The sequence below is a fragment of the Meishania litoralis genome, from assembly GCF_042611095.1.
GTDB lineage: Bacteria > Bacteroidota > Bacteroidia > Flavobacteriales > Flavobacteriaceae > Meishania > Meishania litoralis.
Window position 1 is genome coordinate 922,743 of record NZ_JBHFPV010000001.1, and the last position, 57,671, is coordinate 980,413.

55 protein-coding genes (2 of these 55 cut by a window edge) are annotated in these 57,671 nt (G+C 43.6%); 22 read left to right on the plus strand and 33 right to left on the minus strand.

Annotated elements, in window-relative coordinates; genetic code table 11:
* From ACEZ3G_RS04115 to ACEZ3G_RS04130, 4 genes are all read right to left on the minus strand, one after another.
* On the minus strand, nucleotides 1-2,245 hold the 5' portion of the coding sequence (locus ACEZ3G_RS04115; RefSeq protein ID WP_432425143.1) for a DNA polymerase III subunit alpha. The gene continues 833 nt to the left of window position 1, outside the view; 2,245 of the gene's 3,078 nt are visible here — the first part of the coding sequence; it begins with the start codon at nucleotides 2,243-2,245; its stop codon lies off the left edge, out of view.
* Between the two features lie 253 nt (nucleotides 2,246-2,498).
* Complete coding sequence (gene dinB, locus ACEZ3G_RS04120) at nucleotides 2,499-3,713, minus strand: DNA polymerase IV (protein ID WP_432424176.1); 1,215 nt, start codon at nucleotides 3,711-3,713, stop codon at nucleotides 2,499-2,501.
* A 118-nt stretch (nucleotides 3,714-3,831) separates the two neighbouring features.
* Entirely contained in the window at nucleotides 3,832-4,002 is a 171-nt protein-coding gene (locus ACEZ3G_RS04125) for a DUF6747 family protein (protein ID WP_432424177.1), read from the minus strand.
* Between the two features lie 269 nt (nucleotides 4,003-4,271).
* The gene (locus ACEZ3G_RS04130) at nucleotides 4,272-5,597 is read right to left on the minus strand and encodes an ADP-ribosylglycohydrolase family protein (RefSeq protein WP_432424178.1); all 1,326 of its coding nucleotides are present in this window, start codon (nucleotides 5,595-5,597) and stop codon (nucleotides 4,272-4,274) included.
* A 233-nt stretch (nucleotides 5,598-5,830) separates the two neighbouring features.
* On the opposite strand from ACEZ3G_RS04130, the gene ACEZ3G_RS04135 reads away from it, so the two are divergent.
* Nucleotides 5,831-6,646 (plus strand): 3-keto-disaccharide hydrolase, encoded by an 816-nt coding sequence (locus ACEZ3G_RS04135; RefSeq protein WP_432424179.1) that lies wholly within the window; start codon nucleotides 5,831-5,833, stop codon nucleotides 6,644-6,646.
* A 19-nt stretch (nucleotides 6,647-6,665) separates the two neighbouring features.
* Nucleotides 6,666-7,628, plus strand: a complete 963-nt coding sequence (locus ACEZ3G_RS04140) for a 2-hydroxyacid dehydrogenase (protein ID WP_432424180.1) — start codon at nucleotides 6,666-6,668, stop codon at nucleotides 7,626-7,628.
* A gap of 220 nt (nucleotides 7,629-7,848) precedes the next feature.
* Here ACEZ3G_RS04140 and ACEZ3G_RS04145 read toward each other — a convergent pair whose 3' ends face one another.
* Both ACEZ3G_RS04145 and ACEZ3G_RS04150 read right to left on the minus strand, forming a co-directional pair.
* Nucleotides 7,849-8,796, minus strand: a complete 948-nt coding sequence (locus tag ACEZ3G_RS04145) for a pyridoxal-phosphate dependent enzyme (RefSeq protein WP_432424181.1) — start codon at nucleotides 8,794-8,796, stop codon at nucleotides 7,849-7,851.
* A gap of 13 nt (nucleotides 8,797-8,809) precedes the next feature.
* Nucleotides 8,810-9,919 (minus strand): Gfo/Idh/MocA family protein, encoded by a 1,110-nt coding sequence (locus ACEZ3G_RS04150; RefSeq protein ID WP_432424182.1) that lies wholly within the window; start codon nucleotides 9,917-9,919, stop codon nucleotides 8,810-8,812.
* Nucleotides 9,920-10,161: 242 nt separating this feature from the next.
* Between ACEZ3G_RS04150 and ygiD the strand changes: the two genes are divergently transcribed.
* Nucleotides 10,162-10,986: a 4,5-DOPA-extradiol-dioxygenase gene (gene ygiD, locus ACEZ3G_RS04155; RefSeq protein WP_432424183.1), complete on the plus strand. Its 825-nt coding sequence runs from the start codon at nucleotides 10,162-10,164 to the stop codon at nucleotides 10,984-10,986.
* A gap of 174 nt (nucleotides 10,987-11,160) precedes the next feature.
* Entirely contained in the window at nucleotides 11,161-11,895 is a 735-nt protein-coding gene (locus ACEZ3G_RS04160; protein ID WP_432424184.1) for a sulfite exporter TauE/SafE family protein, read from the plus strand.
* A 51-nt stretch (nucleotides 11,896-11,946) separates the two neighbouring features.
* On the opposite strand, the gene ACEZ3G_RS04165 is transcribed toward ACEZ3G_RS04160, so the two are convergent.
* Genes ACEZ3G_RS04165 through ACEZ3G_RS04175 form a run of 3 tightly spaced genes read right to left on the minus strand, consistent with a single transcriptional unit; the run spans nucleotide 11,947 to nucleotide 14,971 of the window.
* Nucleotides 11,947-12,621, minus strand: a complete 675-nt coding sequence (locus ACEZ3G_RS04165) for an ABC transporter ATP-binding protein (protein ID WP_432424185.1) — start codon at nucleotides 12,619-12,621, stop codon at nucleotides 11,947-11,949.
* 8 nt (nucleotides 12,622-12,629) lie between these two features.
* Nucleotides 12,630-13,892 carry an ABC transporter permease gene (locus tag ACEZ3G_RS04170; protein WP_432424186.1) on the minus strand — a complete coding sequence of 421 codons (1,263 nt, stop codon included), beginning with the start codon at nucleotides 13,890-13,892 and terminating at the stop codon, nucleotides 12,630-12,632.
* Nucleotides 13,889-14,971 (minus strand): efflux RND transporter periplasmic adaptor subunit, encoded by a 1,083-nt coding sequence (locus ACEZ3G_RS04175; RefSeq protein WP_432424187.1) that lies wholly within the window; start codon nucleotides 14,969-14,971, stop codon nucleotides 13,889-13,891. The genes ACEZ3G_RS04170 and ACEZ3G_RS04175 overlap by 4 nt, the downstream gene beginning before the upstream one ends.
* Before the next feature lie 180 nt (nucleotides 14,972-15,151).
* Between ACEZ3G_RS04175 and hpf the strand changes: the two genes are divergently transcribed.
* The 6 genes from hpf to ACEZ3G_RS04205 all read left to right on the plus strand — a co-directional run bounded on the left by hpf (nucleotide 15,152) and on the right by ACEZ3G_RS04205 (nucleotide 21,516).
* Nucleotides 15,152-15,451 carry a ribosome hibernation-promoting factor, HPF/YfiA family gene (hpf, locus tag ACEZ3G_RS04180; RefSeq protein ID WP_432424188.1) on the plus strand — a complete coding sequence of 100 codons (300 nt, stop codon included), beginning with the start codon at nucleotides 15,152-15,154 and terminating at the stop codon, nucleotides 15,449-15,451.
* A gap of 22 nt (nucleotides 15,452-15,473) precedes the next feature.
* Entirely contained in the window at nucleotides 15,474-16,313 is an 840-nt protein-coding gene (locus ACEZ3G_RS04185; protein ID WP_432424189.1) for a universal stress protein, read from the plus strand.
* A gap of 166 nt (nucleotides 16,314-16,479) precedes the next feature.
* Entirely contained in the window at nucleotides 16,480-19,206 is a 2,727-nt protein-coding gene (gene ppdK, locus ACEZ3G_RS04190; protein ID WP_432424190.1) for a pyruvate, phosphate dikinase, read from the plus strand.
* A 238-nt stretch (nucleotides 19,207-19,444) separates the two neighbouring features.
* The gene (sqr, locus tag ACEZ3G_RS04195) at nucleotides 19,445-20,692 is read left to right on the plus strand and encodes a type III sulfide quinone reductase, selenoprotein subtype (protein WP_432424191.1); all 1,248 of its coding nucleotides are present in this window, start codon (nucleotides 19,445-19,447) and stop codon (nucleotides 20,690-20,692) included.
* An 18-nt stretch (nucleotides 20,693-20,710) separates the two neighbouring features.
* Nucleotides 20,711-21,019, plus strand: coding sequence for a TusE/DsrC/DsvC family sulfur relay protein (locus ACEZ3G_RS04200; protein WP_432424192.1), 309 nt, complete (start codon nucleotides 20,711-20,713; stop codon nucleotides 21,017-21,019).
* 20 nt (nucleotides 21,020-21,039) lie between these two features.
* Nucleotides 21,040-21,516: a DsrE/DsrF/DrsH-like family protein gene (locus ACEZ3G_RS04205; protein WP_432424193.1), complete on the plus strand. Its 477-nt coding sequence runs from the start codon at nucleotides 21,040-21,042 to the stop codon at nucleotides 21,514-21,516.
* 106 nt (nucleotides 21,517-21,622) lie between these two features.
* Here ACEZ3G_RS04205 and ACEZ3G_RS04210 read toward each other — a convergent pair whose 3' ends face one another.
* Nucleotides 21,623-22,072 carry a hypothetical protein gene (locus tag ACEZ3G_RS04210; protein ID WP_432424194.1) on the minus strand — a complete coding sequence of 150 codons (450 nt, stop codon included), beginning with the start codon at nucleotides 22,070-22,072 and terminating at the stop codon, nucleotides 21,623-21,625.
* A 203-nt stretch (nucleotides 22,073-22,275) separates the two neighbouring features.
* Between ACEZ3G_RS04210 and ACEZ3G_RS04215 the strand changes: the two genes are divergently transcribed.
* The 4 genes from ACEZ3G_RS04215 (at nucleotide 22,276) to ACEZ3G_RS04230 (ending at nucleotide 26,120) form a co-directional block, all read left to right on the plus strand.
* Nucleotides 22,276-23,499, plus strand: coding sequence for a PAS domain-containing sensor histidine kinase (locus tag ACEZ3G_RS04215; protein WP_432424195.1), 1,224 nt, complete (start codon nucleotides 22,276-22,278; stop codon nucleotides 23,497-23,499).
* A 32-nt stretch (nucleotides 23,500-23,531) separates the two neighbouring features.
* Nucleotides 23,532-24,584 carry a response regulator gene (locus ACEZ3G_RS04220; RefSeq protein WP_432424196.1) on the plus strand — a complete coding sequence of 351 codons (1,053 nt, stop codon included), beginning with the start codon at nucleotides 23,532-23,534 and terminating at the stop codon, nucleotides 24,582-24,584.
* A 97-nt stretch (nucleotides 24,585-24,681) separates the two neighbouring features.
* Nucleotides 24,682-25,521, plus strand: a complete 840-nt coding sequence (locus ACEZ3G_RS04225) for a universal stress protein (protein WP_432424197.1) — start codon at nucleotides 24,682-24,684, stop codon at nucleotides 25,519-25,521.
* 266 nt (nucleotides 25,522-25,787) lie between these two features.
* A complete protein-coding gene (locus tag ACEZ3G_RS04230; protein WP_432424198.1) occupies nucleotides 25,788-26,120 on the plus strand; it encodes a single-stranded DNA-binding protein in 333 nt (110 codons plus the stop codon).
* A 573-nt stretch (nucleotides 26,121-26,693) separates the two neighbouring features.
* Here the strand turns inward: ACEZ3G_RS04230 and metG are convergent.
* From metG to ACEZ3G_RS04245, 3 genes are all read right to left on the minus strand, one after another.
* The gene (gene metG, locus ACEZ3G_RS04235) at nucleotides 26,694-28,784 is read right to left on the minus strand and encodes a methionine--tRNA ligase (RefSeq protein ID WP_432424199.1); all 2,091 of its coding nucleotides are present in this window, start codon (nucleotides 28,782-28,784) and stop codon (nucleotides 26,694-26,696) included.
* Nucleotides 28,785-29,005: 221 nt separating this feature from the next.
* The gene (locus ACEZ3G_RS04240; protein WP_432424200.1) at nucleotides 29,006-30,706 is read right to left on the minus strand and encodes a DUF1501 domain-containing protein; all 1,701 of its coding nucleotides are present in this window, start codon (nucleotides 30,704-30,706) and stop codon (nucleotides 29,006-29,008) included.
* An 11-nt stretch (nucleotides 30,707-30,717) separates the two neighbouring features.
* Complete coding sequence (locus ACEZ3G_RS04245; RefSeq protein WP_432424201.1) at nucleotides 30,718-32,223, minus strand: DUF1800 domain-containing protein; 1,506 nt, start codon at nucleotides 32,221-32,223, stop codon at nucleotides 30,718-30,720.
* Between the two features lie 191 nt (nucleotides 32,224-32,414).
* On the opposite strand from ACEZ3G_RS04245, the gene ACEZ3G_RS04250 reads away from it, so the two are divergent.
* Together ACEZ3G_RS04250 and ACEZ3G_RS04255 are read left to right on the plus strand one after the other, a co-directional pair.
* The gene (locus tag ACEZ3G_RS04250; RefSeq protein ID WP_432424202.1) at nucleotides 32,415-32,774 is read left to right on the plus strand and encodes a YraN family protein; all 360 of its coding nucleotides are present in this window, start codon (nucleotides 32,415-32,417) and stop codon (nucleotides 32,772-32,774) included.
* Nucleotides 32,775-32,837: 63 nt separating this feature from the next.
* A complete protein-coding gene (locus tag ACEZ3G_RS04255; RefSeq protein WP_432424203.1) occupies nucleotides 32,838-33,497 on the plus strand; it encodes an aspartate kinase in 660 nt (219 codons plus the stop codon).
* A 6-nt stretch (nucleotides 33,498-33,503) separates the two neighbouring features.
* Here ACEZ3G_RS04255 and ACEZ3G_RS04260 read toward each other — a convergent pair whose 3' ends face one another.
* From ACEZ3G_RS04260 to pdeM, 6 genes are all read right to left on the minus strand, one after another.
* The gene (locus ACEZ3G_RS04260) at nucleotides 33,504-34,823 is read right to left on the minus strand and encodes a thioredoxin-like domain-containing protein (protein ID WP_432424204.1); all 1,320 of its coding nucleotides are present in this window, start codon (nucleotides 34,821-34,823) and stop codon (nucleotides 33,504-33,506) included.
* A 38-nt stretch (nucleotides 34,824-34,861) separates the two neighbouring features.
* Nucleotides 34,862-36,148, minus strand: a complete 1,287-nt coding sequence (locus tag ACEZ3G_RS04265) for a serine hydrolase domain-containing protein (RefSeq protein ID WP_432424205.1) — start codon at nucleotides 36,146-36,148, stop codon at nucleotides 34,862-34,864.
* Between the two features lie 202 nt (nucleotides 36,149-36,350).
* The gene (locus tag ACEZ3G_RS04270; protein WP_432424206.1) at nucleotides 36,351-36,704 is read right to left on the minus strand and encodes a TerB family tellurite resistance protein; all 354 of its coding nucleotides are present in this window, start codon (nucleotides 36,702-36,704) and stop codon (nucleotides 36,351-36,353) included.
* Between the two features lie 89 nt (nucleotides 36,705-36,793).
* Nucleotides 36,794-40,183, minus strand: coding sequence for a transcription-repair coupling factor (gene mfd / locus ACEZ3G_RS04275; RefSeq protein ID WP_432424207.1), 3,390 nt, complete (start codon nucleotides 40,181-40,183; stop codon nucleotides 36,794-36,796).
* A 75-nt stretch (nucleotides 40,184-40,258) separates the two neighbouring features.
* On the minus strand, nucleotides 40,259-41,053 hold the full coding sequence (locus tag ACEZ3G_RS04280) for a tryptophan-rich sensory protein (protein WP_432424208.1): 795 nt from the start codon (nucleotides 41,051-41,053) through the stop codon (nucleotides 40,259-40,261).
* A gap of 196 nt (nucleotides 41,054-41,249) precedes the next feature.
* A complete protein-coding gene (gene pdeM / locus ACEZ3G_RS04285; protein ID WP_432424209.1) occupies nucleotides 41,250-41,924 on the minus strand; it encodes a ligase-associated DNA damage response endonuclease PdeM in 675 nt (224 codons plus the stop codon).
* A gap of 82 nt (nucleotides 41,925-42,006) precedes the next feature.
* Between pdeM and rbsK the strand changes: the two genes are divergently transcribed.
* Together rbsK and ACEZ3G_RS04295 are read left to right on the plus strand one after the other, a co-directional pair.
* Nucleotides 42,007-42,915, plus strand: coding sequence for a ribokinase (rbsK, locus tag ACEZ3G_RS04290; RefSeq protein WP_432424210.1), 909 nt, complete (start codon nucleotides 42,007-42,009; stop codon nucleotides 42,913-42,915).
* Between the two features lies 1 nt (nucleotide 42,916).
* Nucleotides 42,917-43,912 (plus strand): GRP family sugar transporter, encoded by a 996-nt coding sequence (locus ACEZ3G_RS04295; RefSeq protein WP_432424211.1) that lies wholly within the window; start codon nucleotides 42,917-42,919, stop codon nucleotides 43,910-43,912.
* 2 nt (nucleotides 43,913-43,914) lie between these two features.
* On the opposite strand, the gene ACEZ3G_RS04300 is transcribed toward ACEZ3G_RS04295, so the two are convergent.
* Nucleotides 43,915-46,380, minus strand: a complete 2,466-nt coding sequence (locus ACEZ3G_RS04300; RefSeq protein WP_432424212.1) for a ligase-associated DNA damage response DEXH box helicase — start codon at nucleotides 46,378-46,380, stop codon at nucleotides 43,915-43,917.
* Between the two features lie 106 nt (nucleotides 46,381-46,486).
* Between ACEZ3G_RS04300 and ACEZ3G_RS04305 the strand changes: the two genes are divergently transcribed.
* Complete coding sequence (locus tag ACEZ3G_RS04305) at nucleotides 46,487-46,906, plus strand: TerB family tellurite resistance protein (protein WP_432424213.1); 420 nt, start codon at nucleotides 46,487-46,489, stop codon at nucleotides 46,904-46,906.
* A 51-nt stretch (nucleotides 46,907-46,957) separates the two neighbouring features.
* Here ACEZ3G_RS04305 and fbp read toward each other — a convergent pair whose 3' ends face one another.
* Nucleotides 46,958-47,965 carry a class 1 fructose-bisphosphatase gene (gene fbp, locus ACEZ3G_RS04310; RefSeq protein ID WP_432425144.1) on the minus strand — a complete coding sequence of 336 codons (1,008 nt, stop codon included), beginning with the start codon at nucleotides 47,963-47,965 and terminating at the stop codon, nucleotides 46,958-46,960.
* Between the two features lie 113 nt (nucleotides 47,966-48,078).
* Between fbp and ACEZ3G_RS04315 the strand changes: the two genes are divergently transcribed.
* The 3 genes from ACEZ3G_RS04315 (at nucleotide 48,079) to ACEZ3G_RS04325 (ending at nucleotide 51,702) form a co-directional block, all read left to right on the plus strand.
* Nucleotides 48,079-48,558 (plus strand): GNAT family N-acetyltransferase, encoded by a 480-nt coding sequence (locus tag ACEZ3G_RS04315; protein ID WP_432424214.1) that lies wholly within the window; start codon nucleotides 48,079-48,081, stop codon nucleotides 48,556-48,558.
* A complete protein-coding gene (locus ACEZ3G_RS04320) occupies nucleotides 48,555-49,805 on the plus strand; it encodes an aspartate kinase (protein WP_432424215.1) in 1,251 nt (416 codons plus the stop codon). Before ACEZ3G_RS04315 ends, ACEZ3G_RS04320 begins: the two co-directional genes overlap by 4 nt.
* Before the next feature lie 79 nt (nucleotides 49,806-49,884).
* Nucleotides 49,885-51,702 carry a GNAT family N-acyltransferase gene (locus ACEZ3G_RS04325; protein WP_432424216.1) on the plus strand — a complete coding sequence of 606 codons (1,818 nt, stop codon included), beginning with the start codon at nucleotides 49,885-49,887 and terminating at the stop codon, nucleotides 51,700-51,702.
* Here ACEZ3G_RS04325 and ACEZ3G_RS04330 read toward each other — a convergent pair.
* From ACEZ3G_RS04330 to mgtE, 12 genes are all read right to left on the minus strand, one after another.
* Nucleotides 51,699-52,118 (minus strand): arsenate reductase ArsC, encoded by a 420-nt coding sequence (locus tag ACEZ3G_RS04330; protein ID WP_432424217.1) that lies wholly within the window; start codon nucleotides 52,116-52,118, stop codon nucleotides 51,699-51,701. The genes ACEZ3G_RS04325 and ACEZ3G_RS04330 overlap by 4 nt on opposite strands.
* Nucleotides 52,119-52,203: 85 nt before the next feature.
* Entirely contained in the window at nucleotides 52,204-52,692 is a 489-nt protein-coding gene (locus tag ACEZ3G_RS04335) for a GNAT family N-acetyltransferase (protein WP_432424218.1), read from the minus strand.
* Between the two features lie 10 nt (nucleotides 52,693-52,702).
* Nucleotides 52,703-53,191, minus strand: a complete 489-nt coding sequence (locus ACEZ3G_RS04340) for a DUF6428 family protein (protein WP_432424219.1) — start codon at nucleotides 53,189-53,191, stop codon at nucleotides 52,703-52,705.
* 10 nt (nucleotides 53,192-53,201) lie between these two features.
* Entirely contained in the window at nucleotides 53,202-53,525 is a 324-nt protein-coding gene (locus ACEZ3G_RS04345) for an ArsR/SmtB family transcription factor (RefSeq protein ID WP_432424220.1), read from the minus strand.
* A gap of 76 nt (nucleotides 53,526-53,601) precedes the next feature.
* Nucleotides 53,602-54,114: an NINE protein gene (locus ACEZ3G_RS04350; protein WP_432425145.1), complete on the minus strand. Its 513-nt coding sequence runs from the start codon at nucleotides 54,112-54,114 to the stop codon at nucleotides 53,602-53,604.
* 128 nt (nucleotides 54,115-54,242) lie between these two features.
* A complete protein-coding gene (locus ACEZ3G_RS04355) occupies nucleotides 54,243-54,629 on the minus strand; it encodes a VOC family protein (protein WP_432424221.1) in 387 nt (128 codons plus the stop codon).
* 162 nt (nucleotides 54,630-54,791) lie between these two features.
* Complete coding sequence (locus tag ACEZ3G_RS04360) at nucleotides 54,792-55,250, minus strand: DUF1801 domain-containing protein (protein WP_432424222.1); 459 nt, start codon at nucleotides 55,248-55,250, stop codon at nucleotides 54,792-54,794.
* A 7-nt stretch (nucleotides 55,251-55,257) separates the two neighbouring features.
* Entirely contained in the window at nucleotides 55,258-55,761 is a 504-nt protein-coding gene (locus ACEZ3G_RS04365) for a DUF4199 domain-containing protein (protein WP_432424223.1), read from the minus strand.
* An 84-nt stretch (nucleotides 55,762-55,845) separates the two neighbouring features.
* Nucleotides 55,846-56,256: a response regulator transcription factor gene (locus tag ACEZ3G_RS04370; protein WP_432424224.1), complete on the minus strand. Its 411-nt coding sequence runs from the start codon at nucleotides 56,254-56,256 to the stop codon at nucleotides 55,846-55,848.
* Nucleotides 56,257-56,264: 8 nt separating this feature from the next.
* The gene (locus ACEZ3G_RS04375; protein ID WP_432424225.1) at nucleotides 56,265-57,203 is read right to left on the minus strand and encodes a 2-hydroxyacid dehydrogenase; all 939 of its coding nucleotides are present in this window, start codon (nucleotides 57,201-57,203) and stop codon (nucleotides 56,265-56,267) included.
* Between the two features lie 6 nt (nucleotides 57,204-57,209).
* Nucleotides 57,210-57,575, minus strand: coding sequence for a cupin domain-containing protein (locus ACEZ3G_RS04380; protein ID WP_432424226.1), 366 nt, complete (start codon nucleotides 57,573-57,575; stop codon nucleotides 57,210-57,212).
* A 24-nt stretch (nucleotides 57,576-57,599) separates the two neighbouring features.
* On the minus strand, nucleotides 57,600-57,671 hold the 3' end of the coding sequence (gene mgtE / locus ACEZ3G_RS04385) for a magnesium transporter (protein WP_432424227.1). 1,281 nt of this gene lie beyond the right edge of the window; 72 of the gene's 1,353 nt are visible here — the last part of the coding sequence; its start codon lies off the right edge, out of view — the gene reads right to left on this strand; the stop codon is at nucleotides 57,600-57,602.

Here is a 57,671-nt window from a genome sequence, read left to right on the forward strand (position 1 = left end):
CAAAACTTCTGTTGATACATGGCGGATGTATCGCAGCACCCAACATCCGCGCCTCGTGAACATAGAATTCAGGGCGGTAAAATCCGCCGCCATTGTTGAGTACGGCCACCATATATTCCAGTGGAAAATAGGCCCGCAAAAAAAGTGTCTGATAACTCTCTACGGCATAGCTCGCCGAATGCCCCTTGGCAAAGGCATAGCCCGCAAAACTAGCGATCTGTTCCCAAATTTCCTTGATCAGTTCTTCATCATATTTTCTTTTTCTACAATTCTCAAAAAACTTATCCCTCACTTTCTGAAACGCTGACCGTGACCTAAATTTTCCACTCATACCACGGCGCAATACGTCGGCCTCGCCCAGATCAAGGCCGGCAAAAATGTTGGCCACTTTGATGACGTCTTCTTGATAGACCATTATACCATAGGTTTCGGGCATTATCTTCATCATTACCGGGTGTGCCTTTTCTTCGGCCCTACCTTTGTCACGGTGACGAAGGATGTACTCGCGCATCATACCGCTTTTGGCAACCCCGGGCCGTATGATCGAGCTTGCGGCGACCAGCCCCAGATAATTATCGACTTCCAATTTTTTGAGCAACATTCGCATAGCGGGCGACTCTACATAAAAACAGCCCATGCATTGTGCGGTTTTTACAAGGTCGTTGATCACGGGATCTTCTATAAACTTCTTGACATTATGAATGTCAAGCGTATTATCGATATCAGGGCGATTGTACTTGATGATCTCTAAGGAGTCCTTGATTTTTGCAAGTCCGCGCTGGCCCAGAATATCAAATTTGTAGAGGCCCACATCTTCGGCAATAACCATATCGTAATGGGTCGTAGGGAATCCCTTGGGCGGCAGGTTCGTCGCCGAAAACCAATGCAACGGTTTTTCACTGATCAAGATACCCCCGGCATGAATGCTCAGATAATTGGGCATGCCCTTGATCAGCCGTCCATATTTTATGACCAAACGAGAAACCTCATCGAGTTTTGAAACATCATATCTGCCTTCCGACAGAAAATCGATTTCGCTTTTCGGGAGTCCGAATACCTTTCCCAATTCACGGATCACGCCCCGCTCCTTAAAAGTGACATAGGTGCCCAAAAGGGCCACGTGCTTGAAACGGCTAAAAATATATTCGGTCATTACCGGCCGATCCCGATGCGAAAAATCGATGTCAAAATCTGGCGGATTGGCCCGGTACAGATTGATAAACCGTTCAAAATAGAGATCGAGATCTATTGGATCCACATCGGTGATGCGAAGCAGATAAGCTACGATACTATTCGCCCCGCTACCCCGGCCCACATAGAAAAACCCTTTTCTTCGCGCCTCGGAAACAATATCCCAATTGATCAAGAAATAAGAGACGAAGCCCTTCTCTTTGATCAATCGCAACTCTTTTTGAAGTCGATCATAAATATCTTTTCCCGGATTTTCATAGCGATAGGGCAACCCTTCCCGGCAGAGCCGTTCAATCATTTCTTCGTCTTCTTTCCGACTATCGGTATAGGTTTCAAGGTTTTGTGGCAACCGTTTTTTTGAAAAGTCAAAATGGATGCTGCACGAGTTTAGTAGCCGTTCGGTATTTTCAAGAATAAAGGGATACTCTGAAAAAGCGGCCGCCAAATTTTCGATAGGGAACATTTTTTCATCTTCCTTGGCTTCTTCGGCTTTGTCCAACTTGCTCAGTAAAATATTATTGTCAATGGCCCTTAACAACCGATGTGCATTGAAATCGGCTTTATTTCTAAAGGTAACGGGCTGTTGTACGACCAGTTTATGTTTCAATTTCAGTAATCTTGAAAAGGGCAAGCGTCGCAAATCGGCAATGGAAACCCCTATGTACTCATGCTCTTTAAACCCATGTTGATTGTTTTGCACCACTTTTTCGAAAGGATACACTACATAGGCATTTTCGAACTGAGCTGCAATCGGCGAAAATGCCGTTTCTTTATGTAGATGCTCTGAAAGAAAATTGTTCAACTCAAGGTAGCCTTCATTGTTCTTGGCGATGCCTACATAGCATTGGTCGACCCCATTTCTGAAGTCGATACCAAGTATAGGTCTTATACCATATTCAGGAGCCAATCGTACAAAGTTGAGGTTGGCGGAGGTATTGTTGATGTCGGTCAACGCCAATCGCGTTACATGATTCTCTTGGGCAAGGCGCAAGAGTTCTTTTTCGGAAAAAGTTCCGAAACGGAGACTATAATATGTATGGCAGTTTAGATAGATGTTAGACGCTAGATTTTAGAGATTAGACTTTTAAAGTTCAACTGCAAGTGTCAAATTCAAGTTCAAAGTAGTTCGGTGTTTGCCTAAACCTTTAGAAAACTGTTACACAGGGTCTCACAGAACAAAAAAGATTTTCATAAAGATCTTTGTCTATTCCCTGAACCTTTTATTTAGCTACCAACTACAACTGAAAACTGCCTGCTTTCAACTTCATATTTAGTAATTCTAACTCCCCCCTTTGGGGGCTAGGGGCTTATTGTTTTCTATGTGCCAAAACGATCGGCGGTTGCCCGTTGAACGGATTGTGCATTCGCCCAATGGTATTCTTCCCCATGGCCGAAGCACGTACAACACTTTTATCGCCGTAGCGATTTCGAATATGGTCCATGGCCCGGTAAAGGTTCAAGGCCTCTTCGGTGTCTTCGAACAAGTTGATCTGATAATTACCGCTGACCAAATGACTGAAACGAATACCTATCAGGCGTACCAACATTCTTCGGTAGTAAAGCGCTTTAAACAGTTCCAAGATCTTCGGGATCAAAATATGATCGGCACTGGTATAGGGTATTCGAAGTTGTTTGGTGTAGGTGTTGAAATCGGAATAGCGGATCTTTACCGCGATACAGGCGGTCAACTTTTCGCCCCGCCTTAACTGGTAGGCCAAGTTCTCGGTCATAGCGATCAGAATACCCTTCAACTTCATGACATCGATGGTATCTCTATCAAAAGTGCGTTCGGTAGAAATGGACTTTCTTTCGCAGAACGGAATCACAGGTGTATGATCGATGCCGTTGGCACGTTTCCAGATGACGGTACCATTTTTGCCCAGCACACGCTGCATTACATCCATAGGCATCTCTTGAACTGTCTTTATTTGGCGTAATCCCAGATTGCGCAAGATTTGATAGGTCTTATCGCCCACCATGGGTATCTTTTTAATGGATAACGGGGCCAGAAAAGGTTTTTCAAATCCGTAATCGATCTTTAATTGATTGTTGGGCTTGGCTTCGTTCGTCGCCACTTTAGAAACCACCTTGTTTACCGAAAGTCCGAACGAAATGGGCAGACCCGTTTCTTTTATAATCTTATGCCGCAATTCAGATGCATATTTATAGCATCCGAAGAAACGGTCCATACCCGTTAGGTCGGCATAAAACTCATCGATGCTCGATTTCTCGAACAAGGGCACTTTCTCTTTAATGATCTCGGTAACTACATCGGAAAACTGACTATAGGTACCCGCATTACCCTTAATTACTTCAGCTTCGGGACACAGTTCCCTAGCCATTTTCATGGGCATTCCCGAGTGTATACCGAAACCTCTTGTCTCATAACTACAAGCTGCGACAACGCCCCTATCACTGATACCACCGACAAGTATCGGCCTGCCTTCTAAACGGCTATCGAGCTTACGCTCTACCGATACAAAAAAAGTATCGAGATCGAGATGAAGAATGGTTTTGTTCATTGCATACCAAAAAGCATGCTAATATATGGAATATTTCCTATTTTTTGGATTATTTCCTATTTTTCAATAAAAAAGCCCTGACCATGATCAGGGCCTTCCCATATCACGATAAACCTGCCTAATCAAAGGCAAAACCGGTGAAAATTCTAAATAGCAATGCATATAGACCGACCACTATGAGCAAGAAACTGAACCATGCGAAAATCTTCAAGTAATTCTTTAGTATGAAGTGGCCCAGATTTCTAAAACCTTCCAAATAAATCTCCTTGATAAGTACAGCTGTTTTCATAATTACATCATTTTGTCGTTATACATGGTAATTAGAAACCAAAGGCCATGCTAGGGTCACTATCTGGTGGAAATAATGGTTTAAATGGGCAAAAACTAGGTGAAATACGCAATTCGGGCAGTTTTTATCTAGGCGGAAAGCAATAAAGAATTTCGGTTCCCGCCTTCGCGGGAATGACATTTCATAAGAACCCCGACGCAGAGCATCGGGGAATTCTCCTCGATTAAAAGGTATGCTCTTGATTTATTTTGGGAAATGTCTTAAGCCCTTTATTTACCAGGCGCAATGGTCCAACCGCTTTTAGGAATGTACCAAACATCCTTATTCAAGTCGATGCCCCCACCAATTTCTTCCTGTACCACCCTATCAATTATGTAAATACCTTTTTCGGCCATATTGTTGAAATCATCGATTCCATTGTTCGGAAAACCGACCCGTGTTCTGTGTATATTGAATTTTTCGGCAAACTTCATATCAAAGGCCTTTTCAACGCCTTCCTTGCCGAGCATGAACCCCAATAGTCCGCCCCAAGTAGCGGTGGGGTTATCGGAATCCCACCCGCAAAGTGCCCCGATCTTAATGGTTTCCTTTAAATTACCTTCCCCATAGAACAGACTTATGATACTGGCGCCAAAATTGATGCCCGCAGCAAAACAGCCGTTACAGACCTTATCTTTCGTAGCCCACTCATACCCGTCTTCTTGACGCACCTGGTATTTTTCATGAAGGGCGTCACGGGTTTCTTCCCAAGTCGATCCCGATTCATATCGGGTCTTTACGAAATCATACATCTTTGCGGAATAAGAATCATCAGGAAGTCTTTTTCCCGCCTCAGAGGCCATCCATGTCAAATTCTCTTTCATCGATTTATTTGGATTCGCCAAAGGAGCCAATGAATACATGATGACATTGAATTCTGAAATCCATTCCGCATTTTGCCGTGCCACATTTTGAATGGGCAAACGTGCCATTTTCAAGGCCACGTCAGGGCGGGTCGGGGCAAAAAAACCAAAAATCTCGGTAGTAAGCTGGGCATCGATCATCTCATAATCGGCATTGTTACTCGGGTCTCCGGTAGCCGGCGGGACCATTCCCTTTTGCATCAAGTCCAAAGCCGTTTGGTTCGAGACCCACAAAAAATTCTCTTCTTCGGTTTTGATATGTTTCAACCAGCCCTCACGGATCTGTTCGCCCGTCAAGATGCTCGTTTCATTTTCGTACAATAAGGTTTGGTAGATGTATTCGATATCGGTATCGTCGTCGGCACCCCAGATACTATCTTCAGCTGCGTAGAGAAAATCAATGGTTTCAGAATATGTATTGGAGCCCCAAAGATTAGGCCGGTCGGGCTTGCCCCAGTCATCACGCGTATAAAAACCGCCCCCTTTTCCGTCTTTGGTCGGAATTCCTATTTTGTCCATTTCGGTAACCAATCCCGTCCAATTTGCAATGCACTGCGCCAGCCAAAAGCCATATAAACGGTTCTTGTAATCTTCCCTAGAAATTATGACATCGGTAGGGTCTGCAGTATACTCCCCATAGGTCAACCTAGAATCGACCATCGTATTCGCAATAGTCTTTTCAGTATCCGACAATCTCTCTTTACAAGAAAGCAAACAAAGGCAAAATACCATTGCGACCAATGGCCATGATCTTAATTCGAAAAACATAGCTTGTCTTATTTTATTTGAACTTAAACATCTTAAAAATAAGAAAAGCATCGATCTTCAAGAAGGCCTTTCGTAACCAAATACTCTTTTTACCGGCACATCTTGATTATATTGCTATTTTTAAAAGGAAAATCCAATTCTTGAAAAGAGTAACGTAAATGCCAAGGCTTAAAAACCAAATCTTTAACATCTTGTTTTTTATCGTCTTGATGACAATGACGGCCTGCAAGGAGAAACGGGAATTACCCGTTATTAACGAGGAAAAAGCAAAAAATGAATGGACATCGATTTTCAACGGTAAGGACCTAAAGGGCTGGACGATGAAAATAAACGGTTACCCTTTGGGCGAGAATTTCGGAAGTACTTTCAGGGTCGAAGACAGCATTCTGAGCATACGTTACGATGAATACGGCCCTGAATTCGGGCAACGGTTCGGCGCACTCTTTTATGAAAAGGAACTTTCAAACTACAGATTGAAAGTGGAATACCGTTTCGTCGGCGAAACGGCACCGGGAGCCCCTGAATGGGGGTATCGCGATAGTGGGGTTCAGATCCATACCCAACCCCCGAATACGGTAAAATTGGACCAACAATTTCCTATTTGTCTCGAATACAACCTACATGGGGGCAATGGTACCGATGACAGGCCTTTGGGTGCCATTTGCGGCATAGGCATGAAAGTCGAGGTAGACGGAGTGAAAAGCGATCTCTTTTGCGCACCGGCCAAGGTGGGCCGAACCTTTCACGGCGACCAATGGGTCACCATCGAAATCGATGTCAAAGATGGAAAAATGACCCACTTCGTCAATGGGGAAGAAATCATGGATTACGCCAACCCTTCTTATGATCCCGAGAACGAGTTTGCGAAAATGTTCATCAAGAATGGCAACACCTCAGTGAACAGCGGATATATTTCCTTACAATCGAACAGCCATCCCATCGATTTTAGAAAAATAGAACTGCTTGAATATTAACATCCCTCAAAACTTCAAAATGAAAGTATTGGTTTCATTGAATTTTCCTTCCATTGGGATAGCGATGCTCAAAAAAGAAGGATTAGAGGTCACTACATGGACCAACGATCTTCCCATGAACAGGGAACAACTTATCACGGCCAGCCAAAAGCATGATATTCTGCTCTCCTCAAGCATCTATAAACTGGATGCCGATTTTCTCGATCAGAACAAACACCTGAAATTGATTTCGCAATTTGCGGCCGGGTACAACAATATCGATCTAAAAAAAGCGTCTGAATTGGGCATTCCCATCGCCAATACGCCAAATGCCATGTCACATGCAACCGCCGATATCGCTTTTGGGCTGATGTTGGCAGTGGCACGCAAAATGTTCCATATGCACAAAACGATCATTTCAGGAGATTGGGGGCATTTTCGTCCACAGGCCAATTTGGGCATGGAACTCACAGGAAAGACCGTTGGTATTTTCGGAATGGGAAGAATAGGAACCGAATTCGCCAAACGCTGTTTCGGAGCCTATGATATGAAGGTCATTTATCACAATAGAACCAGAAATCCAGAAGCGGAAAAAGGCTTAAAGGCAACGTATGTTACTTTTGATGAACTGTTGCGGCAAAGTGATGTGCTATCGGTAAATGCCGGACTTTCGGAAGAAACCAAAGAACTGTTCAATGCCGAGGCATTCTCGAAAATGAAACCGTCGGCCATTTTCATCAATACCGCAAGAGGAGGCATTCACAATGAACCGGATCTTATAGCCGCACTTCGCAACAAAACCATTTGGGGCACCGGATTGGATGTTACCAATCCTGAACCCATGAAACCCGATAATCCGTTGCTGAATATGGAAAATGTCGCCGTGTTGCCCCATATCGGTTCGGCCACCATAGAAGCGCGAAACGAAATGTCAAGGCTCGCCGCCCTGAATATCGTTCAATTCACCAAGGGAGAACCTATCGAAAACCTGGTTCGGACATAGGCATGAATGGCCATTTAACGTGAGTTCGATATAATCAATAAAATACATTATATTGATTTTCAATTGTTTGCAAACCTATGTCAGGTCGAGCGCAGTCGAGACCTCATCAAAAAACTCGGATTTTACCTACCTCTCGACTTCGCTCGAGGTGACATGTGCCAATTTACGGAAGACTGTAAAATACCAAATTTTAAATCGAACTCATGTCATTTCAGGTCTGTTAAAAAGGAAGATTTTTCAAATCTACATTGCCCCCCGAAATTATAATTCCGGTTTTTTTATTTTTGAACCTTTGTTTCTCGCGCAATACGGCCGCCAAGGCTACCGCGCTTGAGGGTTCGACAATAATCTTCATCCGCTCCCAGATCAATCGCATGGCATTTACTATTTCATCTTCCGTCACCCTGATTATGGCATCGACGTGGTCTAAAATAATCGGAAAGTTCTTGTCGCCCAATTGTGTCTTAAGTCCATCGGCAATCGTATCGGTCGTTTCATTGCCCTCTATTTTTCCGCTTTGTAAAGAACGGTAGGCGTCATCGACCTCAAAAGGTTCGCTTCCGATAGCCTTACAATCATTTCCGAAGTTTTGTACCGCCAGGGCCGTTCCCGCAATGAGTCCCCCACCACCTACAGGCGCGACGACAAAATCAAGGTCAGGATGGTCTTGCAACAACTCCAAACAGGCCGTGCCCTGCCCTATTATGACATTTTCATCATTGGATGGATGGATAAAGGTAGCGCCCGTTTCTACTTGGATCTTTTGTGCCGCTTTGGCCCGGGCCTCCAATGTCGGTTCGCACTCAACGATTTTTCCGCCATAACCCATAACGGCATCCTTCTTTACTTGCGGAGCCGAGGAAGGCATTACGATATAGGCCTCGACACCGATACTTTTTGCCGCAAGGGAAAGGGCCTGTGCGAAATTTCCCGAGGAGTGGGTAACCACGCCCCTTTTCTTCTGTTGATCATCGAGCAATAATATGGCATTGGTCGCGCCCCTCATTTTATAAGCGCCCATTCTTTGAAAATTCTCACATTTAAAGAAAAGTTCGCTTGTTGAAAGCTTATCTATTTGGAAAGAAGTAAGCACGGGCGTTCGATGCACATACGGTTTGATTCGCTCGTAACATTGCAACAACTGTCGTTTCGCGTTTTCTATTGCCACTATTTTTGTTTTTTCAATTCAAAGATACTTTACTTCCCGATTTCACGGCTTCATAGATGGCATCGATAATTTTCATGTCTTTTACCCCTTCTTCACCGTTTACGGGCACTATGGGCTGTTTCCCCTCGAAAATAAGTTCTGCCATTCCATCCATTTGCAATGTCTGATGGGTCGTATGGGGCTGATCTAGTTCACCCTTGTGGGTACGTCCTTTGATAGGTCCATAACCGGTAGACGGTCTCATTTCCATCCATCCCTTGGAACCTGTCATAAAGAATCGGTCCAGATTGTTCATCGCATAGGTAGACAGGCAATTGGCCACCGCTCCACTGGGAAAACCCATCTGAAACTGAATGGTCTCATCGACACCTTCCTTAAATTTCTCGGTATCGGTTTTCGTTTCTTGGGCCGTGACCCAGACGGGTTCCTCACCCAACATATAACGGGCACCGTTTATGGAGTAGATACCGATATCCATCATGGCCCCGCCTCCGGCCAACTTCTTGTTCAATCTCCATTGGGTTGGATCTCCGATTACAAAACCAGACTGGCCCTGAAAAAATTTGGGTTTACCGAATTCACCATCCTTTCGCATGCGAATGACCGCGACGGTGTTCGGCTCATAATGCATTCGATAGCCGATCAACAATTTTACATTCGCGGCCTTGCAGGCATCGACCATTTTTTGTCCTTCTTCGGCATTGATTCCCATGGGCTTTTCACAGATTACATGCTTGCCCGCTTTTGCGACGCGAATGGTTTGTTCGCAATGCAGGCCATTGGGAGTAATAACATATACTGCGTCGATATCAGGATTATTCTTTATTTCATCGAAATTTTCGTAGTTATAGCAATTCTTGTTCGGAATACCGTATTCTTTCTGCCATGTCTCGACTTTCGAGGGCGTACCACTGATGACACCGACCAATTTGGCGCGTTTGCAATCTTTCATCGCTTTTGCTACCCGGGTGCCATAACTGCCCAGTCCCATGATGGCGACCCGAAGCGTCTTGCCCTGATAGGGTCTGTCAGAAGCCGCAAACAACCCTGTAGCGTTAAAGGCAAGTGGCAAACCGATTGCCGAAACGGTAAGCTTTTCAATAAAATTTCTACGTGATGCCATTATTCTTCGATTTTGTTTAAAAATAGAAATAAAATGCTTTTTAAACCCAATTCTGACGAATCGCTTTGCGTACCTTATAACAAACTTATTTTAATGCCTATCTTTTTTTGCCATTAGCCAATTCACCAAAGCTATGACCACCATGCAATGAGATATTCGCATTACATGAGTACTATATTGAACAACACTATAAACTATGTGCATTTTGACGACCAGCTACCGTCGTAAACATTACTGGCAATATGAACCTAAAAAATCTAAATAAAATAATGGACTTACCCGATTCGGGAAAAATGCCCGTTCTATTTCTTGGCCACGGTAGTCCGATGAACGCCATTGAGGAAAATGAATTCGTCAATGGATTTAGGAGAGTCAGCAGAGAAATTTCCATGCCGAGGGCGATTCTCTGTATTTCGGCCCATTGGGAAACGAAAGGAACATTCGTTACCGCCATGGAAAACCCAAGGACTATTCACGATTTTGGCGGTTTTCCCCAAGAATTGTTCGATGTTCAATATCCTGCACCGGGAAGTCCTGAATTGGCAAAACAAACCAAGGATATCGTCACAAAAACCGACATTGGCTTGGATGAGAAATGGGGGCTCGACCACGGTGCATGGAGTGTTATCAAGCACATGTACCCGAGTGCCAATATACCCATAATTCAACTGAGCTTGGATTATTCAAAACCCGCCCGTGATCATTATGACCTTGCCAAACAACTGTCACCGTTGAGACAAAAGGGTGTATTGATAGTGGGCAGTGGAAACATGGTTCATAATCTAAGATTGGTCGCTTGGGACAAATTGGCAGGTAAACCCTATGCCTACGATTGGGCCACCGAGGCAAACGAAAAAATGAAGTCAAAGATTTTGAGCGGAAATTTTGAAAAGCTGATCGATTACAAAAATCAAGGTAAGGCATTCGATTTGGCCATTCCCACACCGGAGCATTATTTGCCACTGCTCTATACACTGGCCCTGAAAGACAAAAATGACGAAACAACATTATTCAATGACCTGCCCGTTGGCGGTTCCTTGTCCATGACTTCCGTCAAATTTGAATGAAAAACAATCAAGCTTCGAAACATGTTCCTTTAACTTACTCGAACCTGCAATACTATTTCAAAATATAACCCGTAGCATACTCTAGTAAGAATTTGCCATGGATAGTAAAACAAATACAAATCATAATGACGTCCATCATTCCTTTTATTCAAGGTAAATTCTAACTTTACCGTTATGCTCGATCGCTACCTTCCCGTTTTTATCATATTGGCCATATTGGCCGAGATTTTGGGTACGGTCGGCGGTTTTGGTTCATCGGTCTATTTTGTACCCATTGCCAATTTCTTTTTAGATTTTCAATCGGTTTTAGGAATCACTGCCCTATTCCATTTATCGAGCAATATTTCTAAAATCGCCATGTTCAAAAAAGGGTTCGATAAGAAAATCGTCATGACTTTGGGTATTCCGGCGGTGCTATTTGTTTCGGTCGGAGCTTGGTTGAGCAAATTTATCGATGCTACCATGTTGACCTATTTGTTGGGAATATTTTTGATCGCGCTCAGCTTGATTTTCTTGATCTTCAGAAAACTCGTCGTGACACCTAACGTCAAAAATTCAATAATCGGAGGGTCTCTATCGGGACTTAGTGCAGGTGTTTTGGGAACTGGAGGGGCGATAAGGGGCATTACCCTCGCCGCATTCAAAATGGACAAGAACAAATTCATAGCAACTTCAGCCATTATCGATCTGGGCGTTGATCTTAGCCGATCGATCGTATACTACTTCAATGGTTATATGCGAAAAGAACATTTATATCTAGTGCCGATTCTTTTGGTCGTGAGTATATTGGGCACCTGGGTGGGCAAAAAAATATTGGATAGAATCACCCAAGAACAGTTTCGGGGTTTTGTGCTGTTCTTGATCTTGGGCATCGGGATCGCGAGTATTGTTTCAGAGGTATGGAAATAACCCGTTGCTTAAGGTAGCCTAAAAAATAGAATCCATATTAAATTTCGGACATCATGATAGTATATGACCATCTTCCATTTCAATGATACGGTCGGTCCGTTTGGCAAAATCCTCATCGTGGGTCACGACCAATAGCGAAAGTCCTACTTCTTGTTTTAAACGTTTGAAAATATCGAATACATTTTCAGAATTGTGACTATCGAGATTACCCGTGGGCTCATCTCCCATTAAAATAGTGGGATTGTTGATAAGGGCGCGGGCAATGGCCACACGTTGTTTTTCGCCTCCCGAGATCCTTGAAGCGCGTTGTTCGGCCAAATGCGCTATGTGTAACATTTTCAATTTCTCATGGGCGTCATGCCTAATTTCAGAATGTGATTTTTCGCCCAACTTTTTTGCCGGTAACATCACGTTTTCAATAACGCTGAATTCAGAGAGCAAATAATGGAACTGAAACACAAAACCGATATTTTTATTTCGAATAACCGATAATTCTTGATGGTGTTTTCCGGTAACCAATGTATTGTTCAAGTAGAGCTCACCGGTATAATCGGTATCCATAGTTGAGAGAATGTACAGTAAGGTCGATTTTCCCGAACCCGACTTTCCCATTATCGAGGCGAACTCACCTTCTTTGACTCCAAAAGTGATATCCTTGAGCACATGAAAATCTTTGGGCTTGTAAAAATGTTTGTTGATATTTTTTGTTTCGAGAACCAGTTTCATAGTACAATTCAAGTACCCCTTATAATACGTACGGGATCTATTTTCTTTGCCTTGTTCGCCGGCAGATAACCCGCTATGAACGTCGATATCAAAGCGAAAATAATTCCGATCACATAGTACAAAGCATTATAATTTACCGGAAAGGTCTTTATGGTGGGCAATGCTTCGGTCTCAAAAGGGGCATTATCGATGAGAACCGAAAGACCGAAACCGATCAACAATCCCAAAATTCCACCTACGATACCGATCAGCATGGCCTGACTTAAAAAAATGAATTGCACATCACGCCCCGAAAACCCTGTCGCCTTTAGTATGGCAATGTCCTTCATTTTTTCGTATATGAGCATGTTCAATATGTTGTAAATACCAAAACCGGCAACGATAAGCAAGGTTATCGATACGGCATAGGTTATCATATTGCGAATGCTGGATCCGGTTTCAAATTGTGCGTTGGCTTCCTTAATATCGGTCGCTTTTATGTCGAACTGTTGTTCCATTTCCCTGGCCATCGGCACGGCCTTGTCCATATTCCATAACTTGATATTGATATCGGTAATATAGTTTTGAGCTTCCCCGAGTATACGCTGCGTGGTCTTTAGGTTGACATAACTTTGAATATTGTCCACCTCCGCCAGGCCGCTTTGATAGATGCCGACTATGGTGAGGGGGAAAATATCGCCCGCTATGGTACTGACCTGTACCCGATCCCCAAGCTCGAGCGACATCTTCTTGGCAAGCCCCGCACCGAGCAAAATACCATTGTCATTGTTTTGCAAGGCCTCTGGAGTACCCTCGACGATATAGTCGTGAAAATTTGAAAGACGAACTTCCTCCATCACATCGATACCGATAAGATTGCCCCCCAATTCTATGGAACCCGAGATGTAGAATATCTGTGCCTGAACTTGCGGTGTGGCCCCTTTGACCGCTTCTTCGCTTTTAAGATAATTCAAGATCGGTAATGCATTGTGAATTTTCTTTTGACTTTGTTTCGGCCTTACCGAGTGTACCACATTGAACGCATTCTCAAAGTCATCGAATAGCGCGATAGGCTGTTTTTTCGAAGGCTCGATTTCATTGTACAAATGAATGTGGGGGGTACGGTTCAGAACGAGCCCATCGAGCAGACCGTTCAACCCTGTCATAAAACTGACCAAAGTGATATAGGCCCCTATACCGAAAGTGACTCCCAGTGCCGCCGTAACGGTACTCTTCATTTTGGTCAACAGGTGGGTCTTGGCAATACTTAAAATAACATTCCAATTGATCATTGCTCGGGTTTGATAATTGGTGTGTCTTGGTCTAGGCCTTCGAGAATTTCTACTTTATCCAAATTTTGAAGTCCGGTTTTGACCTCGATAAGTCCGTCTTCAGTCTGCACCTGATTGCCGTTTACCAAATACGACCTTGGAATCACAAGAACGTCCTCCCGTTGCGCGATAACAATATTTCCTTCTCCGGCCAGACCTGGATACAATATCACGGGTGCCTTGTCAAAAAGCGCTTCGACCCTAAAAGTTTGGGAACGCTCATCCTTTTGGGGGTAGATCTTACTGACCTTTGCCTCGAATGCCCGATCTTGATATGCATCTAAGGTCACCAAAACCTTTTGACCTTTTTTTACCCTTACGATATCGACCTCATCGATCAAAAGTTCGATGATGAAAGTATTCGCACTACCGATCGCCGCAAGGGGATCGCGCGTTGTCACGATCTCCCCGGGCTCTTTAAAAAGTGCGTACACTTTGCCGTCTATCTTGCTGGCTACGGTAAAATCTCGGGTATTGATCTTGGAGGCCTCATAATTGTTTTTTGCCTGTTGTACCTGGGTTCTCAATTCATTCTTGGTTCGGTCATATCTGCTATTCAAAAGGCTCAGATTGCTCTGGGAAAGGTCATAGGCCAATCTGCGATTATCATATTCGATTTTAGAACCTATTTGTTGCTCCCATAGCCGTTTTTGTCTGAAAAAGTTTATGGAATCGTTTTGAAACTTCAAGGTCGCCGCCTGTATCTCATCTTCCAACGCTTTTAAGATAGCGGAGCTTCCATCGTAATTCTCTTGGGCCAATCGCAAGGCTAGTTTGGCATTTTCGGTATTGAGTTTTGGCGTATTGTTGATTATCTGTGCCAAGGGAGTTTCTTTTCGCACTATTTCCCCTTCCTCTACCAAATTCATGTCAAGAATGCCGGCAACAGCGGCAAAGGCCCGATATAGACTATCCGGTTGAACGGTCACAGAGGAATAGACCGACTCGGTAAGTGCCGTTTTCTCAGGAAATATCCTCTCTTGGTCCTCCCCGCAAGAAAACATTAAAAAAAGAAGAAAAACACATTTTATCAAGCGCATACCAATCGGTGAAATGGATTCGTAATTACTAAATGTAGTAATAATCCTTTGAAACATAGAGGTAGGAGGAATCATATTTATTACCGACAAATATTGGTAGTGCTACAAGTTTTAACAATGATAATTGTCATAAGATTTATGGTAATGCACAATTACCTTTGAGACTTAAAACAGTAAACCATGACCATAGAAATTCACTATGTGCAGATGTCAACCAGTGATAGCATGAACGAGCTTGTAACCCAAAAGCTCAATAAATTGGCAAAAAAGTACGACTGGTTGATTCGCGCACAAGTTCATTTTAAGTTGGATAACGATCCTTCGGGAAATGGAAAAATCTGTGAAATAGAATTGAGCGCCCCCGGGCCAAGGATCTTTGCAAAGTCGAATACCGATGATTTTGAAAAATCGTTAAACCAGACCATACATGAACTCGACGGTCAATTGCGCAAGAAAAAAACCATAATGAAAAAGCATTGATTCCATACCCCTAAATCAGTCTATGATGAACAAGATTCTTGTACCGGTCGATTTTTCAGAACATTCGGAATACGCTTTGGAAGTTGCCGCAACACTTGCCAAAAAGTATAAGGCCAAGATTGTGGTACTTCATATGCTTGGCCTGTCGGAAGCCGTTTTCACCAAAGACGATTCGCAAGAATTTATGGAGGCCCAGTTCTATATGAAACTATCCAAAAAAAGATTCTCGGAATTTTTGGACAAACCCTATCTCAAGGGTATCGAAGTATCGGAAACGATACAGAACTATAAGATCTTCAGCGAAATCAACGATGTAGCCAAAGAGCAAAATATCGATTTGATAGTAATGGGGTCGCACGGTACGGGCGGGCTGGGCGAAATCTTCGTTGGATCCAACACCGAAAAAGTGGTTCGAACATCCGAAGTACCCGTGCTTGTAATCAAGAAAAAAACTTCCGATTTTAAGATCGAAAATGTGGTGCTAGGCTTTGATTTTCGAATCGAAAACAAGAATGCCTATCAAAAAGCGATCCAACTATTCAATGGCTTGCATGCCAAGGTTCATTTGGTACAGGTGAACCTTCCTGGGATAAATTTCATGAGCACGACAGAGATTCAAGAAGAAACAGATAAATTTCTAAGGGTCGCCCATCACGGTGATTTGCCCCGCAGCATCGAAATTCATGAAATTTCGGACTATTCGGTGGAAAGGGGCGTTTATAACCATGCGAATAAGATCGGTGCCGATCTTATAGCCGTATTGACCCATGGTCGCAGCGGACTTGCACACTTCTTTAAGGGCAGCATTGGTGAAGACTTGGCCAATCATGCCAAACTACCGGTGATGACTTTCAAAATTTAGTCCCTCCATTTTCCAAGTTTTCCATATTGGCCAAAACCGATCACTTAAAAACTTTATACAAGCGCACAATAAGGCTCAAGACCTGACTTTAGTCATAAAACCCATGCTCGCAAGCCCATAATTTTGTGGCGCCTTTTTTAAAAACAAGTGTACAAAAGCATAAAATATGGAAGTAATGGAAAAGACCCGTACAAGGGTTTACCGATTTGGCAACAAGACAGCCGATGGTAGTAGCAAAATGAAAAATCTTTTAGGTGGCAAGGGTGCCAACCTAGCTGAAATGAGCGTTATTGGTATTCCCGTACCACCCGGTTTTACCATTACCACCGAGGTTTGCACCGAATACAATGAATTGGGCAAAGAAACCACGGTCAATTTGATCAAAGAAGAAATTGAATCGGCCGTCGAAAATATAGAGGGCACAATGGGCTCCGTATTCGGAGATCAAGACAACCCCTTATTGCTTTCGGTCCGCTCAGGGGCACGCGTTTCAATGCCGGGTATGATGGATACGGTTCTCAATCTAGGTCTTAATGATAAAGTCGTTCAGGGCTTGGCATCAAAGACCGGCAACGAACGGTTTGCCTGGGATTCTTATCGTAGGTTCATTCAAATGTACGGGGGTGTAGTGCTGGGAATGAAACCGGAGTCAAAGGATGACATAGACCCTTTTGAGGAAATAATGGAGCACCTCAAGCGCAAAAGGGAAATTGAACTTGACACGCAGTTCACCGTTCAAGATTTGAAAGACTTGGTCTACGACTTCAAGGATGCCGTAAAAAAACGTACGGGTAAAAATTTCCCCACAGATCCTTGGGAGCAATTATGGGGAGCCATAATGGCCGTATTCAATAGCTGGAACGGTGATCGCGCAGTCTACTATCGCAAAATGAACGGTTACCCCGCTGAATGGGGCACCGCCGTTAATGTTCAGGCCATGGTATATGGTAATATGGGTGAAAATTCGGGTACGGGAGTATGCTTTACCCGAGACGCTGCCACGGGTGAAAATGTTTTCAATGGCGAATATTTGATCAATGCTCAGGGAGAAGATGTAGTTGCAGGTGTGCGAACCCCACAGCAGATTACAAAGCTGGGGTCGCAACGTTGGGCCGAGTTGGCAAAAATAGAGGAAAACGATAGGGCAGCAAATTATCCCTCTTTGGAAGAATTGATGCCTACTATGTACAAAGAGCTTTATAAGTATCAAGACATTCTTGAAAAGCACTATCGCGATATGCAAGATATGGAGTTTACCATTCAAGACGGCAAACTCTGGATCCTTCAGACCCGGAACGGAAAACGTACAGGAGCGGCCATGGTCAAGATCGCAATGGATTTATTAAAAGATGGCCAAATCGAGGAAAGGGAAGCCTTGTTAAGAATCGACCCGAACAAGCTCGATGAACTTCTTCATCCGGTATTCGATCCGAAAGCGATAAAGCGGGCAAATATTATCGCCCAGGGCCTGCCCGCATCACCTGGTGCGGCAACGGGACAAATAGTCTTCTTTGCCGAAAACACCAAAAAATATAAAAACACCATTTTGACGAGAATAGAAACCTCACCAGAAGACTTGGAAGGGATGAACCTTGCAAAAGGTATTCTGACCGCTCGAGGGGGAATGACCTCACATGCGGCGGTAGTGGCCAGAGGTATGGGAAAATGCTGTATTTCAGGAGCGGGTGCGCTCAAAATCGACTACAAGAACCGCACTTTGACCGTCGATGGCAAAGAATATCATGAAGGCGACTGGATTTCTTTGAACGGTTCTACCGGAAATATCATCGAAGGAAAGGTAGCTACCTGCCAACCCGAATTGAGCGGTGAATTTGCAGAGGTCATGAAACTTGCGGACAAATACGCTACGATGCAAGTAAGAACGAATGCCGATACCCCTAAAGATGCCCAAGTAGCCCGTAATTTTGGTGCACAGGGCATCGGCCTTGCAAGAACGGAGCATATGTTCTTCGAAGTCGACCGGATCAAGGCCATGCGCGAAATGATCTTGGCCGATACGGTCAAGGGTAGAAAAAATGCGCTGGAAGAATTATTGCCCATGCAACGTGCCGATTTTGAAGGCATCTTCGAAGCAATGCAAGACCTTCCCGTTACGGTGAGGTTGCTCGACCCGCCATTGCATGAATTCGTTCCCCACCAGTTGGCCACACAAAAAGAACTCGCAGAAGATATGCATATTTCCCTGGCCGCCGTTAAGGGCAAGGTGGCCGAACTTCATGAGTTCAACCCCATGTTGGGCCACAGAGGTTGTCGATTGGGCAATACCTATCCTGAGATCACCGAAATGCAGACGAGGGCCATTATCGAGGCCGCACTCAACCTAAAGGAGAAAGGAATCACTGCCAAACCAGAAATTATGGTTCCGTTGGTAGGTACCTACGAAGAATTCGTTGCCCAAGAGAAGGTCATTCGAGAAACGGCCCAAAAAGTATTCGAAGAATATGATGACACTATCGAATTTCTTGTGGGAACCATGATCGAAATTCCCAGGGCCGCACTCATGGCAAATAAAATTGCCGAAAAAGCTGAATTTTTCTCTTTTGGAACAAACGACCTCACACAGATGACCTTTGGTTATAGCCGTGATGATGCCGGTAAATTTCTTCCGATCTACTTGGAAAAAGGAATTCTCAAGGTCGATCCTTTTGAGGTCTTGGACCAAGAAGGTGTCGGCCAGCTGGTCAAAATGGCCACGGAAAGAGGTAGGAGTGCCAAACCGCAACTTAAGGTGGGCATTTGCGGTGAACATGGCGGCGAACCAAGTTCGGTCGAATTCTGCCATACTATAGGTATGAACTATGTAAGTTGTTCTCCTTTCAGGGTGCCGATCGCCCGGGTGGCCGCTGCCCAAGCTGCCATATCCGGTAAATAAAAGATGATTGTTTCAAAAAAAAGCGCCATAGCTTTACTAAGTAAAAAGGTGGGGTCGAGATGCCCCACCTTTAAATTGACATTCACTCTGTTATTGCCTTTAATCTATTGAAAATCAAATATGTAAAAACTTGCTTATGTAACTTTTGTTACCCTTTAAGATGACCAATATCATAGAAATCCATCGGTGGTCAACTTAACTTTACGCCCATAAACAAGTCCACTTAAACCAAAAGGCAATGAAGAATCTAGTTATTTTAGGTGCCGGAACCTCTGGCACTATGATGGCGAACCATCTGGTCAAAAAGCTTCCGAAAAAAGATTGGAAAATATCCATAGTAGACCAGTGCGAGACACACTACTACCAGCCGGGCTTCCTTTTTCTTCCCTTTGATATCTATACGAGCAAGCAGGTGAAAAAAAATGGCAAGAAGTTCATTCCGAAAGCAGTGGACTATATCAATGAAAAAATCGAACGCATTGTTCCGGAAGAAAACAACGTACAGCTCGCCAATGGTAAGGTACTTGCCTATGACATTTTGATCATAGCGACCGGAACTGATATCGCACCTGAGGAAGTAGAAGGAATGAAAGGCCCTAAATGGCACGAGAACATCTTCGATTTCTATACATACAAGGGTGCCAAAGCCCTGCGCAACAAGCTTCGCGAATGGGAAGGCGGAAAGTTGGTAGTGCACATTACCGAGATGCCCATTAAATGCCCCGTCGCACCCTTGGAATTCGCCTTTCTGGCCGATTCTTATTTCAAGAACAAAGGAATGCGCGATAAGGTCGACATTACCTTTGTAACCCCTTTGGGCGGAGCTTTTACAAAGCCAAGGGCAACAGCGGCACTACACCATCTGCTTGAGGAGAAGGGTATTTCAGAAGTGACCGATTTCGCTATAGAGCGGGTCGACTATAAGAACAACAAAATCATCGACTATGCCGATACCGAGGTCGAATACGACCTTTTGGTAACGGTACCCACCAATATGGGCGATTCGGTTATCGAACGCTCCGGTTTGGGAGACGACCTCAACTTTGTGCCGACCAACAAGGCGACACTACAGAGTTTGAACCATGAAAATATTTTCGCCATTGGCGATGCTACCAATCTGCCCGCGTCAAAAGCAGGGTCCGTTGCCCATTTCGAGGCCGAAATATTGACCGAAAATATTGTGAGGTACATCGAAGGGATTCCATTAAAAGAAGAATTCGATGGCCATGCCAATTGCTTCGTTGAAACGGGCAATGGCAAGGCCCTTTTAATAGATTTCAATTACACCCACGAGCCTGTAGAAGGAACTTTTCCGTTCCCCGGGGTCGGACCTTTGCAACTTTTAAAGGAAAGTCATGCAAACCATATGGGCAAGATGGCCTTTAGGTGGATCTATTGGAACATGCTCATCAAGGGTATCCACATTCCTTTTGTATCGGCCACTATGTCTGAAAAAGGAAAACATTTTGAAGAGGAAGTACAGTAATAATTTTAAATAAACAACATGGAAAAAGTTATATCGAACAAGACCATTTCAGTAAACGAAGAAGGATATCTCACCGATTTCTCGCAGTGGGACAAGGAAATCGGTCTCGAAATCGCCAAGGAACAAGATATCGAAATGACCGATAAGCATTGGCAGGTCATCGACTATATTCACGATAAGTTCGAAAAAGAAGAACCCTTATCGATCCGTGGAATCAAGAAAAGCGGGGTCATCGATATTAAGGAATTCTACCAATTGTTTCCTGGTGGGCCGCTTAAAAAGGCCACAATGATAGCCGGAATTCCAAAACCTAAGAGCTGTATCTAAAAACGACAAAATAAAAGATCATGAGCAAGACCAAGGTTAAAAAAATGATGTTCATCTTGTCAAAGGCCACCATTGAAAACGTCTATGCAGCTTTTATAATGGCCAATGGCGCAAGAATGGAGGGCATTGAATCGGAGATATTTTTTACGTTTTTCGGATTGGAGGCCGTTCAAAAGAAAAAACTTGAACACCTTCATGTCGCAACGGTCGGCAACCCTGCTATGCATATACCTACGATATTGGGTGGATTACCGGGTGTTGAAGCCTTTGCCACGAAAATGATGAAGAAAGAAATGGAAGAATTGGACATTCCGCCCGTTGGCGAGTTTTTGGAAATTCTTTCTGATTCAGGATGTCGGCTTTGGGCCTGTAAATTGGCCGTCGATATGTTCCATCTCAAAGAAGAAGACCTTATCGACGAGGTAGAGGGCATATTGACCATCGGTGATTTTTATAACAGGGCTGATCAAGAAGGCACCCAATTGCTTTTCATATAACAGAGCCCTAATAAAAAAACAACGGGACAAAGCCCGTTGTTTTTTTACTTCTTTTAACCGAATATTACCCTGTGGTACTTGTCATGGCGATAAATCTTCCCGATGACTATTTTTCCATCAAATGGGCCAATTGCTCGCTTTCCAGAACATGTTCGGTTATAGTGAACAGCTCTTTGCGGTTTTCACGCACTTCTTTGACGAATTGCGCGATCGCATCTTCGAGTTCTTGATGTTCTTCCCTAAATTCTGTAGCGCTTTTGCTTGAGGTATCATCGCTCAAGCTTGCCAAATGGCCTAAATGTTCTTCGACCTTTGCCAAGAGCGATTCACATTCCCTGGTGTCATCCAAAATTCCCTTTCCTACCTTTTGCACCTCCTCCAAATTGTCCTTTTGGGTAATCCAAATAAAGTATTTGTCGATCAGGTGGTGCAAGAACTTTAGATCATCCTTATAGAACAAAAGATCCGATTTCCAGTGCTTTGTCAATACGTACAATTCTTGCCAATTGGTCTCCTTTATAAATTCGGCCTTAGGCCTAGCTCTAAAATCATTCATAACCATTGTGTTTTGATGTTATAAAAATAGTTCGGTGCCCTGAAGCGCAAAATGACTTTTGTCATAAGAGCCAGAGATGTTCTCCATCATCTTTTGAAGATTATGGCGCTTAATAAAAAAGCTTATAGCATTTCATATCAAATTACCTCCGATTTTTTAATTAAACCCGTCTTGACAAAAAAGAAAAAGGGTAATTTTAAGGTATGCACGTTTTCGATAGAAACAGTAATATCTTCAATTTACTTTCAGAGGCCGTTTCAGAGGGTATTTTGGTAATAAACAAAGAACAGGTCATTGTGTCGGCCAATAGTCGCGCAAGTGAAATGTTCGGTTATGGCCCTACGGAACTTCGTGGAAAATCGCTGAACATATTGATCCCCGAAACCTATCGTAAATCGCACGACAAGTATATTACCGGTTATCACAAAGAAAAGAACAGGCGCCTTATGGCTGAAGGCCGAAACCTCTACGGACTGCGAAAGAACGATGAGGAGTTTCCCGTTGAAGTGGGCCTTAATCCATTTTCTCTCTATGGAAACACGTATGTCATGGCCCTTGTAGTAGATGTCACGGAGCGAAGAAAAAATGAAAAGGAAATACTTGAACTCAACAAGAACCTCGAGCAGAAAATCAAAGCTCGAATCGGCGAATTGCGCGATACGGTCGCAGAACTGAAACGCGAGATAAAACGTCGAAAGGAAGCCGAGGCGAAAATTCAAGGAGCCCTTAAAAAAGAAAAAGAACTGAACGAGTTAAAGACCAAGTTTCTTTCGTTGGTATCGCATGAGTTCAAAACACCTTTGAGCGGCATTCTCACTTCAGCGACCTTGATCGGAAAATACACCGAAGACGGTCAGGAAGAGAAAAGAGAAAAACATCTAAAGACCATTGTCGCCGAAGTGCAGCACCTCAACCATATTTTGACCGATTTTCTTTCAGTGGAACGCCTTGAAAAAGGCAAGGAAATGTATAAACTTACTAAATTCTCATTGAGCAAAGTGGTGAACGAAGTCGTTTATAATACCAATATGCTTTTAAAGAGCGGACAGCAAATAAGATACCCTCAAAATGTCGATGATGCAATGGTCTATCAAGATGAGAAGATCGTCTTGCTTGCTTTGACCAACCTCTTGTACAACGCCGTCAAATACTCACCCGAAGATACCGAGGTCGACCTGCAAATAGAGATTATCAAAGATAAGATGATCTTAAGGGTCGTCGATCAAGGTATCGGCATACCGAAAAATGATCAAAAACATATTTTCGAACGCTATTTCAGGGCCGAAAACGTATTATTGACCCAAGGCACGGGCATCGGTCTTAACATTGTAAAATCGCATATTGACAACTTAGGAGGGACTATCTATTTTGAAAGCACAGAAAATATTGGAAGTACGTTTATAGTCGAACTACCGATCAAGCAATAAAGGCTTCGCCAGATCGATCAAAAGAACCACAAATGAAGAAGGTACTATTAATTGAAGATGATACCATTTTACGTGAAAATACGGCAGAATTGCTAGCCCTATCGGATTATGAGGTACGTACGGCCGCAGATGGGGAAAAAGGCGTGCAGGCGGCAATAGATTATCTGCCCGATGTGATCATTTGCGATATCATGATGCCAAAATTGGACGGATATGGTGTTTTGGAAGAACTCACTAAAAACCATCTTACCAATGGTATTCCGTTTATTTTTCTTTCTGCCAAGACCGAGCATAAAGATATCCGCAAGGGGATGGAACTAGGTGCTGATGATTACTTGACCAAACCCTTTCTAGAATCAGAACTCATCGGTGCCATAGAAAGTCGGCTGGCCAAAATGTCCATTTTAAAGAATATGGCCGGCCAACCAGAAAATGAAGAACAGTTTTCAGAGGCAAAAATAACAACGATCGATCAGTTCAAGAATTACATCGACGATAATGGCGATGTGTTTTCTTTTCGAACGGGAGAAACCATATATCGAGACGGCATGTATTCAAGTACCATATATCTAATACTCGAAGGGATCGTAAAGACGCATGTTCTTGATGAAATGGGCAAGGAATTGATTACCGGAATCTATAAACCCGACGATCTTTTCGGCTTTTCTTCCATTACCCGAAACATGCCTCGCAAAGAATCTGCAACCGCCATGGAAAATGTCAAACTCATAGGTTTGTCGGAAGAAAAATTGAAAAAGGTAATTGAAGAAAACCATTCTCTGACCATGGAACTGCTACAACTATTATCAGAAGGCCTTTCCGAAACCAAGGAACAGCTATTGCAAATGGCCTATGGATCCGTTCGCAGAAAAACCGCACTTACCTTGCTTAAATTTGCCGAGAAACTTGAAAAAGACCCGAAAGGCAACATCCATATTTTAAGAAGCGACCTGGCAAGCGTTGCCGGAATGGCAACCGAGACCTTGATCCGCGCCCTTTCTTCTTTCAAAAAAGAAGGACTTATCGATATCGACAATAGGAATATCAAAATCTTAGATCCGGTAAAACTAAGCCGCGTTCATTGACAATGATTCGACAAATAAAGGCCGTAACATGATAATCATCATTTTTTGAGCCATGCAGTGGCCATAAATTTATGTTATCAACTAAAAAGAGTATGGCATGCAACAGATTCTAATCCCTACGGACTTCTCGGACAACTCATGGAATGCCATAAAATTTGCCCTAGAGCTGTTCAAAAAAACGAAATCTACGTTCTATCTATTGCATGTCAATCCCATACCCCCCTATTCAGGTGCCGGAAGTTCGGTTCGTGCGGCCTCGCGTAATTTTGAAGATCAAATACTGAAGGAAAGTCGTGAGGAACTTCAAAAATTGTTGAAGCGGATCGAAGCACTGCCCTTTAACACGAAACACGCTTTTGTGACCATAGCCCTTCATGATTATTTTGTGGACGCCGTTAAAAGGGAATTGGAGGAAAAGAAAATAGATTTGGTCATAATGGGGACCAAAGGCGCCTCTGGGTTAAAGAAAGCCACTGTAGGAAGCAATACGGGCGATGTCATCACAAAAATAAAGGTGCCGTTATTGGCCGTTCCCGAAGATGCCGTCTATTCCAAACCAAAAGAAATTGCATTTGCCACCGATTATCATATAGGTTATGATGTAAAGGTGTTGGACACCTTGATCGCCATGGCCATACTACATGGTTCCGTTTTAAGGATTTTGCATATTTCAAAAAAAGGGGAACAATTGACCGAAGAACAGGAAAAGAACAAAGATTTTCTTGATGATTATTTGGTCGATGTCGAACATAGTTTTCACTCGTTGACCGGCAGTAAACTAGAGACCGCCGTACAGTGTTTTACCGAAAGCAGGGATATCGATATGATAGCCATGGTGGCCAAAAACCTTAATTTTTTTCAACGCATACTCTTCAGGCCTACCGTTGAGGAAATCAGCTATCATACCGAAGTACCGTTTTTGGTGCTTCATGAATAGAACTCGCTGATTTAATGCTCGCTTAAATAATACCTATTGCCATATCTAGAGGGCCAAAACCCCTTTTTATTTTGAATATAAGAGGGCTAAAGTGTATATAGTTCCCCTTATATAAGGGAGTTTATTCGTTTTCAAACGACTACAACCGTTTACAAACGAAAGCAATTATTTCTCTACCGAATAACGGTTGCGACTTGTTTTATGTTTGCCATGTCGAATCAAGGAGGTTCGATAGTATTAACTGTTTAACGCTAAAATTTAACATCATGAACGCACTTAAAAACAAAGTACAGTTGATTGGAAACTTGGGTCAAGACCCGGAAATCGTAACCCTGGAAAACGGTAACAAACTAGCCAAATTTTCGATTGCCACAAGCGATCACTACAAAAATACGAAAGGTGAAAAGGTCGAGGATACCCAATGGCACAATATTGTGGCCTGGGGCAAGACCGCCGAAATTGCGGAAAACTACCTTACCAAAGGTAAGCAGGTGGCCATTGAGGGTAAATTGACCCACCGCTCGTATGAGACCAAAGAAGGAGATAAAAGATATATCACCGAGGTCCGATGTAACGAGCTTTTGATGCTGGGAAAATAATCAAGACCCCACACCTGATGATGTTTTTATAGTTCATTAGGACTTTATAAATAATCCGTGCCTTCACAAATTGAAAAGCACGGATTATTGTTTGCTTAAATAAGTCTTTTTATTCTAATCCCTAGCATTTGAAATTGGCACCGGATTTTGCAAAGTCTTATAGAAATCCGTATTTATTGCATTCCTATCAAAATTTTCCGAGAGTAAAATTTGTCTGGCGTTGTTCGGTCGTTCTACCCATTGACCTTCAACGAATATTGGGCAAGGGATTTTTTTGGTATTTCGTCGGTAAATATTTTTCCAATATTTTCATTTTCAGCATTATATAAATATGAATAGATTGCTTTGTGCTCTCCGAAGAAAATGCGAAATCTCCATTTTCTGCATTCATTATGGGCAAAGCCTCCCTTATAACGTAGTCCGACTTCTTTAAGTCCAACTCTTGTTCAAGAAAAAAGTCTTGTGATATATAACTTGAACAACAACAAAGGATAAAAATAAAGGCAAGAAATATTGTCCCATAATTTTACATTTTTAAAATAACGTAAAATCACCAAAATAATTTGAAGTCACTCAGCTAATCGTACTTCCATTGTGGGGCCCATCTTCATCAGGGTTGACAAATACCAACTTGCCATCCGCTCCTTCAGCCAAAAGTATCATACCTTGGCTTTCGGTACCCCGTAATTTTCGTGGGGCCAAATTGATGAGTACGGTCACTTTTCTACCAATCAGTTCTTCGGGTGTAAAATGTTCCGCAATTCCAGAAACTATAGTTCTTTGATCTAACCCGGTATCGACCTGCATCACCATCAACTTATCGGTTTTGGGCATTTTTTCCGCTTCGATAATGGTACCGACCCGCATATCGAGTTTTGAAAAGTCATCGTAGGTAATCGTATCTTTTTGTGGCATGATTTCTATATTTTTAGTTGGTTCGCCATCGGAGGCATTCGATTTTTTGGTAGCCTCAAGTTTATCGAGCTGCGCCTCGATTTCAGAATCCTCGACCTTTCTAAAAAGAAGTTCCGCCTTGCCTATTTGATGGCCAGAAGGGAGGAGAGCTTCTTCGGTAAAAACCGAGGCCCAAGAGGTCTCGAGCGCGCTCGACCGAACATTTAGAATGGTTTTAAGCTTTGCGGAAGTAAAAGGTAAAAAAGGCTCGCACAGAACAGCAAGTCCCGCCGCGATCTGCAAGGCAACGAACATGATCGTGCTTACCCGCTCTTCGTCTTCTTTGATGACTTTCCAAGGTTCTTCGTCGGCCAAATATTTATTGCCCAAACGGGCAAGGTTCATCAATTCTTGGCTTGCTTCCCTAAAACGGTAACGCTCAATAGAGCTTGAGATGATTTCGGGATATTTTCGAAGCTGATTCAAAGTCTCTCGGTCAAGATCGGATAATTCTCCCGGCATGGGCACCTGGCCGTCATAATATTTGTTGGTAAGTACTACGACACGGTTGACGAAATTTCCAAAAATGGCAACAAGTTCATTATTGTTGCGGGCCTGAAAATCTTTCCACGTGAAGTCATTGTCCTTCGTTTCGGGTGCATTGGCCGTTAGGGTGTATCGCAATACATCTTGCATATCTGGAAACTCCACCAAATATTCGTGCAACCAAACGGCCCAATTCTTCGAAGTGGATAGTTTGTTGCCTTCGAGATTCAAAAATTCGTTTGCAGGAACGTTTTCGGGCAAAATATAATCCCCATGTGCCTTTAAGATCGAAGGGAAGATGATGCAATGGAATACGATATTGTCCTTCCCAATAAAATGGAGTAGTTTGGTGTCTTTACCTTTCCAATAGGGTTCCCAATCCTTGCCCTCACGTTCGGCCCATTCCTTGCTTGAAGAAATATAGCCGATAGGAGCATCAAACCACACATACAAAACCTTGCCTTCACCTCCCTCAACGGGTACCGGAATGCCCCAATCAAGGTCTCGGGTCACGGCACGGGGCTCTAGCCCACCATCGATCCATGATTTGCATTGGCCATAAACGTTGGGTTTCCAATCGTTTTTATGGGCTACAAGAATCCATTCCCGTAAAAAATCTTCATAACGATCTAAGGGCAAGAACCAATGTTTGGTCTTTTTTGTTGACGGAACAGATCCCGTAATCGTCGATTTCGGGTTTATAAGATCCGTTGCGTTCAAAGAAGAACCGCAGTTTTCGCATTGATCTCCGTAGGCCTCCTCATGACCGCATCTGGGGCAGGTGCCCACCACGAAACGATCGGCCAAGAACTGCTGGGCCTCTTCATCGTACAATTGTTCGGTAGTTTCTTCTATGAAATCGTTTTGCCCGTAAAGCTTTTTGAAGAAACCAGAGGCCGTCTCATGATGGACCGGCAACGATGTTCTCGAATAATTGTCAAAGCTGATCCCAAATTGGGCAAAGGACTTTTTGATAATACCATGGTATTTGTCGATGATTTCCTTTGGGGTAACCCCTTCTTTTTTTGCCTTCATCGAAATTGCGACACCATGCTCGTCACTACCACAAACGAAAAGCACATCCTTACCTTGAAGGCGCAGGTATCTGGAATAAATATCGGCGGGCACATAGACCCCCGCCAAATGTCCAATATGGATCGGACCATTGGTATAGGGCAATGCGGCCGTTATGGTATAGCGTTTCGGACTCGTCTCTTGGGCCATCAATCTTAGAATTAAGGCTCAAAAATACAGATTTTTACCTGTGAGGGCCTAGAAAGTTGTAATAATAGCGAGGAGACCCTGGCTAAAAATGCCAGGTTGGCTCGACCAACAGATTTCACTATGAACTACGTTGAGGCGAAACCTGGGCCCCATAAAAAACCCAAAGCCCCTGGCGCGGCCATAGACACTACCAGAGGCTAAGTTACATAGTGGGGAAACTCTTAGGCGACCATAACCGATTTACTCATCTTTTGGTCTTGTACCTGAATTCTATAAATATATTTTCCCGCGGCCAAATGTTGGGGCATTCGCTCACGTATATTGATCTCTGTCGAACCCTCGGTCATCATTTCATTAAAAATGGTGCCCACTTGTTGACCAAGTATATTGAACAACTTGATATCTACATGGGCCGTAAAGGCCATTTCCAAATAAATATGGGGCATGCTGTCCGTTGGATAAAAAGGCTTATGCACGATGGCACCCAGCATTTCAGACGTCGGCTCCGATGGTTCAGGCTGCGTAGGTATGGTAGGTTCCCCATCGCTATATACGATATCAGGGAAGTCTATACCGCTACAATTGAAACCAAGGTTTACCGGGGCATACGGATGATCCAATAAGTGCTGTTCCACCAAAGGAATGTCGACACATAACCATTCGGCCAATACCGTGGCATACAGATCTCTAAAGTCCATTGTATATTCTAGGTTTCCGCGCCCATCAGGATTATCCAAAGTTGGGTGCTCACCTACAAAGGCGCTACCGTTCAACCCGGCTCCAAAAAACAACGTCGGGGCGGCCTTACCATGATCGGTTCCGTTTGAACCATTCTCGAAAATACGTCTTCCGAATTCAGAAAAGGTCATACTCAAGACCTTATCGTCTTGTTGTGTAAAGGCCACATCATCGTAAAAATTATCAATGGCCACCGATAGGTTTGTCATTAATCGCTCATGGGCCAAAGGCTGGTTGCCATGGGTATCGAACCCTCCCATTGAGATCATATAAACTTTGGTGCCCAAATTTCCCTTGATCAAACGTGCCAAAACGGCCATTTGTTTGGCAAAATAGTTGTCTTGGTATTCAACTTGGTTCGATCCGCGCATATAAGCTTGATGAATCTTGCCGGCATATTCATTGGTCACATTCGAAACCCCTCTCAAAAACTTGATCTGGTCGCCATACATACAGGTGTCATCGACGCCATCAACATCATATTGCAGTCCCGTTTCGGCAATTTGTTCCAGTTGTTCGATATTGTTCGTAACAAATGCATAATTGGTCTCCTCGCCTTCAAAAACCAAACTTCCATAGCTTCCGACCTGAATGGCCGCAGGGCCTTCAGGCCTGCTCCCTGGAAAATCGGAAAGATAATCGGGATAGAGGTATTCGAAATGTCTTCCCATCCAACCCGTATTCAACCCTGAAAAACCCGTTGTAGTCAAATCGGTGTTGGCGAAAATGTCGGATCCGGTAAAATGCGAAAGACTTTGGCCCTCATAGCCAACACCGTGCACAGCTTTGAACTGCCCTTCGCCCCACATCGATTGCAATGCCCCCATGTACGAGGGTATGCCGAATTCGTCGGTGAGCTTCAATACCTTGCTCTCGGGAATATAAATATTGGGTCTTGCTTTGGCATAGCTGTCATATTGCTCTATGGGGATTACGGTACTTAGCCCATCGTTGCCGCCAGATAGGCGAATGAGTATCAAAATATTATCGGTCTCGGCGGCTGCGATGGCCGAGGTCAATGGCGATGGTGCCGAAGCGGTCAAAAAGTGGCTTCCGAGCATCATGGATCCTGAACCTGCGATGCCCAATGCCTGTAAGAACGAACGCCTGCTCCATTCTTTGTGTTCATCATTGTGACCTTCATGTTCAAGGCCTTTATATGGTGTATGAGGTATGTTGCACATAATCGTAGGTTTTATTTTAGTTGAAACTCGGGTTGTCTTGTAAGGTGTCTTACCAATAATTGCACTTGAAGCGGAACCGATGGGTAGATGCTCAAGACCCAAGTCGAATTACCTCCAGGATGATAATCTGGACTGTAATACTCCATGGGCACATCCTCGATCAAAAAGGCCGACATACAATTGTTGAATTCTTGTTCGGTATACATTCCTTTTGGCGTTATTTTGTCAACAATGGCCTGAACCACAATTTCAGGGTTACTGGTATTGCTATTCGCAGATCCGACAGCGGCCATGGCGAATGCCCTGAACTGCTCCTCGTCATTTTGATAAAAGCTATCGACAATAGCTTCCATGGTAAGCCAACGCCCGATCATGAAATTGGTATTGATCCATTGACGGTCTCTTTGCCATCCGGCGACATCGACGGGGTCGAACATTTCCTGGCCCAACATGCCACTATAATTTATGGCCGTTTCTACCGTAGTATCGGTATAGGCAAAATCGGTTTCCTTTATGAAATTGAAATACAGGTCGTAAGGACTCTTGATAATGACCCCAATGGCCTCGTCATCAAAAAAGTGCTGGCTCTTGAATAGCTGCGACAAAACCGGGGCAATTTCAAAATTGTTCGCTACAAAGGTGGCCGCCAAACCAGGTATGATCGTCGAGTTTACAAAATCTTCTTTCGAATCGGGGTGAACAAAAAACTCATATAATTTTCTACAGATAAACTCGGCTATCTCATTGGCGCGCTGTTGGAACAAGATGTCGATGACATCGTCGTAGCCCCAATTACCACTCTGGCCCAGAATGGTCTTGCTGCCGCCATCATGTTTGGTGGGGTCATAGACGACGGCTTCACAGCCAATTTCGCCACGCTCGACATAACCGGAGAGTGCCTTAGCGGTTTCGATAATATCTTCTTCAGTATATGCATTGCCCTCGCCAAGGGTAAATAGTTCGTATAGCTCACGAGCATAATTTTCATTTGGGTTTTCGCCATTGTTATAGACTCCGTCCAAATAATAGAGCATGGCATCTGTTAGTCCGATTTCGCTCACGAAGGTCTTGAAATTGCCGATGGCATTGCGTTGAAGACAATCGATGTATTTATAAAGAAATGAATTACAATTATATATGTCTATCTCAGTGACAAAGTGGTTGCTCCAGAAAAAACTGAGGCGGTCTCTAAGATTGTTGTTTAGAAGTGCATTGCCATAGGTAAGTCTCCACTCTGCACGTTGGGCATTTCTCAACTGATTTGCCGCGTCATCGTCTGCCGGGTAATTGCTATTGTTCCAATTGGCCCAAGTCGGAGCAGCGGACGGGGCCATGCCGATGGCCTGATTGATAAGGGTGTCGACCAAGGGACCTGCCTGCGAGTTTTCGGCCGCATTGATCGTGTCTACCGAGGCACTGAACCCAAGTCTTCTGTACAAATGTGCAGCCCTCGATTTATTCAAAGGGGTTGTGTACTGCGCTAATGTAGAGGTATTACAATTAACGAAATATTCCATAGTTTTAAGGTTAAGAACAGTTCATGTGCGTAGGGGGCAGATTCTTAACGCCTCAAAGTTTTGGATAGTATTCTATTGCATCTATTTTCGTTGAATGGAGTACCAATTTAAGAAGCTTGGAACGAATATACCGTTCAATTGCACTTTTTTTCGATGAAATGCACAATTGAACCACAATATTTTAAAATTCAATGGGGAAACATAATGACTTCGGAAAGGAAGGAGAACAGATCGCCGCGGACTATTTGATAAAAAAAGGATACCAAATAAAATACCGCAACTATCGGTATTTAAAATCCGAGATCGACATCATTGCCCAAAAGGAAAAAATTCTGGCCATTGTCGAAGTTAGGGCCCGCAGCAATGACCGTATAATCCCAATTGCCGATACCATTACACCCAAGAAAATAAAACTGTTGGTAACTGCGGCCGATCACTATATTACCGAAGCTAATTTAGACGTAGAGGCGCGTTTCGATGTCATTACCATACTTAAGAATAACAAAATCTTTAAAATCGAGCATTTAGAAGGTGCCTTTTATCATTTCTAATATTTGTTTTATTTGTAACAATTTGTTAATTTTGATAATTCATCAAATCAACCTATTCAACAAATGAAAACTATCTCTTCAGTAGTAGAGCATTACATTAAAAAGAAACCTTTTCTTCAAAGTGCCCTGGCTCAAGGAATCATCAACCTTACGTCGTTGTCAAGAATAGTCAAGCCCGAAATCGAACATGAGCTTGGAAAGGAAATTCGCAATGGTGCCATAGTTATGGCATTGAAGCGTCTTTCAGATGACCTCGAGTTTCGGGCGACCCATAAGATTATCAAAGTGCTCAAAAATATTGGTGAAATTACCGTACGTTCGTCTTTGACCGATTTCACCTTTTTGGTCTCAGATTCGATTTTGGAGAACCAGACGCTGTTGTTGAAAGAAGTGAACAAAAACAAGGATGTATTTTACACTTCATCTCGCGGAGTGAACGAATTGAACATTGTGGTCAGCAATATTTTGGACAGTACCGTTGAGTCTCTTTTCAAGGCTGAGAAATGCACGCAAAAGGCGGAGGAACTTTCTTCGATTACCGTAAAGTTACCTGCCGAAAATGTTTCGGTCCCCGGAATTTACTATTTTATCTTTCAGCGCCTCGCCTGGGAAGGTATCGTTCTGTACGAAGTTATATCGACCACGAACGAATTTACAATTTTGGTCAATGACGATCAGGTCGATATTGCGTTCAAGACCATCAAAGACCTTAAAACACTCTAATCGGTTTTAGTTGTTCAGAAATTCAACTAGAGACCTGTCACTTTGGGGGGTGGCAAGAATACGTTTGTCGCTGTCCAATACGTAGTATGTGGGGGTACGTTGAATGGCATATGTCTTTACATACTCGCTATCCCATTTTCCGAGTGCCAGGGCATGTTCAAAATGAGATAATTTGGCCGATTCAGTCTTCCAGGTCGACTCGTTCTCTTCCAATCCCACCGCAAGTACTTTCACGTTTTTATAGTTAGCCAACTTTTTATGTAAAGGCGGAAGCTCTCTAAGGCAATGTGAGCACGTACTGCTCCAAAAAATGACCACATAGCACTCGGCATCTTCCAAATCGCTCAGCCTTTTGGTCGCGTCACCATCTTTCCATGTGATCTCAGGGGCTTTCGCACCTACCCTGAGACGATTGTTCGTTTCGATATCGGTGATTATTTTTTGATTGTTCGTAGCCGTTGCCAAATCTTTCAAATAAGATGTGAAAATGAAATCGGCCGTATCATCAAAACCATTCGAGGTAGCTTTGTTCCATAATGTATGGAAAACGTGCATTTGATAGAGCGGGGCGGTTTCTTTGAGTTGCCCATGCACCGTTTTGATGTTTTCCTGTAATGTTCTTTCCGTTGCGGCCTTGGATACTTTTTCCGCACTTACCGGGGTAAATACGTAACTGGTCAACTTTTCCGTCAAAAAACCAGATGCTTGTAGTACCGTGTTCTTTACATCAAGATATTCAAAAAAATTCTCTTTCTTGTGTTGCCAGTACGATTCTGTCGTTTCATATTCCGTTGGAATGTAAGGGCGGTTGGCCTTTACAAAATTGTGTACTATCATACCCTCGGTACCCTGCTCATACGAAGTTTGGACGGCCTCTAATTTTTCAGTCAATTTCCCATAAACTTCTTTGTCTGAATTTCCGCTCGAATAGAAATCCATAAACTCTTGTTTGACTCCGGTAACTTCCTTAAAATACGAATGAAAAATCTTGTTTTCCTCCGAAGACATAAAAGAAATACCTTGCCTTGCATCGAAGGCAAGTTGAACATTCTCTTTGCCGTTGTAGATAACGTCAAAATAGAATTCTTCCTGCGGAACGGCATAGACCAATCGATAGGTACCGGAAGGCGCGTTCGCCGGAATCTGAAGGGTGAACCTACCATCTTCAACGGCGGTATCGGCAATATAGGCCTGGGTGCCGGGCTTGATTTGATAGGCGATTACCCATGTAAAATCCTTGGCGGGCGAAAAAGTACCGGAAATGGTATGCTGGGCATTGAGAAAAGATGTAATAACGACAAAAGCAAACAACAGGATATTCCTCATAAGACTATAATTCGGTTTTGGCTTCAAATGTAATATTTTCAGTCGGAGTTTGCTCTGAACGGGCCATAAACCGCATCACGGAAACTTTTATGGAGCCCGATACCGTCATACGGCATCAACTGTACAAAAAGAACAGCGGTCAGTTCGTTGACCGGATCCACCCAGAACAAAGTACTTGCCGCACCGTCCCAAAAGAATTCGCCGACGACCCCATTGTTTTCCTCGGCATTTATGGGAGGTGCCACCCGAACGGCAAAATCGATACCAAAACCTACCTGCCCCTTGCTGGGCAAAAAGTTACGTTCGGCAATGCTATCGGCCAATTGATTGGTCGCCATTAATTTTACGGTTTCGGGTTTTAATACAGTTATTGAATCGAAAGCACCTTGATTGACCAACATTCTAGCAAATTTCATATAGTCGTCCAAGGTCGATGTGAGTCCGGATCCACCTCTTGTCATCGGCCATCTTTCGGTATAATTGCCATAGGTAACGCTATCGCGCACTAGCGCACCTTCGCCTTTTCTTCTGTATAATGCCGCAAAACGGTCACGGTCATTCTCGGGGATAAAGTAGCGTGTTTCTTCCATGCCGAGTTTGTCAAGTACATGTTCGCGCACATATTCCCCATAGGGTCGACCCGAAATGCGCTCGACCAAAAAGGCCTGCACATCGACACAGGGGCCATATTCCCATTGTGTGCCCGGCTGGAACCATAGCGGTATTCGACCCAATTTTTCGGCCAAATCGGTCAGTGTAGATTCACGGTCATATATGTTTGCCTGTGTACGCAGTTCGCTTAATCCCGGAATACCATCGCGATTCAAAAATCCCGCAGTGTGCCTGGTCACATCCCTAATCGTTATTGGGCGATTTAGTGGCTCTGTCAAAATCTTTCCATTTTTATCGACCCCGGTGTAAACGGTCATTTTCGAAAATTCGGGAGCATACTTTTCAATAGGGTCGTCCAAATCGAATTTGCCCTGCTCGTACAACGTCATTAAGGCCGTACCGGTAACAGGTTTGGTCATTGAATAGATCTGTACGATGGTATTGCGGTCCATCGGTTTTTCAGCCTCGCGATCGGCGTATCCGAAGGCATTGAAATAAACTTCCTTGTCCTTTTCAAAAATGAGAGCGGAAACCCCCGCTATATTGCCGGAATCGACGAAGCCTTTCAAAACGGAATCGATCCGCGACTTCGCGGTTTGGTCTATGACCATTTGGGCAGCGGATTCGGCAACTTGGGTCTTAGGCTGGTTTTCCTTACAGGCAATGATCAAAAAAAGTAGAAAGGCCAGCGAATATAGGATTCGAGTTTTCATTTTGCGATGATATTTCCGGTTCAAATTACCATCAAACCATGGTTTCAATAGGGTTATTGATTATGTCTGCTCTTCATAACTTACCCCGGGTGAAAGCATAAATTAGCTTGTGGCCAATAAATATAATGCAATACAGAAGTAACTCGACATCATCGAGCTTATATCTTATAAAAACAGGTCAAAAGCGAAAGGGTACGACCTTCTATTCAGCTTTTCGAACGCCTTTAACATGGTCAATGGCGTTAATAATGCGAGAAATCAAGGCTTTTTCCTTTTCGTGAACCAGGCCGTCAGCAATGGCGATTTCATCCAAAATTTCTTTCAAGGCCTCTTTCTTTTCATACGGCATATTCCGCATTATGGACCTTCCCTTTTCAGGTTCAATGGTACGCGCCTGTAAAATAAAGTTACTGTCGAAATCGATACGCCTCATAAGTCGTTGTAAGGCATTGATCTCTAACGAATGAACGATTCCATCAGCCAGAATAAGGGAATCTACGGTTTGTACAATGGCTAATTTTTCGACTATATCAAAGTCGGTGGTCAGTGAGGTCATGAATTTCTAATTGTGGGTTAGAAAGTGCCAAATATAACAATTATGGGGTTGGATTATGGATTGGCGACCGATAGTTGTTCACAGTTTTATCAAAACTTGGCCATCTCTCCCCTAAGTCGAACTTCAAATGGAATCAAAGCCCTCAAAGCTTTTTCAACCGAAGTAATGTCTTCAAAAACCAACAAAAGGCGCAGCCCATTTCGGGTCTGCTTTTCTTTTATCTTACACTTTTGCGGGTTCGATTGCACAAATTGCAGCACTTTTGTAAAAGCCGCACTTTGATAGAACTCCGATTGTTGGTCGCCGATAAAGTAACCTATCAATTTGCCTTTTTTCATAACCACTTTTTCGAGTCCGATGCCATTGGCGATCCATTTTACCCGAACCGAGTTCAATAAATCTTCAGCCTGTGAAGGCAGTTCGCCAAAACGGTCGACCAACTGTGCCTCGAATTCCTGCAGGCCCTGTTCATTACTTACTTGGTTCAATTCAGTATAAAGCGTTAAGCGCTCGGTGACATTATTGATGTAATCATCGGGAAAGAGCAACTGAATATCCGAATCGATTTGGGTTTCCTTTATGAAAACCTTTTCCTTATGTCCTTCGACCTCATCGTAGAGCTCCTTAAATTCGTTTTCTTTGAGTTCGTCTATCGCTTCTGAAAGTATTTTTTGATACGTCTCAAATCCGATCTCATTGATAAATCCGCTTTGTTCACCCCCCAGTAAATCGCCTGCTCCCCGTATTTCAAGGTCTTTCATGGCAATATTAAAACCGCTGCCGAGGGCCGTAAATTGTTCTAGGGCCTCGATGCGTTTTCTGGCATCTGGGGTCATTACATCGTACGGGGGCGTTATGAAATAGCAAAAGGCCTTTTTGTTGCTCCGCCCGACCCGGCCCCGCATCTGGTGCAGGTCGCTCAACCCAAAATTATTGGCATTATTGATAAAAATAGTATTGGCGTTGGTCACGTCGAGTCCGCTTTCGACAATGGTGGTCGAAACCAATACGTCGAATTCGCCGTTCATAAAACCGAGCATAAGCGATTCCAGTTTTTTGCCCTCCATTTGACCATGACCGATGCCGACTTTAGCATCGGGCACCAACCGCTGTATCATTCCGGCAACTTCTTTGATATTCTCGATCCGATTATGGATGAAAAAAACCTGCCCGCCCCTTTGAATTTCATAGCTGATGGCGTCACGAATGGTAGCCTCCGCGAAACGAATTACCTGGCTTTCAATCGGATAACGGTTGGGCGGCGCGGTATTGATTACCGATAGGTCGCGGGCGGCCATCAAACTGAATTGCAATGTTCTCGGAATCGGCGTTGCAGTGAGCGTCAACACATCGACATTTTCCTTGATCGATTTCAATTTGTCCTTAACGGAAACACCGAATTTTTGCTCCTCATCTACAATCAACAACCCAAGGTCTTTGAATTTCACATTTTTATTGACCAGTTGATGGGTTCCGATTATAATATCGACTTTTCCGGAAGCTAAATTTTCCAGCGTTTCGCGGCGTTCTTTTGCCGTACGGAAACGGTTCAGGTAATCTACGGTAACGGGCATTTCACTTAGGCGCTCCGAAAAGGTGCGATGGTGCTGAAAGGCCAAGATCGTCGTCGGTACCAAGACCGCCACCTGTTTGCCATTGTCCACCGCCTTGAACGCGGCACGAATGGCAACTTCGGTCTTTCCGAAACCGACATCGCCACAGATCAATCGATCCATGGGACGTTCGCTTTCCATATCGCGCTTGACATCTTCGGTCGATTTACTTTGATCCGGAGTGTCTTCATAGATAAATGAAGCCTCCAACTCATTTTGCAAATAACTGTCGGGAGCATACTGAAAGCCTTTTTCCAAACGCCGTTTGGCGTATACTTCGATTAGGTCAAAGGCAATTTTCTTGACCCGTGATTTCGTCTTTTGCTTTAGTTTTTTCCAAGCTGCCGAACCTAATTTGTAAATCTTGGGCACGGCACCGTCCTTGCCGTTGAATTTTGATATTTTGTGCAAGGAATGTATGCTGACGTAAAGCGTATCACGATCACCGTACATCAATTTGATGGCTTCTTGCTTTTTTCCTTCCACATCAATTTTTTGGAGCCCGCCGAATTTTCCAATACCGTGGTCGATGTGGGTCACATAATCGCCGATTTCAAGTTTGTTGAGTTCCTTTAAGGTAATGGCCTGTTTTTTGGCATAGCCATTTTTCAGGTGGAATTTATGGTAGCGTTCAAAGATCTGGTGATCGGTGTAACAAACGATTTTTTGGTCATCATCGATAAACCCTTGGAACAAAGGAAAAACGATTGTTTCATAATGCACATGTTCATTGGCATCCTCGAAAACGGCATGAAAACGTTTCGCCTGTTGTTCGCTGGCACAGCAGATATAGTTCGTGTAGCCCCGGTCTTTGTAGTCGTTCAGATTTTCGATGAGCAGGTCGAACTTTTTATTGAAAGAAGGCTGGGGCTTGGTACAAAATGTCACATCAAGAACGATGGTAATGTCGTCATCTTTTGTACCGTTTTGGGTAATCAAGACAAAATCTTTGAGTTGCCCTTTGAAAACCTTTGAATTCAAAAAAAGCTCTTCAGGTCGGATGTGCTTGATGTCACCTGACAATTTCGAAAAGGCCTGTTCGGCTTTTCGGAAAAAATCGTCAAACCTGTCGAAAAGCAAGTCGGTATTTTTTATGAAAACCAATGTCTGGGCCGAAATATAGTTCAAGAAGCTTTCCCTTTTCTCTTCCATGAACTTATTCGCCACATTGGGAATGATACTAATTTTCTTGACCTTGTCGGTAGAAAGTTGGGTCTCTACATCGAAGGTTCTAATGCTATCGACCTCGTCACCGAAAAACTCGATACGATAGGGTTCATCATGAGAAAACGAAAATACATCGACAATGCCGCCGCGAACCGAAAACTCACCTGGTTCAGTAACAAAATCGACACGTTTGAACCGATATTCGAAAAGTACCTCGTTGAGAAAATCCAATGACAGCGTATCGTCTAGTTTGACTTTCAGCGTGTTCTTTTCCAATTCCCTGCGGGTGACCACCTTTTCGAACAGCGCATCGGGGTAGGTCACGATGACCGCCGGCCTCTTTCGCGAATTGATACGGTTCAATACCTCGGCACGCAACAGTACGTTGGCATTATCGGCTTCCTCTATTTGGTAGGGGCGACGATAGCTTCCGGGGTAGAAAAGCACATCTTTCTCACCGATCAATTGTTCGAGGTCGTTGAGGTAGTAGGCCGCTTCTTCCTTATCCTCGAAAATCAAAAGAAAGGGCTTTTCCGAATTTCGAAAGGCATCCGACAAAACAAAGGAAAGTGAAGAACCCGTTAATCCTTTAAGTTGGACCGCAAAGGGACTTGAAGCATCGGATCGGGCAATGGCATCCTGCAGTTTCCGGGTTTTCGGAGACTGTGAAAACAGTTGCTGGATTGTAGATTGCGCCAACCGTTAAAATTTGAGGTGCAAATATAACTGCTTTCAAAAGCACATTCCAACCGAAAGCCGATAAAATTGAATGTATCAACCGCGCAATCGTTCTTGTAATTTTATTAACGGATTCGTTTTCCGGTTTTGAAAACCATGCCAAAGTATAGCGGCCAAAATAATCGAACTTCCGCCCAAAGCCGTGTAGGCGATACTTTCAACTTCGCTGGTATGACGCACATAAATCGCAAATAGGGCCCAGACCCCGACGGCTGCAAACTCGCGCATATTCCTTTTTTGTATCATGACAAGGTTCAAAACGGTGGCAATGACAATCATAATGATGGTCCATGTAGTTTCGGAAAGAAATCCTCCGTTCCAATTCAATTTGGCCAAATAGGCAGCAATATTGGCAATGGTGGCAACGGCAATCCATCCACTGTAAATACAAATCGGCCACCAGACAAAGGCGATGATTCCAATGGGGGCGTCCCACCGTTCCATATTCGTGTTCAAGATAATCTTAACGAGGGAGAACAGAATCCCCAACATGATCAATACGGATAGACCGGTGTATTCATAGGCAAAAGCGAAAACCCAAGCACAATTGAGTAGGTTGGCAGTGGTAAACCAATATCCGGTCTGTTCGATAAAATCGTTAGCCTTGTCAGAATAAGCCCTTCTTACCTGAAAGATACCATACCCCAATAACCCTAAAAATATCAATCCCCAAATCGCAAAGGCATACCCGGCTGGAGTGAAAAGATTAAAATATTTGTTGCTGACCTCACCAATGGTCGTTTCGTTGATCCGAATGGCTTGCGAGATATAGTTTACGGCAATAACAAGAATGACCGAGAAGAGGTTTAAAAGGGCAAGATTCTTTTTCATCAATTATTTTTATTGGTTTTTGTCAGTCAAATGTAATTATTCACCTTTCTCCTTATTGTTTTATAAGGAGTTCATGAATCTTTGATTTCGCCAAAAAACATCACGGTGAATATCTACACTTGTTATGGCTCATTTCATAGTTTTTAAAAATACGTATTGCACGTTATTAAATGAGCTCTTTTGATTCAAAACCAGACTATTTCGTTAAGCGCCTTTTTCGTCGACCCACTTTTATAGGAACCGTTAGAACTGTGTCGCCCAACAAGGCATAGACTTCGCAACCTTCACCCGGTTCCAAGATATGTGAGCCCGTAAATTCCCCGAAGGCGGGAAGCAACATTTGACTCGCAGATTTGAAAAAACAACGGAGTCGTACCGCCTGTCGGCCCAAACCAGTCAGGCGAATTGCGGGATGAACGTGTCCGCAGAAATTGAACAGCCCCTCCCGCTCTTCGGGATGATGGGTCAACAGAAAACCTTCCAATTCGATTTCCGAAATCACCTGAATCCCTATTTTATGATATTTTAAAGGAGAAATGATATCATGGTTGCCCGAGACCAAAATAATGTCGCCGGCCGTTCTTTCGACCCATTTTTCAAAAAGTTGCCATTCGGCGTTCAAAGAAGAATGAAAGAGGTCGCCCAAAAAACAGATTGTTTTTGGCGTAAAATACGAAATCAGTTCATCAAGCAGGTCAAAGTTCCTTTGAATCGCTTTTTGGGGTACGGCCGCCCCGAATTTTCGAAAATGCGATACCTTGCCCAAATGTACATCGCTTATCAAAAGCATTGCTTTTTCTTGCCAGAAAAGCACCCCAAAAGGATGCATGACAAAGGTTTGGCTCTTGATTTTTGTCGATTGCGTCTTCATTTGATCCAAAGGTACTAAAAGCCCTTTTGCTTTTGTGGCTCCTAATCATTACTTTGTAGCGGTTATTACGACCCGAAACGAAATGCCAAAAATTGTAGTCGTTGGAAGTTCCAATACCGACATGGTCGTCAAAACTACCCGGTTTCCTGAGCCGGGCGAAACCATCATCGGTGAAGATTTTTTTATGTTCCCCGGGGGAAAAGGAGCCAATCAGGCCGTTGCAGCTGCCCGTGCCGGAGGTTCGGTAATTTTTATCTGCGCCGTCGGTGACGATGTTTTTGGTCAAAATGCCTTGGAGGGATATCGCGAGGAAGGCATAAATGTCGATGCTGCAAAAATCATTAAAGATGCGGCCTCTGGGGTCGCCCTGATTACCGTAAACGAAAAAGGCGAAAACGAAATCGTGGTAGCATCGGGAACCAACGCCGATCTTTCGGCAACTTATGTTTCAGGAATTGTGGAAGAAATGGAAGACGATGGAATATTCCTTACCCAATTGGAAACCCCGATCGAAACCATCGAATATTTGGCACGTTACAGCAAACTGACGGATCAGCCCTTGATTATAAATCCGGCCCCGGCACAGAAACTTTCAAATACAATTTTGGACGGACTTTTTCTCATCACCCCGAACGAAACCGAGGCAAAGATCTTGACCGGAATCTCGGTAGAAGATGAAGTTTCCATGCAGTATGCTGCACAAGCCTTGCTACAAAAAGGGGTACAAAACGTAATCATTACTTTGGGAGATAGGGGAGCCTATTTCATGAACCATGAGATGCGCTTTTTAGTGCCATCATATCCGGTAAAGGCAATCGACACTACGGCCGCCGGTGATGTCTTCAACGGGGTTTTGACCGTTTGCCTTGCCCAAAACATGAATTGGAAAGAAAGTATCGAATATGCCAATAGGGCCGCGGCGCTTTCGGTGATGAAAATGGGAGCCCAAGGGTCGGCACCCTACAAAGAGGAAATCAAAAAATTCAACTGATATGTTCATTATTGAAACGTATACACTGGCCGTTATTTTCTGCGTGATAACCATGTTCGCATGGGGCTCTTGGGCCAATACCCAAAAGTTGGCCGCCAAAGATTGGCGCTTCGAATTGTTCTATTGGGACTATGTTTTCGGAATTGTTGTGTTCGCAGGGCTTTTTGCCATGACCGCTGGCAGTACGGGCGATGGTGGAAGACCTTTTCTCGAAGATCTGTCACAAGCGGACAATGCCAGTATTTGGTCCGCGGTTCTTGGCGGAATTCTGTTCAATGCCGCGAATATACTTTTGGTGGCCGCCATTACCTTGGCGGGAATGTCAGTGGCTTTCCCCGTCGGAATCGGATTGGCATTGGTAATCGGGGTCATCGTGAATTATATCGATGCGCCCGTAGGAAACGCCACCCTGCTTTTTGGAGGTGTGGCCCTTATCGTCTTGGCGATTTTGCTGAATGCCAATGCCTATCGCAAACTTTCGGCGCAACAAGAAAAAGTACCCACAAAAGGCTTGGTATTGGCAGTTGTCGCCGGCCTGCTCATGGGGCTTTTTTATAAGTATGTCGCTAATTCGATGTTTCCCGATTTTGAAAACCCGAGCGCAGGGAAATTGAGCCCGTATACGGCCGTATTCCTATTCGCTTTGGGAATCTTGGCCAGTAACTTTGTCTTCAACACCGTTTTGATGCGCAAACCCTTTGAAGGTGCCCCGGTCGGTTTTAAGGATTATTTTTCAGGAAGTCGCAAAAGTCATGTCATGGGGATTTTGGGGGGCGTCATCTGGTGCATCGGTATGTCGTTCAGTATACTGGCATCCGATAAGGCCGGTCCGGCCATTTCTTATGGTTTGGGGCAGGGCGCTACCGTAGTTGCCGCACTTTGGGGTATTTTCGTTTGGAAGGAGTTCAAGGGAGCTCCCAAAGGTGTTGGCCGTATGCTAAATGCCATGCTATTGCTCTATATTGTAGGATTGGGATTGATAATCGCTGCCAGATAATATTATTTCTTGGTCAGTATCGCCGCCATTTTCTTGATGCGGTCCGCCAATTTCTCACTTGTCAGTTTCTCGCGTAACCTATCAGTGATTATCGGAAAGGAAAACGGAGTATGGCCCTTGCATTCCTTCCAAATGATTTTTTGCGTGGCGATCCTTTCCAGGGCAATGCGCAACCGGCCTTCTTCCAATTGATGCTCAAAAGTCTCGGTAAAGGCTTGTTGAAACAACAGATTATCGGGTTCGTAATCGCGGAATACGTTGAAAAGTAGGCCCGAGTTACTTTGAAGATGTTTCATTTTGATTCCCTTGTGCGGATATCCGGTAAAGACCAGGCCACTGATTACGGCAATGTCGCGAAACTTTCGCCTTGCCATTTCGGTCGAGTTCAAACTTTTTTGCAGGTCGTCCAATAAATATTCCTTGGAGAATAGATCGTTGTCGATAACCTGTTGCATATCGATTTTTTGATCTGACAGCAGTTCGAACCCATAGTCGTTGAAAGCTAGTGAAAAAGTAATGGGGGAAAGCAGGCTTATACGGTAACCCAATAGGCTGCCCATAGCCTCGTGCACAAAACGCCCCTCGAACGGATAAAAAATATGGTGATGGCCGTCATCGGTCTCAAAGGTCTCGATAAGAAATTCATCGGGTTTGGGCACGATACTCTCGGATCGTTGTCGGTCGAACAAATGCTTTAATGATTTTATTTCGGGTGATTGGTCTTTGTTGTTCAGACTTGCCGAATACAGTTCGTTTCTGAGAAGTTCCGACATTTGGGCCGAAAGGGTCAGGCGGCCACCCATCCAACTTGGTACCTTGTTTGTTTTTTTGGTCGATTTGCGAACGTGCACCTGCATATCCTTGATACGTATGAATTCGAGATTTCTCCCTGCAAATGTGAATACGTCACCGGGTGTCATTTTAGAGACGAAAGATTCCTCAACGGTACCGATATACCCTCCTTTTTGATACCTGACCGTTAAATTGGCATCCCCTACGATCGTGCCTATTTGAAAGCGATGCCGCATGGCGACCGTTCGGCTATTGACCTTGAACACTCCTTTTTCATCGATCTCGACTTTTTTATATTCGTCATAATGTTGAAGACTTTGGCTTCCTAAAACCAAGAAGTTCAACAGCCATTGCCATTGGTCTTTCGAAATGGCCTGATAGCAGAATGTTTGTTTGACCTCTTCGAAGATTTGATCCGGATAAAATCCATCCGAAACGGCCAAGGTCGTCAAATATTGGAGCAATACGTCGAAAGTGTTCAAAAACGGAATTCGGTCTTCGACCGCATTCTGCCGTACGGCTTGCTGCAACGCAGAGGCTTCGACCAATTCTATGGCGTGCGTGGGCAGAAAATAAATGACACTCTCCTTGCCAGGTCGATGTCCGCTTCTTCCCGCTCGCTGCAGAAAGCGGGCCACACCTTTTGGTCCGCCTATTTGTACCACGGTTTCTACCGGGGCGAAATCGACCCCAAGATCTAGGCTCGAAGTGCAAACAACGGCTTTCAGGCTTTCATTACGGATGGCCTGCTCTACCCAGATTCGGGTCTCTTTATCGATGCTACCATGGTGCATGGCGATTTCGCCCGCAAATTCCGGATGTTTTTGCAGGATTTTTTGAAACCAGATTTCGCATTGGCTACGGGTATTGGTAAAAAGCAGGGTCGTCTTGCTTTTGTTGATTATGGGAACCACATCTTCCAACAATCGAATACCGAGATGCCCACGCCATGGAAAGGTTTCCATGGATTCCGGAATGATGCTCTTGACCGTTATTTTTTTGTCGATTTCAGCCTTGATCAAAACCGAATTTTCAAAAGCCGGCGAATTTGGCCCCAACAATACCTGTTTGGCCTGTTCCAAGTTTCCAATGGTGGCCGAAATGCCCCAAATGCGCAGATTTTTAGACACTGCTTTGAGACGAGACAGTCCAAGTTCCATCTGTACGCCGCGTTTTGTGCCCAACAGTTCGTGCCACTCGTCAACGACTATAGCTGAGCAATCTTTGAGCATTTTGTCATACCCCTTAGAGGCCAAAAGCAATTGCAGACTTTCAGGGGTGGTGATCAAAAGGTCTGGCATTTGTCTTTTCATTTGCGCCCGCTCCTTGGTCGATGTATCCCCGGTACGTATACCGACGGTCATCTGTGTTCCCAAATCGGTCGTGACACGCTCGGCGGATTGTTTGATTTCCAGGGAAAGTGCCCGCAAAGGGGTAATCCAAATGGCTTTCAATCCCTTTTGATACTTGGTCTTGTACTCCGGATTTTTCTTGATGTAGTTAAGCACAATTGGAAACCATAGTGCATAGGTCTTGCCGCTTCCTGTTGGGGCATTCAATAGCCCATGCTTACCTTGTAAAAAGGCCTTCCACGTATCTTTTTGGAATTTGAACGGTTTCCAATTTTGGGATTGGAACCATTGCTCGGCGATATTAAAAAGCTCTTTTTGGGTCATTTACCGCTATTGGGCTTTTGGAAAGTTACTGATAATAAATAATCAATATGATCCTCGAAATAACCTTCAAAAAAATTATCTTTGCAGTCGATAAAATACCAAAAATATGTCGATCAAAGATCTTTATGACAGTAATTCATCGAACAATAACCTTGCCCATTTTGGAAGCCTCGCCAGTTTGGCCGCGGTCGATGGTGAAATCGGAGATGAAGAAATGGCGGTTTTAAAACAGTTTGCCCATAAACTACAGATTACCGATGCAGAGTTCAAAGAGGTGATGAAACAGGAAAACAAGTACCCGATCAACCACCAAGTGAGCTACGAAAAGCGATTGGAACGTTTTTATGATCTTATGAAGATAATCATTGCCGACCATGAGGTGAGCGACAATGAAACGGTACTTTTAAAGCGATATGCCATAGGGTTGGGTTTTCCAAATGACAAAGCGGACAAGCTCATCGAAAAATCGGTTGCCATTTTTACCGGAAAAATCGCTTTTGAAGACTTTATGTATTTGGTAAAATGAGGACCAAAAAAAATCGTACAATAGAAGGAAAGGAAGCCGAGGCTTCCTTTTTTAATGGTATTTATCTAAAAACTCTTGAAGTTTTTCAACCATTTTTCGACTTCCGCAGAAAAAAGGAACTCTTTGATGTAGCTCGGTAGGTTCGATGTCCAAAATCCGATTTTTGCCACCTATGGCCATTCCGTTTGCCTGTTCGGCAATAAAAGCCATGGGGTTGCACTCGTATAACAATCGTAATTTACCGCTTTCGGAAATACTGCTTTTCGGATACATGTAGATACCGCCCTTGATCATATTTCTATGAAAATCGGAGACCAGCGATCCGATATATCTTGAAGTGTAAGGCCTATCGCCCTCTTCTTGTTGACAATACTTGATATAGTCTTTTACGCCTTGGTGAAAATGTATGTAATTGCCCTCGTTCACCGAATAGATTTTACCCGTCTCCGGAAATTGCATGTTCGGGTGCGATAGGTAAAAAGTACCGATCGCCGGATTCAGGGTAAATCCGTTGACACCATCGCCCGTGGTATACACAAGCATGGTCGATGTTCCGTAGACCACATACCCCGCAGCGACCTGTTGGTTGCCGGGCTGTAGAAAGTCTTCTAGAGAGACCGGAGTGCCCACAGGGGTAACACGGCGGTAAATCGAAAAAATCGTGCCGACGGAAACGTTGACATCGATATTCGATGATCCGTCCAAAGGGTCGATCAAAACAACATATTTGTTCTGATGTTGTTCATCGTTGCTGTTTATAGTAATAAAATCATCCTCTTCTTCCGAGGCTATTCCACATACGATTTCCCTGTTCTTTAAAGTCTGTATAAATTTGTCGTTTGCGAGTACATCGAGTTTTTGTTGGTCTTCGCCTTGAATATTGGTATCGCCGGCAGCGCCCAACACATCGACCAAGCCAGCTTTGTTCACCTCGTGGTTAACGACCTTGGCGGCCAATCGAATGGCGTTGATCAGTTTTGATAATTCCCCCGAGGAGTACGGGAAAGAAGATTGGTTTTCGATAATAAATTCCCCTAGGGTCTTATTTTTCTTGTTGATCATGTACCGATTGTTAATTTGCATACAAATATCGGGTATTTTGTGAAACTACAATGATTGTGGTTTTGAACCGATTTTTAAATTTATAACTTTGTGTTTTATTTGTAACAATAATGGATTATAGAATTCGAGAGGCCACCGTAGCCGATATGCCTCAAGTTCTCAAACTGATTCAAGAATTGGCCACTTTTGAGAAAGAAGGAAATGCCGTCGAAGTGACGGCACAAGATTTGATCAACGATGGTTTTGGCGCTAAAAAACTGTTCCATTGCTTTGTGGCCCAACAAGATGATGAAATCGTGGGAATGGCCTTGATATACCCAAGATATTCGACTTGGAAAGGACCTATTATCCACCTCGAAGATTTAATCGTTACCGACCATATGAGGGGCAGTGGTCTGGGTACTGCTTTGTTGAACGAAGTTGTCAAATATGGCGCCGACCTTGGGGTAAAGCGCATCAACTGGGAGGTTATCGACTGGAACGAACCTGCGATAAGCTTCTATGAAAGTAAAGGGGCCAAAGTATTGCGTGATTGGGATGTCGTACAGTTGGACGAAACGGGAATCAAAAATTACCTAAAAAATATATGAGGATATTTAAGTTCGGAGGAGCATCGGTAAAAGATGCCGATGGAGTTAGAAATCTGGCCAAGGTCTTGGATCAAGTGGGCCATCATAATACCTTATTGGTCGTCTCGGCCATGGGAAAGACTACCAATGCCATGGAAGCCGTGGTCAACGCCTATTTTGAAAATGGGCAAAGTTTGCCTTCGGCCTTGCAAGATGTAATCAACTACCACGATGACATATTGAACGGACTTTTCGAAAATGCATCCCACCCCATTTATGACAGGGTAAAATCGCTGTTCGATGAGGTCCATGGGTTTTTGGCCTGGAACAAGTCGCCCAAATATAATTTCGTCTATGATCAAGTCGTGGGGTATGGTGAATTGATCTCGACGACGATAATAAGCGAATACCTCAACGAATCGGGAGTCTCGAATACTTGGCTCGACGTTCGGAATCTTATCAAGACCGACAACAGCTATCGCGATACGACGGTCAATTGGGAAAAGACCCAGCAGAACGTTCAGACAAAGGTCGATCGTAAAAAATTCAATATTACCCAGGGATTTTTAGGAAGTGACGATAATAATTTTACGACAACACTGGGCCGTGAAGGCTCCGACTATACCGCCGCGATCTTAGCCTATTGCCTAAATGCCGATTCGGTGACCATTTGGAAGGACGTGCCCGGTGTACTGAACGCGGATCCACGGTATTTTAAAGAGACGCAACTTTTGAACAAAATATCATACCGAGAGGCGATCGAGTTGGCTTTTTATGGGGCTTCGGTCATACACCCCAAAACATTGCAGCCTTTGCAGCAAAAAGAGATTCCACTTAATGTCAAATCGTTTTTGAATCCTAAAGACCCGGGTACCATTGTCGGCAAAGGAATCGGCATCGACCCCAAAGTACCCTGCTTTATCGTAAAAAAGAACCAGGTCTTGATGAAATTGTCCTCATTGGATTTTTCCTTTATCGTAGAGGATAGCATAAGCGAGCTTTTCAAAATGTTGCACGATCATAAAATGAAGGTCGACCTGATACAAAATTCGGCGATCAGTTTCTCGGTCTGTGTTGACAATCGGTTCGGCAGGTTGGAAGAATTGCTTGCCCTCTTGAAAGGCAGGTTCAAAGTCGTACATCATGAAGGGGTGTCATTATATACCATTCGCCACTTTACCAATGAAGCGATAGAAAGCCTGCTCAACGGACATGATGTTTTGCTCGAACAACGCGGCAAGGAAACTTTGCAATTGGTGGTCAAATAGCTCATCGTCCAAATGTTAAAATGGACTTGAACTCTCGTGTTTTTCCTATCTTAGCCTTTATCTAATTTAAAAACCGTGTATGGGTTTAGTGACCGCAAAAGAGGTGTCCGAGGCAATAAATCTTGACAAGTACGGGATCTTAGGCACTTTTTTGGCGTGGGTATTGATGAAGGTCACAAGAATATCCAGTATCAATCGATTTTATGATAGAAACAAACATTTAGAAGGGCCTGAATTTCTAGATGAGATCTTAAAACATTATGAAATCGATTTTGAGATTCCGGAGGATGATTTTCGACGTCTTCCGAAAGAAGGCCCCTACATAACCATTTCAAACCACCCTTTGGGCGGAATCGATGGGGTTCTCTTATTAAAACTTTTGGTGGCCCTGAGGGGTGATTTTAAGATAATCGCCAATTTCTTATTGCAGCGTGTCGGGCCGTTGGCCCCTTATATAATGCCGGTGAATCCGTTTGAGGACCGCAAGGATGCCAAAAGCAGTTTGGCAGGGTTCAAGAACGCCATTCAGCATATTAGGGAAGGCCATCCATTGGGAATTTTCCCAGCTGGCGAAGTTTCAACCTACAAAGATGAAAAATTGATCGTCGATAAACCTTGGGAAGAGGCCGCATTGAAGCTGATAAGAAAGGCCGAAGTCCCGGTGGTACCCATTTATTTTCACGCGAAGAACAGCAAACTTTTTTATCGGTTGTCGAAAATCAGCGATATCTTTCGCACGGCGAAGTTGCCTAGCGAGCTCTATACACAGCGAAACCGCCCCATCAAGGTACGTATTGGCCAACCTATTTCCGTTGACGCGCAGAAAGAGCATGAGACCTTGGAGGATTTTACCGAACTTTTGCGCAAAAAAACATACATATTGGCCAATGCTTATAAAAAAGAGCGGTTGATCGATCAAATACCGGGTACCCTTAAAATTCCCAAACCACAGAGAAAGATAGTTGCCGCAATACGTACTGAGGTCATACAGGGAGAAATAGAAAAACTTCGTGAAAAAGATTGCCGCCTTTTGCAAAGCAAAAACTACGAGGTTTTTCTGGCCCAGGCGCATGATATGCCATTCATTTTAAAGGAAATAGGCAGACAGCGCGAAGTGACTTTCAGGGCCATAGGCGAAGGCACCAATAACGCCATAGACCTTGACATTTTTGATGAGTATTACCACCATCTTTTTCTTTGGGACGATAATGAGAAAGCAATCGTAGGAGCTTACCGAATGGGCATGGGGTCCGATATTTTCAAGCAATATGGCATCGACGGATTTTATTTGCAAGACCTATTCCGTTTTGAGCCCGAGCTTTTCCCCATGATGGAAAAATCGATAGAAATGGGCAGGGCCTATATCGTCAAAGAATACCAACAAAAACCGATGCCCTTGTTCTTGCTTTGGAAAGGAATCGTACACACTACTCTACGCCACCCGGAACATAAATATCTGATCGGGGGCGTAAGTATAAGCAACCAATTTTCAAACTTTTCAAAATCGTTGATGATCGAGTTCATGAAAAGTAATTATTGGGATCCCTATGTCGCGCAATATATTCGCCCGAAGAAAGAGTTCAAGGTAAAACTGAACGATGCCGACAAGGAGTTCGTATTCGACGAAACCGAAGCAGATCTGAACAAGTTCGATCGTTTGATCAATGAGGTCGAACCCGGCGATCTTCGATTACCGGTACTGATTAAAAAATACATCAAGCAAAATGCCAAGGTGGTCGCTTTTAATGTCGATCCACTCTTTAACAATTCGGTGGACGGGCTGATGTATATCAAGATTTCCGATTTGCCTGAAAGTACCGTAAAACCAGTTATGGAAGAATTTCAGGCCGAACTCGAACGCAAATTTGCCGAAGCCCAAGACAGTACCGGCACTTAAATCCGTTCGTTTTTCAAAAAGCTTTTGCAGAATTCCTTTATCTGATTTCGGGCCTTTAAGAACGCCGCATGTTTTTCTTCTTCGCTTCCCTCCACTTTTGAAGGATCGAAAAAATTATGGTGAATGCGCTTCGCATTTTTCGAAGGGATAAAAGGGCAGTTTTCCTTGGCATGGTCACAAACTGTTATGATAAAATCCCATTCGATTCCCGAATATTCATCGACATGGTTCGAAGTATGCGTAGAGATATCGATGCCATCTTCGCCCATGATGCCCACCGCACCTGGATTCAGACCGTGGGTCTCGATACCGGCACTATAGATTTTGGCCCTGCCGTTGGCTAACTTTTCCAAATAGCCATGGGCCATTTGACTTCTGCAAGAATTGCCGGTACAAAGCACTAATATGTTTTTCATCGCTACGATTTTAGTCATTCCCGTGAAGGCGGGAATCTTTCTTATTGGTTTTCAACTTTGTTCAAAAATGCCAAACAAGAGGATATTAGATCCCCACAATCGTACTCCTTCTTTCATAGAGCAGATTGTCTTTCCAGACACCGTCAAGATTTCCGACCCGTTCTCTTTTACCAATATATCGGAAGCCCACCTTTTCATGCAACCGGATGCTTCCCTTGTTTTCAGGAAATATTCCCGATTGCAAGGTCCATAATCCTTCTTTTTCACTTTCCCTTATCAAGCTTTCCATTAATAATTCTCCTACCCCCATTCTTCTACTATCCTTTTCGATATAGACGCTGACCTCGCCAACACCCCCATAAACGCATCTGCTAGAAACCGGCGAGAGTGCCGCCCAGCCTAAAATCTTATCTTCTTTAATCGCGACCAACCTACATGATTTCATGTGGTTTGTATCCCATGACCCATAGTCGGGAATATCTTTTTCAAAGGTCGCGAAACCTGTGGCAATGCCGTCGGCATAGATTCTGGAGACCGCATCCCAGTCACTGGCCATCATTTCACGTATACGCATTTCTTACAATTTAGCAACACCCACCGCCCGGAGCACAGCATTCTTCCGATACGGCCTCCTTTAACACGGGAACACCGCAGACTTCTTTCGCCTTACAGTCGGTTTTTTCAACGCCTAGTTTTATTACCAACCTATCTTCAGATATCATATGATCGTTCACAAAAAGTTGGGCCGTATGAAAATTGTCATTGCTATATTCGAATTTAACTTCGACATCTTTTTCCATAGGTTTCATTTTGTCAACTTTGTTCAAAATACCCAATGCCTTAAAAGTGGACATATACTCTCGTTTATTCTTTTCTGCAGGACTTTCCCATAATTGTATTACAGTCTCTTTCCAATGATCGGTTCTTGCGCCGCAATCTACCGACTCGATGGTAACGTTCTTAACTTCGGTAATATGATAATTGGCCCCAACGTAATGCCCTTCGTTATATTCAAAAACGAGGCTTTTGTTTGGGTTTTCTTTCAATAGCAGTAAAAATTCCTGTGTTTTCATAGTGATGGTTTTAACAACAATTATATTTCGTTTTGTCAAAAAAAGAATTCAAAAGTCCTTGAATCTCCTTCCATTTTTTGAGGTTGATACAATAGCAAATTTTTTTGCCCTCGATTTCACCTTCGATCAAGTCAATACTTTTCAATTCTTTTAAATGTTGGGAAATAGTGGGTTGCGCGAGGCCGATTTCTTCTACGATATCATTACATATACAGGAAGGCTGTGTACTTATATACTGTAGAATCGCAATGCGACCAGGATGCGCCAATACCTTGAAAATGGCCGCCAATTGGTTTTGATCAGTATCGAAAATCTGTGTCTTGGTAACTCCCATTATTATATTTATATATTGCAATATTACGATAATAAATTAAAATAAAAAAACCGGATTTTTGCATCCGGCTTTTTCTTTAGAACCAAGGTTTTCTACCTACCTGATAAGTGTTGTAAAACTCTTCGTCAGATTTGGTCAAATAGATGATGCCTTCTATGAGGCCTATTAGCATCGGTATGTATATCAGGAAAGCACCTATTACAAGACAAACAAGCACCCACGATATTAAAGTAAAGCCAAGCAAAATAAAACCTTCTTTTTGATAGCCCAAAATAAATTTGTGTACGCCCAGAGAACCCAAGACAATGGCAAGGATCCCTGCCAATATTTTCTTGTTTTCGCCTCCGGCGCCGCCAAAAGCCTCTTTGGCGCTTTCAGTAAATTCATTGGCCGTCTTTTTGGCCTCTTCGGCAAAATCGCTGGCCGCCTCTTTGGCGTCTTCGGCAAATTCACTCGCTTTCTCCTTGGCATCGTGCGCAAACTCTTTGGTAGCCTCTTTGGCATCCTCGAATTTTTCACTGGCCTTTTCGCCTAGGTCCTTTGCTTTTTCTTTAGCGCTGTCGAACGCATCCTCGGCTTTATCGGCCAGGTTTTCAGCTCCTTCTTTAGCACTGTCCATAGCATCATCTGCCATGTCGTCCAAATTTTTATTGTCTTCTGACATCTTTCTTGATTTTGGTGGTTAATACAGTACTAAATGTAACAAATATTCAGGTTCTAAAGAAACGCCTTGTCGATTGGTTCCCAAAGTTCAAGTTTATTGCCTTCAGGGTCTAGAATCCAGCCAAATTTACCATACTCGTATTCCTCGATTTCGCCAACGACCGTTACCCCTTCTTTTTTCAGAACATCAAGTAGTTCAATCAAATTTTCGACTCGAAAATTCATCATAAACTGCTTTTTACTCGGATTGAAATAGGAGGTGTCATCATTCATCGGACTCCATTGGGTAGAACAATCGTTACCTTCTTTGTCTTTCCACCAAAAGGTCCAACCATATTGATCTGTAGGAATGCCCAAATGCGTTTTATACCAGTCTTTCGTCTTGTTCGGGTCTTTACACTTGAAGAAAAATCCGCCCAGTCCTGTTACTCTTTTTTTCATCTATTAAAAATTTGTATTAATCTGAAAATGACTATAATCAAAATTTTCTGCATAGATCAACCGCTGCGCTTTCGCGTAAAAAATTTAATTATTTCGGTTGGTACACAAAAAATTAAATTTGTTTATGCTTATTTCTATTCGCTCCCGAAAAGTCGGAAACCGTTATTTTTTCTTTATATTTTTTTCATAAAGCGCCACCCAATCATCGACGGTCATTTTGGTGCACAACTCCTTTATCAAGTCATAAGGAATATCATCCATAGCCTTAAAACGGATGCAACTTTTGCCCATATCCAATTTGCGCTTACAATGTTTGGGGTACTCCCCGACAAACCAGTCATACAATTTCGGGTCCGCATAAATACCTGAATGGTAGAGGGCCACAAAATTCTTTTGTGAAGCCAAATTCATAAAGGGCAATGGTAATTTAGTGTCACAGTGATATCCGTCAGGATAAATGGAATGAGGCACCACATAGCCCAACATACCATAGCTCATCTGCTCTTCGAACCCTTTAGGGATATTTTCAAGGATGATTTTTCTGATTTTCGAAATCACGGGTCGCCGTTCCTCTGGAAGTTGGCTCACATAATCGTCAGGTGAATTTGCCTTGTACTGCATGTTATTTCTATTTGCGTTGTAAAATCAATGCCGAAAGCAATGAAATTATAAAACCTATGACAAAAACCATCATCGACATTATGAAAAAATGGGCCAGCGGATTCGAGAACATTTCCTTTTCCGATGCCAGTTCTTCTTTTCGGATTTCAAACTCCGCTGCAGGTAAGGAACGGGCCTGCTCAAGCATTCCATCATAATAATCCGTCATAAAATCAGGATTAACGAACTTAACATAGATAACATCCAAGAGGCCGAAAGCCAGGGATGCCATAAGACTGATAAAAATACCCACCAAAAGGGCCTGTGCAAAACTAACCGCACCACTATTTTCCTTATCGCGAAAATGTTTTATACCAAAGTACACGAAGAGCAATGAAACGACCATCGACGAATAGCCGATGATTTCACCGAGCGTGTTGTCAACAATATCAATAAGAGACCATATAATAACCGATAATGCACAGATGGTGATAACGCCAAAACCTCCGTAGCGCAGAATTGTCTTTTTCATTTTAATGTATTTGATGAGATGGATAAAAATAACCGAGCTCCCGAAAATTAAGCTCATACTAAAGTACCGAAATGACAATTTCGGTCAAATTAACCGCATTTCCTTGGCCTTTTGAATGGCCTGCGTCCTTCGTTTGGCATCAAGCTTTACGAATAGATTTGACACATGGGTCTTGATCGTACTTTCCGAGAGGAAGAGTTTTTCGCCTATTTCCTTATTAGACAGCCCTGAGGCTATACCGTTCAAAACTTCAAGCTCACGTTTGCTCAGGCCAAATTCCCTGATTTTCTTGGAATCTATATTTTTTGGTTGGGAAGCATCCTTGGAAAGACTGTTCTTGTTAAGAAAAATGCCGATGAGAAAAAACACAATGGCGATTACGGTAATGATCAATTCTACCGAAGCATCACCTGAGGCATGGGCATACTTGCTTAGTTTGAACAGGCAAAGTAATGCGATTACCAAAGCGGCAAAGACAAAAACCGTCTTTTTCATGACTAAATTTAGCAAAATTCCGATTTGACTTTTTCAACTATGGTCCGTGCCAGCTTTTCCAGACTTTCCATGGTCCAGCCTGCAACATGTGGGGATAGTATTACGTTTTCCGCGCAGATGAGGTATTTAAAGGCTTCGGGAAGTTCATTGTCGGCAAACATGTTTTCAAACGATGATTTCTCATACTCGAGCACGTCCAAGCCTGCACCGAGGACCTTGCCCGATTTCAGGAATTTCACCAAGTCTTTGGTAACGACACATTTGCCCCTCGCCGTATTCAAAAGCCATATCGGTTTATGGAATTTCTGTAAAAATCCTTCATCGACCATGCCCATGGTAAGCTCGGTTTGCGGCACGTGCAAGCTCAGCACATCGGTCTTTTGGTGCAGTTCCATAATACCGACTTGCCGCGCATTTTCATCTTCGACACCACCCACGATATCATAACAGATAACCTCGACATCGAAACCTCCAAGTTTTTTGGCGAAAGCCTTGCCCATGTTCCCATAACCGATGATTCCCACGGTCTTGCCATCAAGTTCAAACCCTCGATTGCCTTCGCGGTCCCATTTTCCCGAACGGACTTCCCTATCGGCCTTGTTCAATTTGTTCAACAAAGCGAGCAACATGCCCAACGTATGTTCACCTACCGCATTGCGATTTCCCTCAGGGGCTGCGGCCAAAAAAATACCTCGCGATTTGGCGTACCCCACATCTATGTTCTCAAGCCCCGCACCGAGGCGTCCTATAAATTTTAAATTGGAGGCCTTTTCCAAAAAAGGTTGATCTATCGAAAAGCGACTGCGGATGATGAGTCCGTCATATTCATGGATTTTTTCTTCGATTTCCTTTTTTGAGGATTCGTAGTCTTCATAATTTTCAAATCCCAAGGAATCGAATTCCTCAATGATCAACGGATGGTTGATGTCGACATGCAAAATCTTCATTCACAGCTATATTTTCGGATAATGGGTTTGTGTCACTTCGTGTTGTATGTTGCCCGTATGGGCGGTATCCTGTTTTTCGAAAAGCAATAGATGTACTTCCTCGCCGTCTTTGGTCATGGGGTTATGCTCCACCCCTTTAGGAACCACGATTAACTCCCCTTCCTTTACGACCTCCGTCCGGTCACGAAATTGCATGTACAATGTGCCCTTTACGACCTGGAACAATTCGTCCTCGTTTTCATGGGCGTGCCAAACGAACTCGCCCTTTATCTTGGCCAAGAGCACGTGCATATTATCAACGACCGCTATTTGATGCGGATGCCATTGCTTTGTAAACGCTGCGTGTTTTTCTTTAATGTTTATCGGTTTCATAGGCTCGTTAATAGGTGAATTGGATTAAATTCCCAAAATCAACTTTGCGATCAAGAAGTAGATAAGAATGCCAAAGATATCATTGCTGGTGGTAAT

Excerpts from the sequence above, each read along its gene's own strand:
- ACEZ3G_RS04270 (WP_432424206.1), bottom strand. The coding sequence starts at position 36,704 with ATGACCTCACTGACCACCGACTTTGATATAGTCGAAAAATTAGCCATT.
- ACEZ3G_RS04245 (WP_432424201.1), bottom strand. The coding sequence starts at position 32,223 with ATGGAATATTTCGTTAATTGTAATACCTCTACATTAGCGCAGTACACA.
- ACEZ3G_RS04360 (WP_432424222.1), bottom strand. The coding sequence starts at position 55,250 with ATGCAGTACAAGGCAAATTCACCTGACGATTATGTGAGCCAACTTCCA.
- ACEZ3G_RS04380 (WP_432424226.1), bottom strand. The coding sequence starts at position 57,575 with ATGAAACCGATAAACATTAAAGAAAAACACGCAGCGTTTACAAAGCAA.
- ACEZ3G_RS04165 (WP_432424185.1), bottom strand. The coding sequence starts at position 12,621 with ATGAAACTGGTTCTCGAAACAAAAAATATCAACAAACATTTTTACAAG.
- pdeM (WP_432424209.1), bottom strand. The coding sequence starts at position 41,924 with ATGAAGACGCAATCGACAAAAATCAAGAGCCAAACCTTTGTCATGCAT.
- ACEZ3G_RS04260 (WP_432424204.1), bottom strand. The coding sequence starts at position 34,823 with ATGAGGAATATCCTGTTGTTTGCTTTTGTCGTTATTACATCTTTTCTC.
- ACEZ3G_RS04220 (WP_432424196.1), top strand. The coding sequence starts at position 23,532 with ATGAAGAAGGTACTATTAATTGAAGATGATACCATTTTACGTGAAAAT.
- ACEZ3G_RS04150 (WP_432424182.1), bottom strand. The coding sequence starts at position 9,919 with ATGGCATCACGTAGAAATTTTATTGAAAAGCTTACCGTTTCGGCAATC.
- ACEZ3G_RS04160 (WP_432424184.1), top strand. The coding sequence starts at position 11,161 with ATGCTCGATCGCTACCTTCCCGTTTTTATCATATTGGCCATATTGGCC.
- ACEZ3G_RS04295 (WP_432424211.1), top strand. The coding sequence starts at position 42,917 with ATGTTCATTATTGAAACGTATACACTGGCCGTTATTTTCTGCGTGATA.
- ACEZ3G_RS04255 (WP_432424203.1), top strand. The coding sequence starts at position 32,838 with ATGAAAACTATCTCTTCAGTAGTAGAGCATTACATTAAAAAGAAACCT.
- ACEZ3G_RS04340 (WP_432424219.1), bottom strand. The coding sequence starts at position 53,191 with ATGAAAACACAGGAATTTTTACTGCTATTGAAAGAAAACCCAAACAAA.
- ACEZ3G_RS04330 (WP_432424217.1), bottom strand. The coding sequence starts at position 52,118 with ATGAAAAACATATTAGTGCTTTGTACCGGCAATTCTTGCAGAAGTCAA.
- ACEZ3G_RS04365 (WP_432424223.1), bottom strand. The coding sequence starts at position 55,761 with ATGAAAAAGACAATTCTGCGCTACGGAGGTTTTGGCGTTATCACCATC.
- sqr (WP_432424191.1), top strand. The coding sequence starts at position 19,445 with ATGAAGAATCTAGTTATTTTAGGTGCCGGAACCTCTGGCACTATGATG.
- ACEZ3G_RS04170 (WP_432424186.1), bottom strand. The coding sequence starts at position 13,892 with ATGATCAATTGGAATGTTATTTTAAGTATTGCCAAGACCCACCTGTTG.
- ACEZ3G_RS04135 (WP_432424179.1), top strand. The coding sequence starts at position 5,831 with ATGCCAAGGCTTAAAAACCAAATCTTTAACATCTTGTTTTTTATCGTC.
- ACEZ3G_RS04280 (WP_432424208.1), bottom strand. The coding sequence starts at position 41,053 with ATGAAAAAGAATCTTGCCCTTTTAAACCTCTTCTCGGTCATTCTTGTT.
- ACEZ3G_RS04315 (WP_432424214.1), top strand. The coding sequence starts at position 48,079 with ATGGATTATAGAATTCGAGAGGCCACCGTAGCCGATATGCCTCAAGTT.
- ACEZ3G_RS04300 (WP_432424212.1), bottom strand. The coding sequence starts at position 46,380 with ATGACCCAAAAAGAGCTTTTTAATATCGCCGAGCAATGGTTCCAATCC.
- ACEZ3G_RS04230 (WP_432424198.1), top strand. The coding sequence starts at position 25,788 with ATGAACGCACTTAAAAACAAAGTACAGTTGATTGGAAACTTGGGTCAA.
- ACEZ3G_RS04265 (WP_432424205.1), bottom strand. The coding sequence starts at position 36,148 with ATGAAAACTCGAATCCTATATTCGCTGGCCTTTCTACTTTTTTTGATC.
- ppdK (WP_432424190.1), top strand. The coding sequence starts at position 16,480 with ATGGAAGTAATGGAAAAGACCCGTACAAGGGTTTACCGATTTGGCAAC.
- ACEZ3G_RS04250 (WP_432424202.1), top strand. The coding sequence starts at position 32,415 with ATGGGGAAACATAATGACTTCGGAAAGGAAGGAGAACAGATCGCCGCG.
- ACEZ3G_RS04325 (WP_432424216.1), top strand. The coding sequence starts at position 49,885 with ATGGGTTTAGTGACCGCAAAAGAGGTGTCCGAGGCAATAAATCTTGAC.
- ACEZ3G_RS04210 (WP_432424194.1), bottom strand. The coding sequence starts at position 22,072 with ATGAATGATTTTAGAGCTAGGCCTAAGGCCGAATTTATAAAGGAGACC.
- ACEZ3G_RS04200 (WP_432424192.1), top strand. The coding sequence starts at position 20,711 with ATGGAAAAAGTTATATCGAACAAGACCATTTCAGTAAACGAAGAAGGA.
- ACEZ3G_RS04355 (WP_432424221.1), bottom strand. The coding sequence starts at position 54,629 with ATGAAAAAAAGAGTAACAGGACTGGGCGGATTTTTCTTCAAGTGTAAA.
- hpf (WP_432424188.1), top strand. The coding sequence starts at position 15,152 with ATGACCATAGAAATTCACTATGTGCAGATGTCAACCAGTGATAGCATG.
- ACEZ3G_RS04140 (WP_432424180.1), top strand. The coding sequence starts at position 6,666 with ATGAAAGTATTGGTTTCATTGAATTTTCCTTCCATTGGGATAGCGATG.
- dinB (WP_432424176.1), bottom strand. The coding sequence starts at position 3,713 with ATGAACAAAACCATTCTTCATCTCGATCTCGATACTTTTTTTGTATCG.
- ygiD (WP_432424183.1), top strand. The coding sequence starts at position 10,162 with ATGAACCTAAAAAATCTAAATAAAATAATGGACTTACCCGATTCGGGA.
- ACEZ3G_RS04185 (WP_432424189.1), top strand. The coding sequence starts at position 15,474 with ATGATGAACAAGATTCTTGTACCGGTCGATTTTTCAGAACATTCGGAA.
- ACEZ3G_RS04320 (WP_432424215.1), top strand. The coding sequence starts at position 48,555 with ATGAGGATATTTAAGTTCGGAGGAGCATCGGTAAAAGATGCCGATGGA.
- ACEZ3G_RS04375 (WP_432424225.1), bottom strand. The coding sequence starts at position 57,203 with ATGAAGATTTTGCATGTCGACATCAACCATCCGTTGATCATTGAGGAA.
- ACEZ3G_RS04175 (WP_432424187.1), bottom strand. The coding sequence starts at position 14,971 with ATGCGCTTGATAAAATGTGTTTTTCTTCTTTTTTTAATGTTTTCTTGC.
- ACEZ3G_RS04225 (WP_432424197.1), top strand. The coding sequence starts at position 24,682 with ATGCAACAGATTCTAATCCCTACGGACTTCTCGGACAACTCATGGAAT.
- metG (WP_432424199.1), bottom strand. The coding sequence starts at position 28,784 with ATGGCCCAAGAGACGAGTCCGAAACGCTATACCATAACGGCCGCATTG.
- ACEZ3G_RS04335 (WP_432424218.1), bottom strand. The coding sequence starts at position 52,692 with ATGCGTATACGTGAAATGATGGCCAGTGACTGGGATGCGGTCTCCAGA.
- rbsK (WP_432424210.1), top strand. The coding sequence starts at position 42,007 with ATGCCAAAAATTGTAGTCGTTGGAAGTTCCAATACCGACATGGTCGTC.
- ACEZ3G_RS04205 (WP_432424193.1), top strand. The coding sequence starts at position 21,040 with ATGAGCAAGACCAAGGTTAAAAAAATGATGTTCATCTTGTCAAAGGCC.
- ACEZ3G_RS04215 (WP_432424195.1), top strand. The coding sequence starts at position 22,276 with ATGCACGTTTTCGATAGAAACAGTAATATCTTCAATTTACTTTCAGAG.
- ACEZ3G_RS04370 (WP_432424224.1), bottom strand. The coding sequence starts at position 56,256 with ATGAAAAAGACGGTTTTTGTCTTTGCCGCTTTGGTAATCGCATTACTT.
- ACEZ3G_RS04345 (WP_432424220.1), bottom strand. The coding sequence starts at position 53,525 with ATGGGAGTTACCAAGACACAGATTTTCGATACTGATCAAAACCAATTG.
- ACEZ3G_RS04305 (WP_432424213.1), top strand. The coding sequence starts at position 46,487 with ATGTCGATCAAAGATCTTTATGACAGTAATTCATCGAACAATAACCTT.
- ACEZ3G_RS04240 (WP_432424200.1), bottom strand. The coding sequence starts at position 30,706 with ATGTGCAACATACCTCATACACCATATAAAGGCCTTGAACATGAAGGT.
- ACEZ3G_RS04125 (WP_432424177.1), bottom strand. The coding sequence starts at position 4,002 with ATGAAAACAGCTGTACTTATCAAGGAGATTTATTTGGAAGGTTTTAGA.